We start from the raw sequence: 50,924 nt of genomic DNA, 5'->3' as shown, positions 1-50,924 counted from the left end.
CGCGGCCGACGACATCGAGGTCGTGAGGACCGCGCCGCGAGCTCCTCGGATGAACGCRCACKGCGAACGGGTCATCGGCACCCTGCGGCGCGAGGTCCTCGACCACCTGCTGATATGCAGCGAGGCCCACGCCCGACAGGCCCTGGACGCCTACGCCCGGCACTACAACCGTCATCGCCCGCACCAGGCCCGGGGACAGCTTCCACCCCTCGGCCACAAGCACCCAGCGCCCCCGACCGACCTGGCCGCGCGCCGACTCCTCCGCACCCGAGTACTCGGCGGCGTCATCAACGAGTACGGATACGCAGCCTGACCAGCAGCGACGCGTTTCCGAACGGCACACGTACAGAAAACGGTGCCTCTCAAGTTCTTGAGCACGCCGACTTTTTGACACCGTTTTTTGCGCGCGATCCGGCACCGGTCCGGCTGTGAACCGCCGCTTACTGATCTTGTTCAGGAATCGGTCGATAGATCAACAGCCGCCGCCTCGCGCCAGTAGGCCAGGTGACTCCGGACGGTAAGGGTTTCGGGATGGTCCGGTCCCAGCACCCGCTTCATGTCGTCCAGGAGTTCGGCGAAGGCGGCGGCGGCCCCGGCCGCATCCCCCGCCTCTCCCAGCCACCGGGCCAGGTGGCCCCGGGCGAAGAGGGTTTTGGGATGGTCCGGTCCCAGCACCCGCTTCATGTCTTCCAGGAGTTCGGCGAAGGTGGCGGCGGCCCCGGCCGCATCCCCCGCCTCTCCCAGCCACCGGGCCAGGTGGCCCCGGGAGGTAAGGGTTCCGGGGTGGTTGGGGCCCAACACCCGCTTCATGTCGTCCAGTACTTCGGCGAAGGTGGCGGCGGCCCCGGCCGCATCCCCCGTCTCCCCCAGCCAGTAGGCCAGGTTACTCCGCGTGTTGAGGGTGTTGGGATGGTCGGAGCCCAGCACGCGAACCCAGTCGTTCAGAAGTTCGGCGAAGGCGGCGGCGGCCCCGGCCGCATCCCCCGTCTCCCCCAGCAACCGGGCCAGGTGGCCCCGGGCGGTAAGGGTTCCGGGGTGGTTGGGGCCCAACACCCGCTTCATGTCTTCCAGGAGTTCGGCGAAGGCGGTACGAGCGCCCGCCGCGTCCCCAGCCTGGCCCCGCCACCAAGCGAGTCGGTTTCGGACGAAGAAGGTGAGGGGGTGGTCGGGGCCCAGGTGGGACGTGGCGCTGTTGGTGAAGTTTTGGTAATGGTCCCGGGCGGCGGTGACTTGGCCGGCTTCGCCGAGGCTGCGGCCGACGCGATGCAGCACCCTATGTGCGCCGTGCCGGTACAGCGCCTGTTCAGCGCGAGTGGTGAGGGCGGTGGTGTTGGCGCGCAGGGCCTGTGCGAGGACGGTGTCGCGTTCGATCTCGGGCCAGGCGGCGAGCAGAGCATCGGCGGCGGTGCGGGCGAGCTGAGCGTGCTGGTCGGGGGTGAGAGTGTCGCGGGTGGCGCGCTGGATGAGCTGATGGACGCGAACGGCCCGGTGAGGCGTGTCGGGGGTGTGGTCAATGAGGCTGAGCCGGTGCAGGGCGCGTAGTGCCCGGACCGCGTCCTCGGGGAGGACCGGGGCGACTTCCCCGGTTGGGTGGCTGCAGGTTCGAGCGCGGTGTGTGGTGAGGTGAGCTAGGGCAGGCGCACTGGTCAGGACGGCTTGGGGTATGCCGTTGGGGTCGAGCAGGGTGGCCAGCTGGAGCATGGGGCGGGCCAGGCCGGCGGGGCGGAGGGCGTCGGCGCGGTCGAGAGACAGGGACCAGGTGGTGGCCAGGGGGAGGGCCTGGTCGTCGGGGAGCCGGTCGGAAGCAGTGTCGGCAAGGGTGGTGGCGCGGTCGGCAAGCCATTCCCGATACGCGGCCGTGTCCTCGCCGGAGTCGATGAGGTAGGCGGCGGCCTGGGCGAGGGCCAGGGGTAGATATCCGAGGTCGGAGGCGAGGGCGGTGAGTTGTTCTTCGGGCTCTTCTCGGCCGTGGGCGGCCAGAGCCCGGATGAGGTAGGCGACGGCTTCGGCCTGGGTAAACAGCCCGACCTCGATCAGGCGGTGGCCTTCCCCGGCCAGGGCAGCATCCCGGCGGCGGGTGGTGGCCAGGGTGCGGCCGTGAGGGCTGGCGGGCGGCCATAGGTCGCGCAGGTCGTCGGGGTCGGCGACGTCGTCCAGGACGATCAGCCACCGGCACGGCTTCGCCCCGGCCTTGGGGGTCAGCCAGGCCAGAAAGGTCCGCGCGGCTTGTTCGGGGTCGCCGGGGTCAGCCCGGCACAGTTCGACGCCTGCCTGCGCGTAGCCGGTCACCACCGCCGTGCGGGTGCTAGCGGTGATCCAGACCAGGACGTCCAGGTTGTCGCCCGAGCCGTTGTCCCAGGCGGTGAGGGCGTAGTCGGCGGCGAGCTGAGTCTTGCCGACGCCGCCCATGCCGGTCAGCACCTGCCGCAGTACTGCGGTGCCCCCGCCGTCAACCACCGCGCGTAGCCGTTCTTCCTCAGCGCGGTGATGGAAGGACTGTGCCCGGGACGGGATCACACCGACCTGGTGAGGCCAGGGCGCCTGAGTTCGCGGCGCAGGGCGGTACTCGACCGTGACGTTCCCGGCAACGTACCCGGTCACCGCTGCGCTGCCAGGAGCTGCGTTCGCAGTTCCCGTCTGGGTTATCGAGACGTGCCCTGCCGCTGGAGGGCCACTGCCCGTGGGCGGTCCTTGATAGCCGGTGATCGCTGTGGCGCCGCCGGTGGCCTGGGCGTCACCGGTGTCCGCGACTTGGATTCCGGGTCCTGGCCCGTCTTCGGGCGCGGGCTTGCGCTTTCGCCACTTCATCGCGAGACCCCTGCGTTCAGGTGTAATCCACGCCGGTGCCAGCGCTGCTTTCTGGGCCGTCAGCGGTCGCGTCTCCTGTGCGCTCAGCCTTCGCCGTCCCGGTTCCCGTACCGCCCGGGCGCCGCACACCGGTGTGGGCCGTGCCGCCGCCGGTTCCCTCGGCCTTCCCTGTGTTGGCTGCGATGTCCGACGGTCCTGGAGCTGGGGCCGGCACGGGCGGACGTTGCAGCAGTGCCCAGACCAGGGCAGCGATGCCGGTAGCGGCCTGGACTGATGCACCGACCAGCTGTCCGGTGTCCGGGCTGCCCAGCAGCCAGAGCAACGGTGTCGACACGATGCCTGCCATCGCAGCCACAATGACCGTGATCTTCCAGCCTCGCGCCACGTCCGCCCCTCTCCCGCCGTCCCCGACAGTCCGTCAGCCCACAACGTCCCCTGCCTCTGTACTGATAGCAAGACCGCGTTCTTGTGACCATCGGTTGCGCAACCTTCACTCGCGGGGTGGCACAGTCAGGTGCGGCGCCGCTACCGATTTGCCTGCACGGGCGAAGACTCCGCTCCCTCCCGATCCCGGTGCACCGTCTGCTGATCATCCGAGGGGGTTCGTGGGCCGGGCACGGCAGCTGCGGCGAGGTCGAGGCGCGTGTCCATGTTGAGGTGGACCTCCCCGTACATCTCCTTATCTGGACACCTTCGAGTGATGCCGGAACCGGTGCGGTGGAGGTGGAGGTCTCGTTGGGCCCTCCGAGTGCAGGCTCGGGGAGGCCGGTGTGCGGGTGGTCAAGGAACGCGACGGCGGTGTCGTACGGCGAGTTCGGTTGGTCGACGGTGACGGTGAACCGGTCGCCGCGGCCTGCCGGTTCCTGGACCATCTGGTCGACCGGGGCTTCTCACCGCACACGATCTGCGCGTATGCCTACGACCTGCGGCGCCTGTTCACCTTCCTCGCTTCTGAGGGCATGGGCTGGCGCCAGTTCCGGGGCCCGGATGCCCTGCGGCTGCTGGCGTTCCTGAGGCGGGCACCGTCGCGCCGGCCCGCCCAGCGGCTCGGCCTGAGGGTCGTGGTCGGTGGTCCGGAGGCGCCCGGCAGCCTGCTCGCACCGGCGACGGTGAACCGGATCCTGGCTGCGGTCTCCAGCTTCTACGACTGGGCGGTGGTCGCCGAGGAGTACGACGGCGACTCTCCCATGCAGAAGCGCCTCGACCCGGCACTCGCCCGGGTGCCGGACCGGCATCAGCCGTTCATGGGCCGGGCGAGCCGTCAGCAGCCGACGCGCCGCACGGTGACGGTCAAGCAGCCGCGGCGGCTGCCGCGTCCGGTGGACGAGGCGGTGCTGGAGCAGTTCATCGGCAGCCTGAAGCGGCTGCGGGACCTGGCCGTGTTCCTGCTGATGCTGGACGGCGGGCTGCGGCCGGGCGAGGCGCTCTCGCTGCACCTGGACGACATCTCCTACGGCCGCCGCCGGGTGACGGTCCGCAAGCGCGACGACCACCCGCGCGGAGTCCGCGGCAAGTCCCGCACCGAACGGGTGGTGGACCTGCACGAGCCTCGCACCCTGGACGCGGTCAGCCGCTATGTGATGCACGAGCGTCCGCTCGATGCGACCAGCCCGTTCGTGTTCCTGGTCGGCGGGAAGGGCACTCGCCGCCTGGAGCCGCTGGGCTACGACGCGGTGGTGCGGCTGTTCGCACGGCGGCTGGACAAGCTCGGCCTGCGCACGCCGGAGACCACGCCGCACGCGCTGCGGCACACCCACGCCACGGCGATGTGGGAGGGTGGCATGCGGGAGCTGTCGCTGCAAAAGCGACTGGGACACGCCTCGCCGGAGTCTACGAAGGTTTACACCCGGGTCTCCGACGAGGCCGTGCTGGCCGACTACACCCGCGCGCTGGAGAACAACCGGTGACCGCGCTCGCCCTGGCACCCGCCCCGGCACCGGACCGCCTCCGGTGCCACGCGCCGAGGCAGGAGTACTTCGCCTGGGTCCGTGCGACGTTCGCCGATGCTCCGGCGTCGATCAAGTCCCGCCGCTACTTCTACAACCGCTTCCTCAAGCACTGGCCGAACCTGGAGGACTGGTTCGCCGAGCCCCTGCTGGTCCGCCTGGACCTGCACGGACGCGTCGCGCACGAGCCCGGCAAACGCATCGGGCCGTCCCACGAGGCAGGCCCCTACCTCGCCTACCTCTCGCTGGTGCACGGTCTCCGGCTGGACGCCGACTACGTTCTCAGCCGGAACTTCGACAGCCTGTTCGTCCCCAAGGTTGCCGCCGGCCTCGGGCTGGACCTGGGTCTGCTCGATTCGTTCTCTGCCCGCATGCTCCAGCTCGGTTATGCGCCCGTCAGCGGCCGGTCCGTGCTGACCTGGACGTTCACCCGCCTTCTGCTGATGCGCGGTGACCCCGATCTGCGCGCGATCCGGCTCAACGACCTCACCGCGCTCGCCGAAGAGATCAAGCGCTACTGCGCCCGGCCGGAGGCCGGGTTCGTGCGGGCCAGCCATGTCTCCAACGCCCGCCGCCGCATGCCCATGGACCAGCTCGCCGAGATCTACCAGAAGGCGTGTCTGACCCGGCTGCACGGCGTCCATGTGCTGCTGTTCAACATCGGGCAGGTCCCCGAGCCGCCGTTCCACGGCCTGAAGACCGCCGAACTCTGGCGCACCGAACTCACCCCTCCCAAGACGCCGACGGCCCTCGCCGCCCCGGTGACGCGCTGGCTGTCCGGCCGGTTGCAGACCAGCGACCGCGCGGCATCCGTCCGCCACGCACGCGACGCCTTCCGCTACTTCCTGCGCTGGCTCGCCCGGGCCCACCCCGACATCGACGCGATGACCCAGCTGGAGCGGCGGCACATCGAGGGCTTCATGGCCCACCTGCACGAGCACATCAACGCCCGGACCGGCAGGCCGCTGACGGCACGGTCCCGCCATACCTACCTCAGCGCCCTGCTGCAGTTCTTCCGCGAGACCAGCCAATGGGGCTGGAACGATGTCCCCGGCCGGCCACTCCTCGGACGCTCGGACATGCCCAAACTCCCCTCCGCGCTACCGCGGTTCATCCCCCGGGCCGAGCTGGACCGCCTCATGGACGCGGTCGAAGAACTCCAAGACCCGCACCAACGAGCCGCTCTGCTCCTGCTGCGCTGGAGCGGTGCCCGGCGCGGGGAGATCGCACGGCTGACCCTGGACTGCCTGGACGCCTACCCCGACGGCTATCCGCGGCTGCGGATCCCGGTCGGCAAGACCTACACCGAGCGCATGGTCCCCCTGCATCCCCAGGCGGCGGACGCGCTGCGCGAGCTGATCGACGCGGCCAAGGCCGCGAACGCCGCCGCCCGCCACGATGCATGGGCCCAACGGCCGGTCCGCTACGTGTTCATGCGACGGGGCAAGCCCATGGGCCGACACTTCCTCTTCGAAGACGCCCTGGAGATCGCCTGCCGCAAAGCCGGACTCGTCGACGGCGACGGCAACCCCACCGTGACCGCCCACCGGTTCCGCCACACGGTCGGCACCCAGCTCGCCGAAGGCGGCGCCCAGATCCAGACCATCATGGCGATCCTCGGGCACCGCAACGCACAGATGTCGGCCACCTACTCCCACATCAGCGACCCCGTCCTGAAGGAGCAGTACGAGAAAGTCATCGCCGCCGGCGGACGGATCGCGGGACCGGCCGCCGAGGAGCTCCTGAACAGAAGGATCGGCGAAGACACCCTCAACTGGCTCAAGACCAACTTCTTCAAGACCAAACTCGAACTCGGCCACTGCCTGCGAGCACCCGCCGAGGGACCCTGCGAGTGCGACCTCTACCTCCGCTGCTCGAAGTTCCTCACCACCAGCGAGTACGCCCCACGCCTGCGATCCCGCCTCGTCCGCGAGCGGCAACTCGCCCAGGACGCCGTCGAACGCGGCTGGCTCCGCGAGGTCGAACGACACAACGCCATCGCCGACCGAATCCGCGGCCTCCTCGCCGACCTCGGCGAGAGCACCGAACCCAGCCCTGGTGATCACTGTTGAGCGATCCTGCACGCAGGACTCGAGTAATACTCAATCTCACGCTCACACATCGATGGCCTTGCGAGCATGCCTCACAAACTGCTCTCGCTTGAAGCTTCCCCGTGATCTTGGACACTCGATGCTTACGCCACGAGGGCGTGTTCTTGTTCGAGGCGCTGCCGGGTCTCCAGCGGGGTGAGGTAGCCCCAGCGTGGATGGCGGCGTAGGCGCTGTCGGTTGTAGAAGGTCTCGACGAAAGCGAAGATGTCCGCGCGGGCGCTGGACCGATCGGGCCAGCGGCGGGTTCCGATCTCCTCCTTCAGCAGTGCGAAGAATGACTCGGCGGCGGCGTTGTCGAAGCATGAGCCGGTGCGGCCCATGCTCTGCCGCAGTCCCAACCGGCCTATTTCACCTCGGAGTTCATCGGAGGTGTATTCACTGCCGCGGTCCGAGTGCGCAATGCATCCGGGCTTCAGCTGCCCGCGTCCGGCGGCCATCTTCAGCGCGTCCACGACCAGGCCGGCGCGGTGGTGGTCGGCCATCGAGTAGCCGACGATCTCGCGGGTTGCGAGGTCCAGCCAGCTCGCCAGATACAGCCRGCCCTCGTCGGTGGCGATGTAGGTGATGTCGCCGACCAGCTTCATCCCCGGCACGGTCGCGGTGAAGTCGCGGCGGAGCAGGTCCGGGGCGGGCACCGCCCTTTTGGCCGGGCGGGTCAGGCCCTTGCGCCTGCGCCGTGTGACACCGCTGATGCCGCGTTCACGCATGACGCGCTCGATCCGTTTGCGGTTCACCCGGTGTCCGAGCCGACGCAGCCCGGCGTGGATGCGCGGCACCCCGTAGGTGGCTTTGGAGGCGACGTGCAGCACGGTGATCTCGTGGGCCAGGGCGTCATCGGCGGCCTTCCTCGCCGAGCGCGTCTTCTCGCCGGCCGGCCACGCGTAGAAGGAGGAGCGGGCCACCTTCAGCAGCCGGCACAACAGAGCAACGTTATGGGTGGTCTTCTCCGCCTCGATGAACGCGTACACCTCGTTCATCGATCGCTCTCCTTCGCGAAGAAGACCGCCGCTTTTCGCAGCACCTCGATCGTCTCGGCCTGCTCGGCGGCCAGCCTCCGCGGCCGGCGCAGCTCTTCGCGCTCGGCCGTCGTCAGCTCKCCCGGCGCCCCCTGCCCGCGGTCGATCGTGTCCTGCTTGACCCGGTTCCGCAGTCCCTCGGCGCTGACCYCGATCTCCCGGGCCACCTCGGTGACGGTCTTCCCGGAGGAGCGAACGAGCGCGACCGCGTCCCGTTTGAACTCCTCCGTGTACCGCCTGCTGCGGTTGCTCTTGCTTCCCACCCGGCACTACTTCCTCTGGAACCTCACGTCCCAGTCTCCAGGTGTCCACGATCAAGGGGAAGGTTCATGCACGCGATGGAGGGACGGGAGACAAGACACGACGGCAAGTCGTCCGCCCGTCACCAACCAGTCAGCCGTTTCCGCAGGTCAACGTACCCTTCCGCGTGGCTTCAGGGGCACCGGCGGCAGCTCGGGGGCGGGCAGCGGGGCGCCGTCGTAGCCCTTCACCTCGCCGAAGCGGGTGCCTTCCATCCAGTCCCGGCGGGCCTGTTCGATCTCCTCCTGGGTCCGGCCGATCCAGTTCCAGAACATGACCAGTTCCTCCTCGAACGGCTCGCCGCCCAGGAGCATCAGCGCCGCGTCGGACTCGGCGCGCAGGGGGAGTTCGTCGCGGCCGCAGCCGAGGTAGAGCATCGAGCCCGGGAGCACCGGTACGCCGTCCACGTGGACCTCGCCGGACATGGCGAGGACCGCGTACTCGAAGTCACGCTCCAGGGGCAGCCGGACGTCCGCGCCGTTCGACAGGGCCAGGTCGGCGCCGACGATCGGGGTGTACGCCGTGCCCGGGGACGTGGCACCGTCCAGGTCGCCGAGGATGAGCGTGGCCTCGATCCCCTGTGCCGTGACGACCGGGAGGTCGGCGTGGTGCTCGAAATGCGGGTCGGTGTGGCGGTGGCCGTCCGGGAGGGCGACCCACAACTGGGCGCCGTGCAGGAAGCGGGCGTGCGAGCGAGGGCTCTCCTCGGAGTGGCTGATCGCCCTGCCGGACGTCATCAGGCCCAGTTCGCGCGGGCGGATCATCTGGAGGCTGCCCGTGGAGTCACGGTGCAGGACCTCGCCCTCGTGCAGCCAACTCACCGTCTGCAGGCCCATGTGCGGGTGCGGCGGCACCTGCATGCCGGGCTCGTCGGCGATGTCGTCCGGACCGTAGTGGTCGACGAAGCACCACGCGCCGATCATGCGCCGCCCCAGGTTGGGCAGCAGCCGCCGGACCTCCGTGGACTCGCCGAGCTTGACCTGCCGGGGACTGAGGAGCTCACGCACCGGCTCCGCCACCACGAAGCCGCGACCGCCGCACAGGGACGGAACGGCTTCCCGCTCGAGATTGCTCATGGGCACAACTTAGCTTCGAGGGGTGCGGTGAGTCACTCCGGTGAGTCACTCCGTCGATTCCCGCTCCGCCACCCCACGCCAGTAGTGGAATATTCAATCAACCAGCTCCGTTGTCGGCATCGAAGGAGGTCACGAGTGGACACCAGGTACTACTACGACCACGGAACCCCGGCCGAGCGCTGGGAGCGCGCCGGGCTGTTCTTCGGCGCCAAGGACTACACCGCCGCGGCGCGCGTCCTGAGCGGGCTGGTCGAGGAGGTGCCGGAGCAGACCGGGCCGCGACTGCTGCTGGCGCGCTCCTACTACCACTCGGCCCAGCTGCGCCGCGCCGAGGCCGAGTTGCGGATCATCGTGGAACGCGACCCGGTGGAGCACTACGCCCGGCTGATGCTCGGCCGCACCCTCGAGCGGCAGGGGCGGAACGAGGAGGCGGAGTCCCACCTGCGGATCGCCGCCGCGCTGGCGGGCGAGTTCGACGGTGGGCTCGACCGCGAGTTCGACCACGCGTAGAGGACGGCAGTCGCGCGGGCCGGTGCCCGGTTCCTCCCGGAGGGAGACCGGTGACGGCCCGCGCGGTTCCCGCCGCGTCCCGGTTACGGCGTCCGTGCCGTTCCGGTACGTTCGCCTCCCCCGTACGTCCGTCGCCCCCGCCTGTGCGCGAGCTCCCCGAGGACGATGTCGACGGCGAGGAAGGCGGCCAGCGGGATACCGAGCAGCGGGACGAAGTAGCCCAGTACGGCGACCACCGCCAGCAGCGGGACGAGGAGGTACGGCGGTACCTGCTGCCAGGCACCGCGCGGGATCGGCCGGCCGAAGGCCGAGCCCCGGCCCCGCTGCCACCACATGCGGTAACCCCACAGGATCAGCAGGATCAGTGTGGCCGCGAGCAGCATCAGCGCGATCTGGTTGGGCAGGCCGAAGAGGCTGCCGGTGTGCAGGTCGATGCCCCAGCGGCTGAGTTTGGCGAGCACCGGGTAGTCGGCCCACCGCACGACGTCGGTGACCGCACCGGTGGCCGGGTCGACGGCGACCGCGTCCTGCTTCTCGGGCCAGCTGCGCTGCACCTGCTTCACGACGTACGCGGAGGCCGCGTCGGCGGGCGGGATGATCTCCACCGGGTCACCGAGGCGCTCGGCTCGTGCCGCCGCGAGGACCTTGTCGAGGCCGACCCCGTGCTCGGCGTCGCCCCCGTTTCCGCCCGCCGTGCCGTGCTCGGCGTGGGCACCGCCCGCGGCGGCCGACACCGTGGGCGTTTCCTGACCGAGCGAGGCCCGCAGGTCGGCGATGGTGGCACCGGTGTAGGTGGACCAGGTCAGTCCGGTCGCGGAGAGGAAGATGAAACCGGCCGCGGCCCAGGCTCCGATGCCGCCGTGCAGGCCCAGAGTGCGCCGCCGACCACTGGTGCCACGGATCTTGCGCAGCGCCCGGCGGCGGGAGAACCACAGCACCAGGCCGCCGCCGGCGATCACCCACAGCCAGCTGGCCGCGAACTCGCTGTAGAGGCGGCCCGTTTCGCCGAGGTGCAGATCGCGGTGGAACTCGTCGATCCAGGTGCGCAGGGGCAGCGCGCCGGTGGAGCCGTACTGCTCCAGTGCGCCGCGCACCTCCCCGGTGTACGGGTCGACGAACACGGCGAGGGTGTGGTCCGGGTCCACTCCCGGCACGCCGGACAGCATCACCCTGGTCGTCGCGTCCGCCTCGGGCGCGGGCCGTATCGCGGAGACCGCGCCCTCGGGGTGCGCCTCACGGGCGGCGGCCACCTGCTCGGAGATCGGCAGTACGCGGTCGCCGACGGGGACGGTCAGCTCATGGTCGTAGACGATCTTCTCGACCTGGAAGGACGCGGCGTACAGCAGGCCGGTGAAGGCGGCGACGAGCAGGAACGGCGCCACCACCACGCCCGCGTAGAAGTGCAGGCGCAGGATCAGGGGGCGCAGGGTGGTCCAGACGGATCCGGACCGTGCGGGGGCGGGGGGCTGGGGGGCCTCGTCCGTGGTGGTCGAGGGAGCGGTGGTCATCGGTGGGCTTCTCCCGGGGCGTCTTGGCGGCCGTGGTGCTGCTCCAGTGGTCGGGGCGGCGGGGCCGCGGGCTCCCGGGCAACGGTTGTGACCTGCGTCACTCACCGGAACGGAGATGTCGTGGGCACGTGTCATCCTGGCCCGATGGGAAATCCGAACGATCGTGCGCCCCTCGCCGAGCGCGTCGAGCAACTCCTCGCCGGTGAAGGGCCGTTGCCCATCGTCGCGGCCGGTGATCCGGTTCTGCGGCAGGCGTCCGAGCCCTTCCACGGCCAGTTGGACCCCGCGCTGCTGGCGCGGTTCGTCGAGGCGTTGCGGGTCACCATGCACGCCGCGCCGGGCGTCGGCCTGGCCGCGCCGCAGGTGGGGGTGGGGCTGCGGATCGCGGTGATCGAGGATCCGGCTCCCGTCCCGGACGAGGTGCGGCTGGCGCGCGGCCGGGTGCGGCAACCCTTCCGGGTACTGGTCAACCCGGTCTACGCGCCGGTCGGCGGCGGGCGGGCGGCGTTCTTCGAGGGCTGTTTGAGCGTGCCCGGCTACCAGGCGGTGGTGGCGCGGCACGCCGAAGTGCGGCTCACCGGGCAGGACGAGCACGGGCGGGCGGTGGACGAGGTGTTCAGCGGCTGGCCCGCGCGGATCGTCCAGCACGAGACGGATCACCTCGACGGCACGCTCTATCTCGACCGGGCCGAGCCCCGCTCGCTCTCGTCCCACCAGGCGGTGGTGGAGCGCTGGTCGCAGCCCACGCCGGAGGCGGCCGCGCGGGCCCTGGGCTTCGAACTGCCGTAGGGCCCGGGTCGCCCGCCTGTGGCCCGCTCTCCCGGTGGCTCAGGTGCTGTCCCGGTATGCCTCCAGCAGTCGGAGCCATGCCTCGCTGATCGTCGGGTACGACGGGACCGCGTGCCACAGGCGGGCGACCGGCACCTGGGCGGCGACCGCGACGGTCGCCGAGTGGACCAGTTCGCCCACGCCGGGGCCGACGAAGGTGACGCCGCGCAGGGTCTCGCTCTCGAGGTCGACGACCATGCGGGCGCGGCCCTTGTACCCCTCCCCGTACAGACCGGCGCCGGCGACCGAGGACAGGTCGAGGTCGACGGCGCGGACGCGGTGTCCCGCCCGTTCCGCCTCGGCCAGGGAGAGGCCGACCGAACCCGCCTCCGGGTCGGTGAACACCACCTGGGGTACGGCATGGTGGTCGGCGGTGGCGGCGTACGCGCCCCACGCCTCCGCGGCGACGGGCCCCCCGGTGGCGCGCGCGGCGATGGCGGCGCCCGCGATACGGGCCTGGTACTTGCCCTGATGGGTGAGCAGGGCACGCCGGTTGACGTCGCCGACCGCGTAGAGCCAGTCCTGGCCGGTCACTCGGAGGCTGTCGTCCACGGTGAGCCAGGACCCGGGTTCCAGACCGACGGTCTCCAGGCCGATGTCGTCGGTGCGCGGGGCGCGGCCGGTGGCGAAGAGGATCTCGTCGGCCTCGATCCGTTCCCCCGTGTCGGTGATGACCACGACGGCACCGTTCTCCCTGGTCACCGAGGCGGCGGAGGTACCGGTACGGAGGTCCGCGCCAGCCTCGGTGAGCGCCTCGGCGACCAGCTCTCCGGCGAAGGGCTCCATCCGGGACAGCAGGCCCTTGCCGCGTACCAGGAGCGTGACCCGGGAACCGAGCGCCTGCCAGGCCGTGGCCATCTCGGTGGCCACGACACCGCCACCGACCACGACCAGCCTGCCGGGCACGGCCTTGGCGCTGGTGGCCTCCCTGCTCGTCCACGGCGCCACGTCGGCGAGTCCGGGCAGCGGGGGCAGCAGCGCGCGGCTGCCCGTGCAGACGGCGACGGCGTGCCGGGCGGTGAGGACGCGCCGCGTTCCGTCGCCGGCGGTGACGGTCACCATGCGCGGGCCGGTGATCCGCCCGACGCCGCGGTGGAGTTCGACGCCGACGCTCTCCAGCCACTGGACCTGACCGTCGTCCTTCCAGTGCGAGGTGTACTCGTCCCGGTGGGCGAGGACCGCGCTCGTGTCGAGCGGTCCCTGCGCCGACCGGCTCAGGCCGGGGGTGCGGCGGGCGTCGGCCCGTGCGAGAACGGGGCGCAGCAGGGCCTTGCTGGGCATGCACGCCCAGTAGGAGCACTCGCCGCCGACCAGTTCGCTCTCGACGATCGCGGTGGTCAGCCCTGCCGCGCGGGTGCGGTCGGCGACGTTCTCCCCCACGGGCCCGGCGCCGAGCACGACGACGTCGTAGTCCACGGGCTCCAGGTCCGCCGATCCTGTCGACCCCGTCGGTCCTGTCGGTTCCGTTTGCCTCATGGGGTCAGTCTGGTGGGTGGTGTGCGTGGTGGCCACATGGGTAGGGGCGCGGAATACGTGACCCGGCCGGCCGTGTTGTGCGGATGGCTCGACCCGACATCAGGAAGAGGAAACACCATGAGCAGCACCGTGGAGCTCACCAAGGAGAACTTCGACCAGCTGGTCACGGAGAACGAGTTCGTTCTCATCGACTTCTGGGCGTCCTGGTGCGAGCCGTGCCGTCAGTTCGCTCCCGTGTACGAGAAGGCGGCGGAGGACAACCCGGACCTGGTGTTCGGCAAGGTGGACACGGAGGCGCAGCCGGAGCTGGCCGCGGCCTTCGACATCCGGTCGATCCCGACGCTGATGATCGTCCGCGACCAGGTGGCCGTGTTCGCCCAGCCGGGTGCCCTGCCCGAAGCCGCGCTGACGGACGTCATCGGGCAGGCCCGGAAGCTGGACATGGACGAGGTCCGCAAGTCGATCGCCGAGCAGCAGGCGAAGGCCGGCGGCGAGGCGGGGAGCCCGAGCCGGGGCCAGTGACCGACCGGCCCCGGCTCGGGTCCTTCCGGAACGGGTCCTTCTAGAACGGGTACTGCGCGACGTCCCCGCGCACGGTGGTCCAGCGCACCTCGGTGAACGCGTCCAGGTTGGCGTCGCCGCCGAAGCGGGACCCGGTGCCGGAGGCGGCGACGCCGCCGAAGGGGGCCACGGCCTCGTCGTTCACGGTCTGGTCGTTGATGTGCACGATCCCCGTCGGGATCCGCTCCGCCAGGTCCAGGCCGCGTGCCGTGTCGGCGGTGACGATGCCCAGCGAGAGGCCGTAGGGGCTCGCGGCGGCCAGGGCGGCGGCCTCATCGGCGTCGCTGAAGGACCGTACGGGTGCGACGGGGCCGAAGACCTCCTCCGTGTACGCGGGGGTGTCGTCGTCGGTGTCCGCGAGGACGGTGGGCCGGTAGAACAGCCGGTCGTGGGTGCCGCCCGCGGCGAGTTTCGCGCCGCCGGCGGTGCTGGACTCGACCAGGGCGTGGACCTTGTCGAGCTGTCCACGGTCGATGAGCGGGCCGAGGTGGACCTGGTCGCGGTGCGGGTCGCCGACGGCGAGTGAGTCCGCCTTGGCGGCCAGCCGTTCGACGTACTCGTCGTAGAGCGAGGCGTGCACCAGGTGGCGTCCGGTCGTCATGCAGATCTGGCCCTGGTGGAAGAACGATCCCCAGGCGGCCGTGGAGATCACCGCGTCGAGGTCGGCGTCCTCCAGCACGATCAGCGCGGAGTTGCCGCCGAGTTCCAGGTGGGCCCGCTTGAGGTGACGGCCCGCGGCCTCCCCGACGTGCCGGCCGGCGCCGGTGGAGCCGGTGAAGGAGATGACGGGGACGCGCGGGTCGGCGACGAGCGCCTGACCGGTCTCCGCGCCGCCCGGCAGGATGTGCAGCAGTCCCTCGGGCAGCCCCGCCTCGGCGAACACCGCGGCGAGCGCCAGTCCGCCGCAGACCGCGGTGCGCGGGTCCGGCTTCAGGACGACCGCGTTGCCGAGCGCGAGGGCCGGGGCGACGGAGCGGATGGACAGGATCAGCGGCGCGTTGAACGGCGCGATGACGCCCACCACGCCCACCGGCACCCGTCGGGTGTACGACAGCCGGGGCCCTTCGGTGGGCAGCACCTGACCGGGCGGGCGGGAGGCCAGGGCCGCGGCCTCGTAGCACTCCTGGGCGGCGACGTGCAGTTCGAAGTCGGCCTTGCCGGGGATGTTGCCGGCTTCGCGGACCAGCCATTCCCGCAGTTCCCCGACGTGCGCGGCGAACAGGTCGCCGGCCTTGCGGAGCACCGCGGCACGGACGAAGTGCGGGGCCTTCGCCCACTCGGTCTGGGCAGCGCGGCCCGCTTCGGCGGCGGCCCCGACGTCCTCACCGGTGGCGAGGGTGACGGTGGCCAGCTGTTCGCCGGTGGCGGGCTCCGTGACGGTGTGGTCGGGTCCCGCGAGACGACGGGGCTGCCAGGTCGTGGGGTCGAGCAACGGCATGTGTGGGCTCTCCGATCGGTCACCGGCGCACCGCGCGAGCGCGAGCCCGGCTGTCCTTCCGCGTACCATTTGGTTGAGCGGGCAACATCCTAGTCGCCATCCGGACGGTCCGACTCCCCCAATCGCCCGACGATGTGACCGGACATCGCATGCGGCGCGGGCGCCCGGCCCACGAATAGGCCTCAACTGGACTCGCGCTGGACCACCGACGCCCCCAGCACCTTGTGGGCCTCGGGTGCGGCGGCGGGATCGCGCACCGCGCGGTCGACGAGTTCGGCGAGTTCCCGGCCGGACGGCAGGTCGAGGTGGACGGTGGTCAGCCGGGGCCGCAGCAGCCGGCCCAGCATGAGGTTGTCGGCGCCGACCACGGCCGTCTCCTCCGGGATGCGGACGCCGACGTCGTCCAGGGCCCGCATCAGCAGCATCGCGTACTCGTCGTTGTAGGTGAACACGGCGTCGAGGCCGAGGTCGCGCCAGCCGGCGGCGAGCCGCGCGGCGGCGCCCTCGTCGTGGGCGAGGGGCAGTTCGGTGACCGTCGCGTCGGTGCCGCGCAGCGCCGCACGCACGCCGGCCAGGCGGGGCGCGGAGAACGCCCCCAGACCGGGCTCGCGCGGGACGACGACGCCGATGCGGCGCCGACCGCGGTCGAACAGATGGGCGCCCGCGCTGTGGCCGACGACGTCGTGGTCCATGAGCAGGGCGTGGGCGCCCTCGACGGACTCCGGGCCGAGGGTGATCACGGCACGCGCTCCGGAGCGCTTGAGCACGGCGACGCCCCGCGGGCCGAGCCCGGAGCCGGGGACCAGCACGGCCACGGGACGCAGTTCGGCCCAGGCACGGGCGGCCTCGTCGTCGTGCACGCCGACGGTGCCGTACTGCACGACCGTGTAATCGAGGCGGCCGAGCGCCACCTGGAGGTCGTTGACGAACTGGCTGTAGACCGGGCCGACCGGGAAGGCCGGGGCCGGCATCAGCACCATACGGCTGTGGCCGGCCCGTAAGCTGCGGGCCGCCGCATGCGGCACGTACCCGAGTTCCCTGGCGGCGTCGCGGACGCGGCGGCGGGTGGGCTCGCTGATCCGGACGGCCTCGGCGTTGTTCAGGACGTAGGAGACGGTCGCGCGCGAGACGCCGGCCAGTCGGGCCACGTCGGCGCTCGTGGGCACGGCGCGCGGCAGTGCGACGGATGCGGGCGCGGGTGGGTTCGGTATCTGCACCATGACGCCACGCATCTTTGCAGAAGCCCGAACGAGCCCTTCAGCCGGGGGAGTTGAGAGCGCAGCAGCACGATTCCGTCCCAGTTCAGGGCGCCTTGGCCGTGCGGTCGGGGTGGTGCGCTCCGGTCTGTGCGGCCGCGGCGAGCCGACCCGGTCAGCCGGGGAGGACCTCGGAACCCGTCACGCGGTCGACGAGGTCCGCCCACGCGGCTTCCAGCCGCTCCATCGGCATCCCGCGCTGCTGGGTCAGGTGGTGGACCAGGGCGGGGTCGAGCGGCGCCATCAGGGTGTGGGCTAGGAGTTCGCAGTCCGCGCCGGGGACGGCCTCGCGCAGCAGCAGCGACACATGGTGGATCAGCACGCGGCGGGGCGGGCTGGTGAAGCGGCGGTCGGCGCACGGTTCGGCGGCGAGCTGCAGTTCCAGTTCGTCGGCCGTGCGGCGCAGCAGGGCGAGGCCGAACGCCCGCAGGCGCTCCGCGGGCGGCGCTCCCGGCCCCAGCGGCGGGGGTCCGGCGAGGAAGGCGGCCTGGAACTTCTTCTCGGAGTGGTCGAGCAGTGCCGACAGCAGCCCGGTGCGGTCGCCGAAGCGCCGGAAGACCGTTCCCTTGCCCACCCGGGCCGCCGCGGCCACCGCCTCCATGGTGAGGCCGTCCGCGCCGCGTTCGGCGACGAGGAGAGCGGCGGCCTCCAGCAGTCGGGCGCGGTTGCGCGCCGCGTCGGCTCGCAGGCAGGGCTCGTCGATCTCGCCGCCGAGCTGCGGCAACTCCTGCGGCTCGACGGGCTCCTGAGGTATCGGGGCGGGCGGCGGCACGGCGGACATGAAGCCAGAGTAAAGCATCGGGAAGAAACTGGACCAGGGTCCGGTTAGGGTGCTAGAAAAGTAAACGGACCTCGGTCCGGATTGTTGCGGCGATGTTTCGTCACGCCGCCGCGCCCGGCCGTCGCACCACATGTCCCGCCCCATGTTCCACCCGGAATTTCACCCCCCAGGAGTTCTCATGTCCGTCCGCATCCTCGCCCTCGTCGGCAGCCTTCGCGCCGGTTCGCACAACCGTCAGCTCGCCGAGGCCGCGGTGAAGCTCGCGCCCGAGGGCTCCGACGTGGTGCTCTACGAAGGTCTCGCGGAGATCCCCTTCTACAACGAGGACATCGACGTCGAGGGCAGCGTCCCCGCCGCCGCCACGCAGCTGCGCGAGGCCGTGGGCAGCGCCGACGCCCTGCTGCTCTTCACGCCCGAGTACAACGGCACGATGCCGGCCGTCCTGAAGAACGCCATCGACTGGCTGTCCCGCCCGTACGGCGCCGCCGCCCTCGGTGACAAGCCCGTCGCCGTGATCGGCACCGCCTTCGGCCAGTACGGCGGCGTCTGGGCGCAGGACGAGTCCCGCAAGGCCCTGGGGATCGCGGGCGGCAAGGTGATCGAGGACATCAAGCTCTCGATCCCGGGCTCCGTGACCCGTTTCGCCGAGGTCCACCCCGCCGACGACGCCGAGGTCGTCGGGCAGCTGACCGAGGTCATCGTCGCCCTCAACGGCCACGCCACCGCACCGGCCGCCGCCTGACCGCACCCCGCACGACCTGTCCCGAGGGGGCCGGTGCCGTACCGACGACGGCACCGGCCCCTTCGGCCGTGCGGACGGGTCGCCCGTCCCCCAGCGCTCAGACCCCGGCCGTCGCGCGTTCGTCGTGGTGGATCGGCGTCTGCGAGCCGGTCAGCGGTACTCCCGTGCCGCCCCTCCGGGCCGCGACGATCTCCGCCGCGATGGACAGGGCGGTCTCTTCCGGCGTACGCGCCCCGAGGTCGAGACCGATCGGCGACCTGAGCCGGGCCAGTTCCCGCTCCCCCACGCCTGCCTCGCGCAGTCGCCGTACGCGGTCCTCGTGGGTACGGCGTGACCCCATCGCGCCGACGAACGCCACCGGCATCGCCAGCGCCGCCGTCAGCAGCGGTACGTCGAACCTGGCGTCGTGAGTGAGCACGCACAGCACCGTGCGCCCGTCGGTCACGGTGGTGCCCAGGTAGCGGTGCGGCCAGTCGACCACGATCTCGTCGGCCGCCGGGAACCGGGCCCGGGTGGCGAACACCGGCCGGGCGTCGCAGACGGTCACGTGGTAGCCGAGGAATCTGCCGACCCGTACCAGCGCCGCCGCGAAGTCGACCGCGCCGAAGACGATCATCCGGGGCGGCGGCTGCGACGACTCCACGAACAGGGTCAGGCCGCCCGGGCAGTGCGATCCGTCCGCCGAGAGGCCGACGGTGCCGGTGCGTCCGCCGTCCAGCAGGACCCGCGCCTCGGCCGCCGCCGTCCGGTCCAGATCCGGGTGGCCGGCGAGACCACCCTCGTACGACCCGTCGGAGTGCACGAGGAGTGCCCCGCCGAGCTGTTCGTCAGGGCCTTCGACGACCCGGACGAGCGCCCCCGGCTCGCCGCGGGCGGCCCTGGACAGGGCCCTTTGGAGCACCTCGCGGGCGGGAGCGCGCACATCGACCGGGGTGACCATGATGTCGATGTTCCCTCCGCAGGTCAGACCCACCGCGAAGGCGTCCTCGTCGCTGTGTCCGAACCGTTCGACCCGGGTCGCGCCGTCCGCGAGCGCCTGGACGCACAGCTCGTACACCGCGCCCTCGACGCAGCCGCCGGAGACCGAGCCGATCACCGTGCCCGCGCTGTCGACGGCGAGCGCCGCGCCTGGGCCGCGCGGTGCGCTGCCGCCCACCGACACCACGGTGGCCACGGCGAACTCCCGGCCCTCGTCCAGCCACTCGTGCAGCTCACCGGCGATGTCAAACATGCGGCCCGCCCACAGTGAGGATCCGGTCCGGCCGGATGGGAAGCCGACGGTGCCGCACTCCGGTCGCGTGCCAGACCGCGTTGGCGACGGCGGCCGCGGCTCCCACGATGCCGACCTCGCCGATCCCCTTGATACCGACCGGGTCGTCGGGGTCCGGATCGTCCACCCAGTCCGCCTCGACGACCGGCACGTCGGCGTTGGTGGCGATGTGGTAGCCCGCGAGGTCACCGCCGTAGTGGCGGCCGGAGGAGCGGTCGCGGACCCCCTCCTCGTGCAGCGCCATGGAGATGCCCCAGATCATTCCGCCGACGAGTTGACCGCGCGCGGTGAGCGGGTTGACGATCCGCCCGGCGGCGAACACCCCGAGCATCCGGCGCACCCGTACCTCGCCCGTGGTGACGTCCACGGCGACCTCGGCGAACTGCGCACCGAAGGAGTGCCGTTCCTTCTGCGCCAGCGCGCCGAGGGCCGCGGTGGTGTCGGAGCGCACGGTCACTCCCTCCGGGGGGACGGCGGCGCCCGGCACCAGCCGCTCCCGCAGTTCGGCGGCCGCGACGGTGATCGCCCAGGCCCAGGAGCGGGTGCCCGTGGAACCGCCGGCGATCATCGCGGGGCCGAAGTCGCTGTCACCGATCCGCATCCGGATCCGCGCGGGCGCCACCTGGAGCGCGTCGGCGGCGACCAGGGTGAGCGCGGTACGGGCTCCGGTGCCGATGTCGGCCGCGGCGATCCGCACGGTGAAGGTGCCGTCCGGCTCCGCCGTCACCGCGGCCGTGGAGGGGCCGGCGCCGGCGGGGAAGGAGGCTGCGGCGGTACCGGTGCCGATCAGCAGGTTCCCTTCCCTGCGCACGCCGGGGCGCGGGTCCCGGGCGGCCCAGCCGAAGCGACGGGCGCCCTCCCGGAAGCAGGCGGTGAGGTTGCGGCCGCTGAACGGCATCCCGGAGACCGGGCCGCGGTCGGGTTCGTTGCGCAGGCGCAGCTCGATCGGGTCGACGCCGCACTGCTCGGCGAGCTCGTCGAGCGCCGCCTCGAGCGCGAACGCGCCCGGCGCCTCGCCCGGCGCGCGCATCCAGGCCGGCGACGGCACGTCCAGGCGCACCACCTCGTTCGCGGTGCGGTGGGCGGGGGCGTCGTACATCACCCGTGCCACGCTCGCGCTGGGCTCGACGAACTCCCAGACCGTCGACGTCTGGCTGAGCGAGCGGTGTTCCAGGGCGCGCAGCCGTCCGTCGGCGTCGGCGCCGAGCCTGATCCGCTGGACGGTGGGGCTGCGGTAGCCGGTGAGCGAGAACATCTGACGGCGGGTCAGCACCACGCGGACCGGGCGGCGCAGCGCGGTGGCGGCCATGACGGCGGACACCTGGTGGGCGCGCAGGCCCTTGCTGCCGAAGCCGCCGCCGATGTGCTCGGAGCGCACCCGCACGGCGGACGCGTCGAGGGAGAACATCCGGCGGAGTTCGTCGGCGACCCAGGTGGTGCCCTGGTTGGAGTCGACGACCTCGAGCCGCCCGCCGTCCCACAGGGCGGTCGCCGCGTGCGGTTCCATCATGCTGTGGTGCTCTTCGGGGGTGGTGTACTCGACGTCCAGGACATGGGTGGACGCGGCGAGTTCGGCCGCCAGGTCGCCCTTCTCCGTCACCCCGGGCATGTGCCCGTCCACCGGATACGCGTCCGGGCGGTCTCCGGAGAACTCGATGTCGTGCGGCTCCTGTTCGTACGTCACGACGAGTGCTTCGGCGGCCTCCCGGGCCTGCTCGGACGTCTCGGCGACGACGAGTGCGACGGGCCAACCCGCGTGCGGGACACGGTCGTTCTGGAAGACGGCGGCGGTCGGGTCCGGCGGGACGCCCAGCAGGCCGATGTAGTCGGTCTCCAGGCGGGGGGCGTTCTGGTGGTGCAGTACGGTGAGCACGCCCGGCATGCCGAGGACGGGGGCGGTCTCGACGGACCTGATCCGGCCGCGGGCGATGGTGGACAGCACCAGCCAGCCGTGGGCCAGGCCGTCGAAGGAGATCTCGCCCGCGTAGCGGGCGGCTCCGGTCACCTTCTCGCGGCCCTCCACTCGGGTGTGGGCGGTTCCGACGGCGCCCGTCACCGTCGTACGGCCGGTCGTGGTGGTCATCGGGCGGTCTCCTCGGCGAGTTCGGACAGGACGGCCACCACGAGGTTGCGCATGAGCGTCATCTTGTACGCGTTACCGGGCAGCGGCCGGGCCGCCGCGAGTTCGGCGTCGGCCGCCGCGGTGAAGTGGTCGGCGCCCGCCGGGGCCCCGGTCAGTACGCGTTCGGCCGCGCGGGCCCGCCATGGCCGGGACGCGACCGCACCGAAGGCGAGACGCGCCTCGCGCACGACGCCGTTCCTCACGTCGAGGGCGGCGGCGATCGAGCCGATGGCAAAAGCGTACGAGGCGCGTTCGCGCACCTTGCGGTAGCGGGAGTGGGCGGCGGTCGGCGCGGGCGGCAGCGTGACACCGGTGACGAGGGCGCCCTGCGGCAGAGCCGTCTCCCGATGCGGGCTGTCGCCGACCGGCAGATAGAAGTCGGCAATGGGTAACTCGCCCGGTCCGTCGGTGGTTCGGTAGGTGACGACGGCGTCGAAGGCGGTGAGCGCCACACCCATGTCGGAGGGATGGACGGCGACGCAGTGCTCGGAGGCGCCCAGGATGGCGTGGTTGTGGTGCTCGCCCTCGACGGCGGGGCAACCACTGCCGGGGTCCCGCTTGTTGCAGGGCTGGGTCACGTCGGTGAAGTAGCCGCAGCGGGTGCGCTGGAGCAGATTTCCGCCGACGGTGGCCATGTTGCGCAGCTGCCCCGAGGCGCCGGCGAGCACGGCCTGGGGCAACGCCGGATAGCGGCGCCGTACCTCGGGATGGGCGGCGAGGTCGCTGTTGGTGACGGTGGCGCCGATGTGCAGTCCGCCGTTCCCGGTCGACTCGATCCGGTTCAGGGGGAGTTCGCGTACGTCGACGAGCCGGACGGGGCGTTCGACGCCGGTCTTCATCAGGTCGACGAGGTTGGTTCCGCCGCCGAGGTAACGGGCTTCGGGGTCGGCACCGAGCAGGGCGACCGCGCCGGGGACGTCATCGGCACGACGGTAGTCGAACTCCCTCATGCGGCGGCCTCCTCGGCCTCGGCGCGGTCCGTGGTCCGGGTCCGGTCCGGGTCTTTGACGGGTGTGGTGGGCCCGGTGTGTTCGGCAGCTGCGCGGGCGACCGCCTCGACGATCGACACGTAGGCGCCGCAGCGGCAGAGGTTTCCGCTCATCCGTTCGCGGATCTCCTGCGGGGTCAGGGGTGGTGGTCCCGCGTCGGGCCGTACGTCGGTGGTGACGGCGCTGGGCCAGCCCGCGGCGTACTCCTCGATCACGGCGACGGCGGAGCAGATCTGGCCGGGCGTGCAGTAGCCGCACTGGAAGCCGTCCAGGTCGAGGAAGGCCTGCTGCACGGGGTGCAGCCGTTCCCCGTCGGCGATGCCTTCCACGGTGGTGATCTCCCGTTCCTGCGCCGCCACGGCCAGTTGCAGGCAGGACACGGTCCGGCGGCCGTCGACCAGGACGGTGCAGGCACCGCACTGCCCCTGGTCACAGCCTTTCTTGGTACCGGTGAGATCGAGGCGCTCGCGCAGGGCGTCGAGCAGTGTGGTGCGGTGGTCGACGGACAGAGCGTGCTTCTCGCCGTTGATGTTCAGAGTGACGGTGCTGGACGTCGAGGGGGCCATGAACAGCCTTCTTTCGCGGATCCGGGCAGACCGAACAGGGCCCTCCGGAAGGCGGACGGGTCAGGACAGCGGTCAGAAGGTCGGAGAAGGGCATCGGGCACACGGGAGAGGAACGGAACCGTGCGGGAGCGGATGCGAGGGCACCGGTCGCCCCCGGGCGCACCGGCACGCCGGTCCGGCTTCCCGCACCGTCCGCGGCCACCGATACGATGCACCGAAGCGGACGGCTGTCCGTTACTCGAAAAAACGTAACGGACAGCTGTCCGGTTAGCAAGAACGGCTTTCGGCCACGGCCGTCCGCTGAGGAGGGACGAGTGGGACAGGAGAACGACGCGTCCCCCCGCGCGCAGGCACCGTTGCGTGCGGACGCCCGGCGCAACCGTGAGCGCATCCTGGAGGTGGCCCTCGCCGAGCTGACCCGGTCGGCCGACACCCCGCTGAGCGTGATCGCCAGGAAGGCGGGCGTCGGGCAGGGCACGCTCTACCGGAACTTCCCCAGCCGCAAGGCGCTCGTCCTGGAGATCTACCGGCACGAGATGCGTCAGGTCGCCGACAGCGCCGCCCGGCTGCTGGAGACCCGGGAACCCGACCGGGCGCTGCGCGAGTGGATGGACCGGCTCGCCCTCTTCGCCATGACCAAGGTGGGACTCGCCGATGCCATCCGGCAGGCCACCAGTACGCCGGGCAGCCCGGGGAAGCCGGCCCACACCCCGGTGACCGATGCGGCTGACCTCCTGTTGCGCGCCTGTGAGGAGGCCGGATCCATCCGGCCCGGGGTGAGCGCGGACGACCTCACTCTCGCGATCGGCTGCCTCTGGCAGCTCGATCCCGCCGGGAACTGGCAACCGCAGGCCGCCCGGCTGCTGGATCTCATCATGGACGGGCTGCGCGCGGGGGCACCCGGACGGCGGTAGGCGGCGACGGGCGACCGGGGGCCTGCCCGGCGGATCAGGTCACAGGAGCTCGGCGGCACCTCATCAGCGCAGGTGAACGCGGGTCATGGGGGTCCCCCGGCTCGAAGAACCTGAGGGAGGCCGTGCCGGCCCCGAGCGCCCACCCGGCTGCTCAACCCCGACCGGTGTTCAGGCGACGGCCGTCGGCGCCAGTTCGCGTAGTTCCCGCAGGGCGGCCTCGACCGCCGGGCGGGCGTGGCCGCCTCCTCGCGTGCAGGTCAGCAGTTTGCGGTGCGGGTTGCCCGTGCAGCGCACTCGGGTGACCGGCAGCTGCGGGGTCGGCTGGGCCAGCCGCGGGATCAGGGCGACGCCCAGCCCGTGCGCGACGAGGTGGGCGGTGACGTTCCAGTCGAGGGCGTGGTGGACGACGTCCGGGGTGAACCCGGCGGCGCCGCACGCCGACATCACATGCGCCCGGCAGGGACTCTCCGGCACCGGCGCGATCCACGGCTCGCGCGCCGCCTCCTCGAGGTCGACCCGCTCCCGCCCGGCCAGCGGATGCCCCTCGGGGACCACCAGGTCGAACGGGTCGTCCAGCAGCGGCCGCTGGTCGAAGCGCGCGTCGCTGAGCGGCGGGTTCCTCGGAGTGGCCTCCACGATCGCCAGATCGGTGGCCCCCTCGAAGAGCAGGTCGAAGCTCTTCGGCACCTCCGTCTCCAGGATCCGCACCGCCAGCCGCGGATGACGCGCGCCCAGCCGGGCCGCCATGGGCGCCAGCAGCACCGAGATCGCCACCGGGAATCCGGTCACCCGCAGCAGCCCGGCGGGGGCGCCGCGGTCGGCCCGCAGGTCCAGTTCGGCCTGCTCCCAGTGGGCCTGGATGGCGTCGGCGTGTGCGAGCAGGCTCTCGGCCGCCGGGGAGAGCCGTACCCCGCGCCCCTGCGGTTCCAGCAGGTCGACGCCCAGGTCGCGGGCGAGGCGGCGGATCTGCTGGGAGGCGGCGGACGGGGTGAAGTGCAGGGCCTGGGCTGCCGCCGTGACCGTGCCGTAGTGGGCGACCGCCCTCAGGACGTGCAGTCGGCGCAGGTCAATCATGTAGTTCACGCTTCACGGTCAAGTCCACAAAGTCAACCTGGACGTATGCGGATGCTCCGGCGCACCCTGGGCTGTGTCACGACGGCCGACCGGGCCATGGCGTAATGGGAGCCGCGGGTTTGAGAACGCGCGGACTCGAGGATGCGCGGACCCGGGGATGTGAGGAGCTGAGGAGTCATCATGACCAGCACGCCCGGAACCACCGGCGCGACCGGCTCGACCGGCGTCATCTGCCCGTACTGCGGATGGCCGGACGACGGCGAGCCGTTCCGGCTGGTGTCACGGCACACCACCGCGGCGGGCAGGACCGTGTGGACCCGCTGCGGCTGCGGCTCGCTCCAGGTCCGCGTCGTCGACGACCGCGGCAGCCGCGTCGTCACCCGCAGCAGGCCGCCCGCCGACGTTCCGCCGAGCCGGGCGGGCGGGGCCTGCGGTGTGGGCGGAACGGGTCACTGAACGGGGCACCGTTGACAGGCCGCTCGCCCCGGCCGTACTAATCGGGGAGGTGAGCGGAAGGCGTGGACGTGCAGAGACATCCCCTGTCCGGGGTCACAGTGGTCAGTCTGGAACAGGCCGTGGCCGCGCCGTACGCAACCCGTCAGCTCGCCGACCTCGGCGCTCGTGTGATCAAGGTGGAGCGGCCGGGCGAGGGAGACTTCGCCCGTCGCTACGACACCACCGTCCACGGCCACTCCAGCTACTTCGTGTGGCTCAACCGCTCCAAGGACTCCCTCACGCTGAACCTCAAGGATCCGCGGGGCCGGGAGATCCTGCACCAACTCCTCGCCGGTGCCGACGTGTTCGTGCAGAACCTGGCGCCGGGCGCGGCGGGCCGGCTCGGCCTGGGCACCGACGAGCTCGCCCGGCGCCACCCCCGGCTGATCCCCTGCACCATCTCCGGCTACGGCACGACCGGCCCCTGGGCCGACCGCAAGGCGTACGACCTGCTGGTGCAGTGCCAGACGGGCCTGGTGTCGCTGACCGGAACACCGGACGGCACCGCCCGGACCGGTATCTCGGTGGCCGACATCGCCGCCGGGATGTACGCGTACAGCGGTGTCCTCACCGCGCTGTACACCCGCGCGACCACCGGCACCGTCCACCCCGTGGAGGTGTCGCTGTTCGAGGCGCTCGCCGAGTGGATGGGCCAGCCCGCCTACTACACCCGCCACGGCGGCACCCAGCCCCCGCGGCTGGGCACCCAGCACGCCACGATCGCCCCGTACGGGACGTATCCGGCCGCAGACGGGCGCGAGGTGCTGTTCTCCATCCAGAACGAGCGCGAGTGGACGGCCCTGTGCGTTGAGTTCCTGGGTCGCCCCGAGCTGGCCGAGGATCCCCGCTTCGTCACCGGCTCCGCCCGGGTGGCGCACCGCGAGGAACTCAACGCCGTCATCGCCGAGCGCTGCGCCCGCTCCGACGCCGGGGAACTGCTGGAGGAGCTGGAGGCCGCCGGCATCGCCTGCGCCGGGGTCAACGACGTCGCCGCCTTCCTCGACCACCCGGTCCTCGCCGCCCGCGACCGCTGGCGCGAGGTGGCCGTGCCCGGAGCGACCGTTCAGGCCCTGCTTCCGCCGGCCGACCTCGCGGGCCTGCCACCCCGCATGGACCCGGTACCGGCCGTCGGCGAACACACGGAGGCGATCCTCACCGAACTGGGCCACTCCCCCGCCGACATCGACGCCCTCCGCGCGGACGACGTCGTCTGAACCGATGCCGTCGTCCGAGCAGACGCGAGCGGGCGCGAGCAGACGACGGCGTCCGAGTCGCGCCTACGAACCGGATGCCCCCTGGCGCCGGTGCAGCGCCGTCAGCACGTCCTCATCCGTCAGCTGGTCGAAGTCCGCGTACCACTCGCCCACGGCCATGAAGCCGGCGGGCCGGTGCGGACAGACCACCTCGTCGGCCTCGGCACGCATCCGTTCGACACTCTCCGGGGAGCCGACCGGGACGGCCAGCACGACCCGGGCGGGTGCCTGACGCCGTACGAACCGGAGCGCGGCGCGGGCCGTGGAACCGGTCGCCAGACCGTCGTCGACGACGATCACGGTACGTCCCCGCAGCTCGGGGGCGGGCCGGCCCTGGCGGTAGAGCTGTTCACGGCGTCGCAGTTCGACGCGCTCCCGCTCGACCACGGAATCGAGATCGGTCTCGCTCAGGCCCAGCGCCCGCAGGGTCGACGGATCGAACAGGGGCACCTCGTCACCGGCCATCGCACCGACGCCGACCTCCTGGTGGAAGGGGGCGCCGATCTTCCGGACGACGAGTACGTCGAGCGGCGCCTCGAGCATCTCGGCGACCTCGTGGGCCACGGGGATGCCACCGCGGGGCAGGGCAAGGACGACGGCCTCGGGCAGCGCGCCGTCGCCCTGCATCCCGCGCAGCCTCTCGGCGAGTTCCCGGCCGGCTTCCCGCCGATCACGGAACAGCATGACGGACGCCCCTCTCCGCACCGGTCTCCCCACCGGGGACGGCTGCCCCGGTGCGGCTCCCGCGTACCCCCTCGCGGGTGGTCCGAAGCACGCTCCGCCCGACGAACCTCCCACGCCGGTACGGGGTCGCATGCCCGGGGGACGAGGGGGTACCCCGGGGCACATGACCGGTATCGACATCGGCAGTGACGCCTTCAACGACCACACGTTCATCGCGCGGCGGCACGCGTACGAGGCGGCGAACGTCTCGCCGCCGCTGGCCTGGAGCGGTGTGCCGGACGACGCGGCGGAGCTGGTCCTGCTGTGCGAGGACCCCGACGCGCCGTCGGGGACGTTCGTGCACTGGATCGTCGTGGGCATCGACCCGCACAGCGGCGGCGTCGGCGCGGGGCAGAGTCCGCCGCGGGGCACCGCGCTGGTCAACGGTTACGGGGAGCGCGGCTGGGGTGGGCCGCATCCGCCGCCCGGGGACGACGCGCACCACTACGTCTTCCGGCTCTACGCCCTGGCCGAGCCGTGTGTGCTGCCCGACGCGCCCCGCGCGGAGCAGGTGCACGAGGCGGTGGACAGGGCTCGGATCGCCGACGGCACCCTGGTGGGGTTGTACCGGCGCTGACTCCGCCGGGTCCCACCGGCGGGAACCGCGGCCGGGGCGGGTGAGGCGGCTCGCGTACCCGCCCACCCCGGCCTGTCCTGTGCTCAGAGCGCTCCGGGGACTTCCTCCGTGACGCCGTTCAGCGGCGACGCCGGGTCGCTGCCGTAGGGACGGGTGATCACTTCCAGGCCGTGTCCGGCCGGGTCGGGGAAGTACACGCCGCGTCCGCCGTCGTTGCGGTTGATCCGGCGTGGGTGCCGACCGTGCGGATCTGCCTGGATGGGGACCCCGGCGTCCACGAGCCGGCCGAGGATCGGGCCGAACTCGTCCTCGGAGACGAGGAAGGCGTAGTGCTGCACGGGAATGTCGGCGTCGATGGTCGCGAAGTCCAGCGTGACGCCGTTGGCCGTCGTCACGGGCAGGAACATTCCGGCCGGTTCGCCGACCTCCAGCCCCAGGATCCGGGCGAGGAAACGGGCGGACTTCTCCCGGTCGCGGGTCAGGACGATGGTGTGGTTGAACTCGACTGACACGGTTTCAATGCCTCCACGGGCATCCGCGGCGCCTCCATGCCTCACCCTGCCGGTGACCGACACGCGATGCCGCACAGGGATCATAGGCAGCTCCGTGGGCCGTCGTCGAGGTGCCCTCGACGCCCTGTCGCCCACGGAGCCTGCGTGGCCTCGTCGACGCGGGTGGCCACACGGTCCAGGAAGCGGCGCACGTCGGCGGCGGGCAGCGGGAGCGCGGCCCCACGGGGACGTTCGAAGCTGTGCAGCGCGGCCTCGACGAGGGGCCGGAAGGCGGCCTCGGAGTCGGCGACCGCCTCCGCCGCCCCGCGCTTGGGAAGCCACTGGCCGGTGCGGCAGAACACCAGGGAGCGGCAGCCGTTGAGCACCCTGTTGTCCGCCAGGTGGCCCTCGCCGTCGGCGTGTTCACGGACGGAGGCCCGCAGCGCGGTGAGCAGTGCGGCGCGGGGCGGCTCGGCGACCGCCTCCCGGGCCGCCCTGCCGAACAGCGGACGTCCGGCCCGGGAGGCGATGGAGCGGTCGATGACGTAACCAGAAGTCCGCGGACTCCCCCGGGTCGAAACTCACCTTCTCCGGCAGCTCCGCGCCGGTGTTGAGGTCCAGCAGGTAACCGGCCCCGTCCTCCCCCGTCCCGGCGGCGGTGTCGGAGGCGTGGACGACCAGTTCCAGCCCGGCCGCGGGACACGGCAGCGCGGAGCGGCTGAGTGCCCCGGCCAGCTCGTGCAGCGCCCGGCCGGGCAGGGACGGGTCCACCACGACCATGATGTCGACGTCACTGCGCCCGTGCAGGTAGTCGCCGAGGGCGACCGAACCGATCGCGAGGACGCTCACCAGGTGAGGGCCGCAGACGGTGCGGATGCGGTGGACCTGTTCCGCCAGATAGGGACGGAGCTCGGCGGGCACGGGCTGCGGGGAGGCGGGAGAACCGGGAGGGGCGGGGGTACGGGCCATACGCTCAGTGTCACCGGTGGAAAGCGCCCCTCGCCCGGCGTCCGTCGCCATACGGCAGGGCCCGGCCGTCCCTGCCGGACCCCACCGGCCCCCGGGGTACCCACCGGGACCGTTTTCAAGCATCGGTTGCTCATCAGGGCCGTCCGGCCCTGGTCCTGGTGGCTTCCGCCGCCGACGATGGACTGATGTTCCAGAGCGATGGCTTCCGCGCACTCGACCGCCAGGAGTGCCTGCGTCTGCTGGCGAAGGTGCCGGTGGGTCGCGTCGTGTACACCCGGCAGGCGCTGCCCGCCGTCCTCCCGGTCAACTTCTCCCTGGACACGGACTCCTCCGTGCTGCTGTGCACCTCGCGGGACTCCGACCTGGTGCGCGCGATCGACGGCGTCGTGGTGGCCTTCGAGGCCGACGACTTCCAGGCCGGGACACGGGCCGGCTGGAGCGTGGTGATCACCGGCCGGGCCGCCGTGGTGACTGACCCCGCCGAGCACGAGCGGCTGCTGCGAAGCGGTCCCGACTCCTGGATGCCGATGCGGGACGGGGTGTTCGTACGGATCGAGGCCGGCATGGTCTCGGGGCGGGAACTCATGGGCCTGGGCGTGCGCGGCACCGCGTCGACCACCTGAGACAACCGGGCCACCGGACCACCGGCCCGGTGCCGCACGGCGGTTGATCATGGCCCTGGGGCATCCCGTACGGTACGCCCGTGACCGAGTACAGCACTGAGGAAGCCCCGGGGCGCTTCGGCCCCACCGCCACCACCGAGGCCGAGCCCGGCGATGTGGGCCGGGTGCGCACGGAATACTCGCCCGCGCACGACGGTGACCCCGATCCCGGGGAGATCGTCTGGACCTGGGTGCCCTATGAGGAGAACGACGGCCGGGGCAAGGACCGTCCGGTGCTCGTCGTCGCGCGTGAGGCAGCCGGAACCGTCCTCGCCGTGCAGTTGTCGAGCAGGCGGCGCGACGGGGACCGGGACTGGGTGCCGATCGGCAGCGGGCCGTGGGACCGGTCGGGCCGGGATTCCTGGGTCGCCGTCGACCGGGTGCTGCGGCTGCACGAGGACGGCATGCGCCGCGAGGCCTGTGCCCTGGACCGGATGCGGTTCAATCTGGTGCGTCACCGGCTGCGGGAACGGTACGGCTGGAGCTGACCGCCGCCGTGTCCGCCACCAGATCCGCGAACGTCCGCTCGAAGGCCATGCGGGTCGCGCCCTCGCGCGTGCGGTCCAGGATCCCGAACACCACGTGCTCGAACACCCCCGCGAACCGGCCGCCCGGCTCCAGCAGCGCCCGGAACGCGGCCGCCACCTGCGCGGGGTCGTTGCGGAAGACCCCGCAGCCCCAGGCGCCCAGCACCAGCCGCCGGTAGCCGCCCGCCACGGCGGTCTCCAGCACCCGCTCCGCCCGGACGGCCAGGGCGCCGGGCACCTCGCCCACGCGCTCCGGCGCCGTCCGGCGGATGACGCCCGCGTTCGGCGCGGGCGAGGTGAGGAAGCCCGCCTGGAACGGCTCCTCGAGGAGCCGGCCGCGGTCGTCGCGGAAGACGGGCACCGCGGGCGAGTGGATCACCCGGTCGGAGTAGAACGGGTCACGGTGGTTCCGGTGGTGGTCGTAGTACTCGGCGGCTCGCAGCAGGCAGGTGTGGAGCGCGGAGGCACGGCACAGCGCCTCCTCCTGAGCCTGCGCTCCGTTGAGGTAGCCGCCGCCGGGGATGGGGGTACCTCCCTGCTCGAACGAAGCTGAGAGCTTGGGGGATCGCGGAGGCGAAGTTCAGCACCGCCGGCTCCCGACGCGGTCCGCCCGGCTCCGCGTCTCCCGCGAGCTGGCGCGCGGCCTCCAGGCTGCTCTCCCCGGTGACCTCGATCCGAGTCCCGACCGGGAAGGACCACTCCGAAACCCGCACCGGCTCCGGCCCGTACATCCGGGTCCCGTCCCGGGCGGCCCGGACGGCCGCCGCGAGGCGCACCGCGCGGCCGCTCGGAGCACGGTAGGTCCCGGCCGCCACGATCTGCTCGGTCTCGCGCGCGATGCCGCGCAGACGCGCGCTCACGCCACGACCCCCGTACGCTCCGTGACCGCGCGCCCCGCGGCTCCCCTCTCCGACATCCCCACCGGCTCCCCCGTGATCTCCCCCGTCGTGCCCGTACGAGCATCGTGAGCGATGCTGGTGAGGCGATGCAACGGAGTTTTCCCGCACCCGGAACGCCCCACCGGGCGCCCTTGTGCCGAGCGTCGCGAGGGTTTTGGGTGGACGAGTTGAAGCCGGACGGGACCGAAGGGCCCCGGCCGGCGACATGGAGGTATCTCAGGAGGATCCCCACATGGCCGATTCGGCACGTGGCCATACCGAGCCACGCCCCGCCGTCACCGAAGCCGAGGTGGATGCGCTGGTCCGCGGCATCTGCTTCAAGACCGGACCGCCGCGCCGCCTCGGAGTCGAGGTGGAATGGCTCGTCCACGAGCTGCGTGCCCCGCAGCTCCCCGTGACATCCGAACGACTCGAAGCGGCCTACGCCGCACTGCGGACCGTGCCCCTGAGTTCGGCGCTCACCGTCGAACCCGGCGGCCAGCTGGAGCTCAGCTCGCCGCCCGCCGCCTCCCTCATGGAGTGCGTCGACACCGTCCGCGCCGACCTCGACGCCGTCCGCGCGGTACTGCGCGAGGACGATCTCACTCTCGTCGGCCTCGGCCACGATCCCTGGCACACACCACGCCGGTTCCTGCGCGAACCGCGCTACGACGCCATGGAGGCCTGCCTCGACCGCACCGGCCCCGCCGGCCGCGCCATGATGTGCACCTCCGCGTCCGTGCAGGTGTGCCTGGACGCCGGGTACGAGGAGCCCGGCCCCCTCGGTCATGTGCGGCGCTGGTGGCTGGCACACCAACTCGGCGCGGTCCTGCTCGCCGCGTTCGCCAACTCCCCGCTGGCCGGTCACCGGCCGACCGGCTGGCTGTCCACCCGGCAGCTGCGCTGGGCGCAGATCGGCACCGGTCGCGCGGGCGGCCCCGTGCTGGACTCCGATCCGCGCGCGGCCTGGGCCCGCCACGTCCTGGACGCGCCGGTGATGTGCGTACGACGCGACGGCGGCCCGTGGGACGTGCCGGAGGGGCTGAGCTTCCGTGAGTGGACCAGGTCCAGGGCGCCCAGGGCGCCGACCCGGGACGATCTCGACTACCACGTGACGACGCTGTTTCCGCCGGTCAGGCCGCGCGGTCACCTGGAGCTGCGGATGATCGACGCCCAGCCCGGTGACGACGGCTGGATCGTGCCGCTGGCCGTGACGACGGCGCTGTTCGACGATCCGGAGGCCGCCGAGACCGCCTACCGGGCGGTGAAGCCGCTGGCCGAACGGGCCCACGGGATGCCGGCGCCGCACAATCCGCTGTGGCGGGACGCGGCCCGTGGCGGCCTGGCTGATCCGGAGCTGCGCGAGGTGGCCGCCGTCTGCTTCGCCGCGGCGCTGCGGGCGCTGCCCCGGCTGGGCGCCACGACCGAGGTCGTGGACGCGGTGGCGGCGTACCGGGACCGCTATGTCGCCCGGGGCCGCTGCCCCGCCGACGAACTGCTCGACACCCTGCGCGTCGGCGTCGCCGCCCGCGTCGACGGCACCGCCGTGTCCGGCTCGCGCACGCACCCGCACACGCACGGAGCGCCTCCGCACGGGAAGGACACCCGCTCATGACCGACCCCGCCCTCGACGCCGAGGCCCTGCGCGAGCGCGCGGTCGCCGCGCTGGTCACCGCACGCGACCGGACCACCCTGCTGACCAGCTGCGTCGACGAACCCGAGCTGACCGCACAGCACTCTCCGCTGATGTCGCCCCTGGTGTGGGACCTCGCCCACATCGGCAACCAGGAGGAGCAGTGGCTGTTGCGGGCCGTCGCCGGGCAGGAGGCGATACGACCCGAGATCGACAGTGTCTACGACGCCTTCGAGCACCCACGTGCCGAGCGGCCGCGGCTGCCGCTGCTGCCTCCCGAGGAGGCCCGCCGCTACGCCTCGGACGTGCGCGGCCGGGCGCTGGACGTGCTGGAGGGCACCGCGTTCCACGGCGAGCGGCTGACGGAGGCGGGTTTCGCCTTCGGGATGATCGCTCAGCACGAACAGCAGCACGACGAGACGATGCTGATCACCCATCAGTTGCGCAAGGGGCCGCAGGCTCTGACCGCTCCGGACCCGGAGCCGGTGCCGCTGTTCACCGGTCCGTCCGAAGTGCTGGTTCCCGGCGGCCCGTTCACCATGGGCACCTCCGACGAGCCGTGGGCCCTGGACAACGAACGCCCCGCGCACCGGCGCGAGGTGGCGCCGTTCCACATCGACACCACCCCGGTGACGAACGCCGCCTACCAGGCGTTCATCGAGGACGGCGGCTACGACGACCCGCGCTGGTGGACCGCGGAGGGCTGGGCCCACATCCGCCGGAACTCCGTCACCGCCCCGCTGTTCTGGCACCGGGACGGCACCTTCGGCGCGGGACGGTGGCTACGGCGCCGCTTCGGTGTCACCGAGGTCGTACCGCCCGACGAGCCCGTGCTGCACGTGTGCTGGTACGAGGCCGACGCGTACGCGCGCTGGGCCGGGCGCCGGCTGCCCACCGAGGCCGAGTGGGAGAAGGCCGCCCGCCACGACCCGGCCGGCGACCGCTCGGCGCGCTATCCCTGGGGCGACGCCGAGCCCGGACCGCAGCACGCCAATCTCGGCCAGCGGCACCTGCGTCCCGCGCCCGCAGGGAGCTATCCGGCCGGTGAGTCGCCGCTCGGGGTACGCCAGTTGATCGGTGACGTGTGGGAGTGGACGTCGAGCGACTTCCTGCCGTACCCGGGGTTCAGGGCGTTCCCGTACAAGGAGTACTCGGAGGTGTTCTTCGGAACCGAGTACAAGGTGTTGCGCGGCGGTTCGTTCGCGGTGGACGCGGTGGCCTGCCGGGGCACGTTCCGCAACTGGGACCACCCCGTCCGACGGCAGATCTTCTCCGGCTTCCGCACGGCACGCTCGGAGAGCGTCTGATGTGCCGTCACATCGCGTACGTGGGCCCCGAGGAACCGCTCGGCCGACTCCTCGTGGGCCCGCCGCACGGGCTGTACCGCCAGTCGTGGGCACCCCGGCGCCAGCGGTACGGAACGGTCAACGCCGATGGTTTCGGCGTGGGCTGGTACGCGCCGGGAGACCCGGTGCCGGCCCGGTACCGCAGGGCCGGACCCATCTGGGCGGACCTGTCGTTCGCCGATCTGGCCCGGGTCGTCCGCACCCCGGCGCTGCTCGCCGCCGTACGGGACGCGACCCTGTCGGGCGCGGACGGTGAGGCCGCTGCGGCCCCGTTCGCCGCGGGGGCCTGGCTGTTCAGCCACAACGGCGCCGTACGGGGCTGGCCGGGCGCGCTCGCGCCGCTCGCCGGGTCCCTGCCCGCCGAGGACGTGCTGTCGCTGGAGGCCCGCAGCGACTCCGCGTTCGTGTGGGCCCTCGTGCTCGCCCGGCTGCGAGCCGGGGATCCCGAGGGGCAGGCGCTGGCCGACACCGTGCTGGAGGTCGCCGCGGCGGCCCCCGGCTCCCGGCTCAACCTGCTGCTCACCCAGGGCGACACCGTCACCGCGACCGCGTGGGGCGACACCTTGTGGTACCTCGCCCGGCCGGGCGGCGGCACCGTCGTCGCCTCGGAGCCCTACGACGACGATCCGCACTGGCGCGAGGTCCCCGACCGCACGCTGCTGGCGGCGAGCCGCACCGACGTGCTGCTCACCCCGATCGAGGAGCCGGGCGAGGCCCTGGCACCCACCGACCCATCGGCACCCCTGAAGGAGCTCCGCACGTGAGTCCGTTCCTGCTCACCCGCACCCTGCCCGAGGACGCCACCGACGCGGCCCTGCGCGCCGACGTCCTCCGGGGCCTGACCGGCAGGCCGAGGACACTGCCGCCGAAGTGGTTCTACGACGCGTACGGCAGCGAGCTGTTCGAAGAGATCACCGAGCTGCCCGAGTACTACCCGACGCGGGCCGAACGCGAGATCCTGCTCGCCCGCTCCGGTGAGATCGCCGCGGCGGCCGGTGCCCGCACCCTGATCGAACTGGGCTCCGGTTCCTCGGAGAAGACCCGCCACCTGATCGACGCCCTGACCGGACTGCACACCTACGTCCCCGTCGACGTCAGTGAGAGCGCCCTGACCCGGGCGGGGCAGGCGCTCGTCGCCGAGCGGCCGGGCCTGGCCGTGCACGCGCTGATCGCCGACTTCACCGGCCGGATGACGCTGCCCGACACCCCGGGTCCGCGCCTCGTGGCGTTCCTCGGGGGCACGATCGGCAATCTGCTGCCCGCCGAGCGGGCCGCGTTCCTGGCCTCCGTCCGCGCGCTGCTCGCCCCGGGGGACGCGCTGCTGCTGGGCACGGACCTGGTCAAGGACGAGAAGGTACTGGTCCGGGCGTACGACGACGCGGCCGGGGTGACGGCCGCCTTCAACAAGAACGTCCTGACCGTGATCAACCGGGAGTTGGGCGCCGACTTCGATCCGGCCGCCTTCGACCACGTGGCCGTGTGGGACGCCGAGCGCGAGTGGGTCGAGATGCGGCTGCGCTCGCGCGGGGCGCAGACGGTGAAGGTGCCCGCGCTCGGTCTCGTCGTCGACTTCGACGCGGGCGAGGAACTGCGCACCGAGGTCTCGGCGAAGTTCCGCAAAGAGGGAGTGCGGGAGGAACTCGAGGCAGCGAGGCTGGAGTTGGCCCGATGGTGGACGGACGAGGAGGAGCGGTTCGCGCTGTCGCTGAGCATGGCGCGTTGACGTGGGGGGCCTGTTTCCGTCCGGCGGACAGGACGAAGGGCCCGGCGTGCGGCGCGCGTGGGGACTCGCACGGGTGCCCCGTGTTTCGGTATGGACCGATGGATGGGTCGCGGGGTCGGGGCCTGCGGGCATCGGGGACCGGAACGGTCGACGTCTCGCGGTACGCCACGGCCTGGGGCACGGTGGAGTGACGTGCGACATCAGGAGGCGTCCCGCGTACCGGTGGGAGCCGCCGTCGAGAGGAGCACCCGCATGTCGAACCACACCTACCGGGTCACGGAGATCTTCGGCACCTCGCCCGACGGCGTGGACCAGGCCGTCCGCAACGGCATCGAGCGCGCCTCGCAGACCCTGCGAAACCTGGACTGGTTCGAGGTGACCCAGGTGCGCGGCCAGATCGAGGAGGGCCGGATCGCGCACTGGCAGGTGGGCCTGAAGGTCGGCTTCCGCCTGGACGAGACGGGCTGAGCCCGGTCCGGAGGGGAACGGCCCCGCGCCGGAACGGGGGCGGTACGCGAGGAGGCGCAGGGCCCGGGTACGTACCTGCGGGAGGGGGGCCTCAGGTCCCCCTCCCGCTCCTGCGCCGCCTCCGGCTCCCCCGGCGGGGCCGTCCAGCGGGCGTGCACGACGGCGAACCCGGCCCGTCGGACGTCCGCGCAGACCGGTTCGTCGTCGTCCACGAGCATCCGGATCTCCGGGTGCGGGCGAGGCGGCGCGGCATCGCCGGCTTGGTGTACCGGGCGGGCCGCCGGTCGGCGTCGCCGCGCATGCGGACCGGCCCGTCGGGCAGCCCGTGGGCGGTCAGCCGGTCCAGCGTGTCGCGCCGGCAGCGCTCCGGGCGTCCGGTGAGGTGGACGATCCCGCGCGCTCTCGCGCACCAGCGCGGCAGCGAAGAAGAGTCCCGGTCACGCGGCCCGCGCTCCAGGAACCGCTTTCGGTGCGCGGTGTCGGCGAGGGTGTCGTCCAGGTCGAACACGGCGAGCGGGCGCTTTTCACTGTCGGTCACACCGCCCGGCCCGGACGGGGGAATGCGGTGGCGGGCCAGGCGTTGAACCGGGTGTGACCCCGCTGATCGCCCGCACCCGTTTCTCCGTTCTCGACCGTTCCCGCATCCGTGAGGGACACACCGGTCCCGAGGCGCTGCGTGACACCGTGCGGCTGGCGGAGGAGGTGGAACGGCTCGGCTACCACCGGTTCTGGGTCTCCGAGCACCACGGCGTGCCCGGGGTGGCCGGCTCCGCGCCGACGGTGCTGGCCGCCGCCGTCGCCGCGGCGACCGGGACGATCCGCGTGGGCACCGGCGGGGTCATGCTGCCCAACCATCAACCACTCGTCGTGGCGGAGCAGTTCGGGGTGCTGGAGTCACTCTTCCCGGGGCGGGTGGACATGGGCCTGGGCCGCTCGGTCGGCTTCACCGACGGGGTGCGCAAGGCTCTGGGCCGCGACAAGGACGACGCCGAGGACTTCGGCGCCCAGATCGACGAGCTGCTCGGCTGGTTCCGCGGCACCTCCCCCACCGGGGTGCGCGCCCGCCCGGCCGAGGGGCTGGCCGTGCCCCCGTTCGTGCTCGCCATGGGTGAGGGGGCGGCGATCGCCGCCCGCGCGGGCCTGCCGATGGTCATCGGCGACCTGCGCGGCCGCGACCGGATGCGCCGCGGCATCGACGACTACCGCGCGCGGTTCCGTCCGTCCGCATGGACGAGCGAGCCGTACGTGGTGATCTCCGGCACGGTCGCCGTGGCCGACACGCCCGAGCGGGCCCGTCGGCTGCTGATTCCGGAGGCCTGGTCGATGGCGCACTCCCGCACCCGCGGCACCTTCCCGCCGCTGCCGCCCGCCGAGCGCGTCGAGTCGCTCCTCATGACGGCCAAGGAACGCGGCCTGTACGAATCCGGGCTCAGTGGCCACATCGCCGGCACCGAGGAGCAGGTGGCCGACGAACTGGAGAGGGTGCTGAAGGAGACGGGTGCCCAGGAGGTCCTGGTCACCACCAGTACCCACGACCGTACGGCCCTGCTGGACTCCTACCGGCGGCTCGCCGGTATCGCCGGCCTCCCGGGGACGGACGGCGCGGCGCGCCGGTGAACAGTCTCAGCGGCGCGCACGCGGTTCCGTCCGGTCAGCCGCGGCCGCGTCGCGGAACGTCGCGGCCCCGCCGGGTCGCGTCGTCGCTCCGCAGGGTGTCGTCCGGTACTCCCTCGCTCTCGATGCGCTCCTTGCGGACCCGGCCGCGTACGGTCTCGTTCTCGGTGCGCTCCTCCATGGTCAGCCGTACCCGTTCCACGGGTACCGCCCTGGTCTCCACGATGGGGCGCTCCTCGTGCAGCGTGATCTCGTAGTCGGCCTCGCCGATCTCGGTGCCGGAGAGCGCGGCTTCGCGCTCGGCCTCCGTGATCGGCTCGCGCACCACGTGCACCTCCTCGTGGCGCACCGGCACGGTCTTCTCGACCTCCTCCGTCACGACGTACTTGTGCAGCCTGGCCCGTCCGGTCTCGCGTCGCTCGACTCGGACGTGCATCTCCTCCTCCATGCGCGTCATGGAAGCGGCACCCGGCCCGCCGCGCGCGGTGGTCCTGCCCGTGGTCCCGGCGGCGGCCGCGGAGCTGGTCCGGCCCGCCTTCCCAGCCGTCGTCGGTGTTCCCGCGGCGCCGGCCGTCGCCGTGTTCACTGCCCGGTCCCTGCCCGTCGTGCGGGCTGTTCCAGCGGCACCCGAGGTCCCCGTCGTGCCCGCCATCCCGGCCGCGCCCGCCGCACCGGCCGCGCCCGCCGCACCGGCCGCGCTGGCGGCACCCGCCGCGCCGGCCGTTCCCGCCTTGCCCATGCCGGGGTGCCGGTCGCCGCGGCCCTCGCCGGAGCGCGCGGTGTCGTCGCGCAGCACACCGCTCCAGTCGATGCCGTAGTACTCGTACAGCCGGTGTTCCTCCGACTCCGACAGGTGGCCCTGTGCGTCGATGTCGACGTCGGGTGCGCCCTTGACCTTGTCCTTGAGGTACGGGACTTCGAGGTGGTCCTCCACCAGTTCGGCGTCACGGATGGGGATGAACGACTCGCTGGAGCCGAACATGCCCGTCCTGACGCTCACCCACTCGGGGCGGCCGCTCATGTCGTCGAAGAAGACGTGCTTGGCCTCACCGATCCTGTTGCCCTCTCCGTCGTAGACGGGGTGGTCCAGGAGGATCTTGACCTCATCGCGGGTGATCATCTGGCCTCACCCTCCTTTCAGGGTGTCACTCCCGTCCGGATGTCCTCATCATCACCGTGGAAACTTCACGTAAGGGATAAAAAGCACTTAATTTTCAACAGCGCTCACTTCTGGTGGCCCCCGTCTGACGTCTTCGGCCGGATGGTCCCGCCCGAGGTCGCCGGTCGGCGGCTGCGCGGCGGCGGCCAGGGCGCGGCGGTCGAAGTGGGTGCCCGGCGTGATCGCGGCCCGTACCTCGACCTCGGCGATCAGACCGCGGGCCGCGACCACCCGCCACAGGGACGCGAACAGGGTGTCGTCGCCGACGAAGGCCGCGGCGGTGGCCGGCGTTCCGTGCGCGCTCCGGTAGTGGATGCGGACCGGCTGGACCGGGGCCCCGGCGTCCAGCGCCGCCTGGAAGACGGCCCGGCGGAAGGAGCCCTGCCGGCGGCCGCACCAGGTGCTGCCCTCGGGGAAGGCGGCTACCGCCGCACCCTCACGCAGCGCCCCGGCGATCCGGGCGACCGTGTCCGGCAGGGCGCGCAAGCGGTCACGGTCGATGAACAGGACGCCACTGCGTCCGACCAGCCGCCCGGCCACCGGCCACCGCCGTATCTCGGACTTGGCCAGCATGCGGGCCGGGCGGACCGCGCCCAGCAGCGGTATGTCGAGCCAGGAGATGTGGTTGGCGACGAGGAGCAGCCCGCCGGTGGGCGGGGCGGCGCCGGTGACCCGGACCCGGACCCCGGCGGCCCGCACGATCCACCGGCACCAGCGGCTCACCAGCCCCGCCGGGACCCGCCGGCCGATCGGCAGCAGCGCCACCCCGGCGAGGACCAGGAGGGCGAGCGCCGTCAGCCGCAGCACCGCCCTCGGTACGGCCGTCGCGGCCCCCGTCGGCTCCACACAGCCGCTCGGGGTGCAGGGCGCGGCGGGCAGCCAGACGCTCATCAGGCCGGTACGAGGGAGAGGAAGTGCCGCAGGTAGCGCGGGTTCACCCGGTCCATCGGCAGCAGTACGTACAGGTCGGCGACGCCGAAGTCCACGTCGTGCGCGGGCTCGCCGCAGACCCGGGCACCGAGCCGGAGGTAGCCGCGCAGCAGGGCGGGCAGTTCGGTGCGGGCCGCGGGCGCCGCGGGTGTCCCGGGGTTCGCCCGCCACGGGAGCAGAGGGCGTACGCGGTACTCCTCGGGGGCGAGGTGTTTGCCCCGCACCCGGTCCCAGGTGGCGGAGGCGAGCGCGCCGCCGTCGGCGAGCGGTATGGAGCAGCAGCCCGCCAGCCACGTGTGGCCCCGGTCGACCATGTAGCGGGCGATGCCGGCCCAGATGAGGCCGATGACCGCGCCGTCGCGGTGGTCGGGGTGCACGCAGGAGCGGCCGACCTCGACGAGGCCCGGCCGGATCGGGTCGAGCGCACCGAGGTCGAACTCGCTCTCGGCGTACAGGCGCCCGGCGACCGCGGCGCGCTCCGGCGGCAGCAGCCGGTAGGTGCCGACGACCTGGCCGCTCACCTCCTCGCGCACGAGCAGGTGGTCGCAGTAGGCGTCGAAGGGGTCGACGTCCAGGCCCGGCTGGGGGGTGGACAGCAGGGCGCCCAGCTCGCCGGCGAAGACGTCGTGCCGCAGTCGCTGGGCGGCGCGCACGTCCTCCTCGTCGCGGGCGAGGGTGACGGTGTAACGGGTGGGTGCCGCGGGCTTCGCGGGGTGGTCTGCGGTCAGCACGCCGGTCATGGCTCTCTCCTGGTCACGCGCCGGAGCGGGGAAGGTGGGGCTCCCCTTGTTTCTGCCTGTGCCGGTTGGCGTGCACGTGACCTGGGCCGGGAGTACGGATGTGGGGATGCTGAATGCCAGGCGTCACCCGGACAGCAGACGGGACCAGGGATGAGCACCACTCCCGGTCCCGCCCGTCCGCCCCCTGGCGAACGTTCTCCCGCTGCCCGCCCGGTGGCTACCGGCCGGCCCCCTTGCGCGTGGCCCGCAGCCACTCCTTGTTCATCCCGGTGATGGAGGTCAGCGGGATGCCCTTCGGACAGGCGGTGGCGCACTCGCCGGCGAGGGTGCAGCCACCGAACCCCTCCTCGTCCATCTGCGCCACCATGTCGAGCACCCGGGTCTCGCGCTCGGGCGCGCCCTGCGGCAGCACGTTGAGGTGGTTGATCTTCGCCGAGGTGAAGAGCATCGCCGCGCCGTTGGGGCAGGCCGCGACGCAGGCGCCGCAGCCGATGCACTCGGCGTGCTCGAAGGCGAAGTCCGCGTCCGGCTTCGGCACCGGCGTGGCGTGCGCTTCGGGCGCGGAGCCGGTGGGGACGCTGACGTAGCCGCCGGCCTGGATGATCCGGTCGAACGCCGACCGGTCCACGACGAGGTCCTTCACCACCGGGAAGGCCGACGCCCGCCACGGCTCGATGTCGATGGTGTCGCCGTCCTTGAAGGACCGCATGTGCAGCTGGCAGGTGGTGGTGCGCTCGGGGCCGTGGGCGTCGCCGTTGATGACCAGCGAGCAGGCGCCGCAGATGCCCTCGCGGCAGTCGTGGTCGAAGGCGACGGGGTCCTCACCCTTGAGGGTGAGTTCCTCGTTGAGGGTGTCGAGCATCTCCAGGAAGGACATGTCGGGCGAGATGCCGTCCACCTCGTACGTGGACATGGCGCCGTCGGCGTCGGCGTTCTTCTGCCGCCAGACGCGCAGGGTGAGCTTCATGCGTAGCTCCGCTGAGTGGGTTGGACGTACTCGAAGACGAGGTCTTCCTTGTGGAGGGTGGGAGCTTCGCCCGTGCCGGTGAACTCCCAGGCGGCCGCGTAGGAGAACTCCTCGTCCCTGCGGGCCGCCTCACCCTCGGGGCTCTGGGACTCCTCACGGAAGTGGCCGCCGCAGGATTCGGAGCGGTGCAGCGCGTCGAGGCACATCAGCTCGGCGAGCTCCAGGTAGTCGACGATGCGGTTGGCCCGCTCCAGCGACTGGTTGAACTCCTCGCCGGTGCCGGGCACCTTGATCCGGCGCCAGAACTCCTCACGGATCTGCGGAATGCGCTCCAGCGCCTTGCGCAGGCCCGACTCGGTACGGGCCATGCCGCAGAACTCCCACATGAGTTCGCCGAGTTCGCGGTGGAAGGAGTCGGGGGTGCGGTCGCCGTCCACGGACAGCAGCAAGTTGAGCCGGTCCTCGGTCTCGGCCAGCACCTCCTGCACCGCCGGGTGGTCGGCGTCGACCTCGTCCTTGTGCGGGTTGCGGGCGAGGTAGTCGTTGATGGTGGCGGGGAGGACGAAGTAGCCGTCCGCCAGGCCCTGCATCAGCGCGGAGGCGCCGAGGCGGTTGGCGCCGTGGTCGGAGAAGTTCGCCTCACCGATGGCGAACAGGCCGGGGACGGTGGTCTGGAGGTCGTAGTCGACCCACAGGCCGCCCATCGTGTAGTGCACCGCGGGGTAGATCCGCATCGGCACCCGGTACGGGTCCTCGTCGGTGATCCGCTGGTACATGTCGAAGAGGTTGCCGTACTTGGCCTCCACCGCCCCCCGCCCCATGCGCTCGATGGCGTCGGCGAAGTCCAGGTAGACGCCCTGGCCGCCGGGGCCGACGCCCCGGCCCTCGTCGCAGACGTTCTTCGCGGCGCGGGAGGCGATGTCGCGGGGGACGAGGTTGCCGAAGGACGGGTAGATGCGCTCCAGGTAGTAGTCGCGCTCGTCCTCGGGGATCTCGTTCGGCGGACGGTCGTCGCCCTTCGCCTTCGGCACCCAGATGCGGCCGTCGTTGCGCAGCGACTCGCTCATCAGCGTCAGCTTGGACTGGTGGTCGCCGGTGCGCGGGATGCAGGTGGGGTGAATCTGGGTGAAGCAGGGGTTGGCGAAGTACGCGCCGCGCCGGTGCGCCCGCCAGACGGCGGTCGCGTTGGAGTTCATGGCGTTCGTCGACAGGTAGAAGACGTTGCCGTAGCCGCCGGTCGCGAGGACGACGGCGTCGGCGAAATAGGTGTCGATCTTCCCGGTGATCAGGTCCCGGGCGACGATCCCGCGCGCCCGGCCGTCGATGACGACGAGGTCGAGCATCTCGGTGCGCGGGTGCATCTCCACGTTCCCGGCGGCGATCTGCCGGGACAGCGCCTGGTAGGCGCCGAGGAGGAGCTGCTGGCCCGTCTGGCCGCGGGCGTAGAAGGTGCGGGAGACCTGGACGCCGCCGAAGGAGCGGGTGTCGAGCAGGCCGCCGTACTCGCGGGCGAAGGGCACGCCCTGGGCCACGCACTGGTCGATGATCTCCACGGAGATCTGCGCGAGGCGGTGCACGTTGGACTCGCGGGCCCGGAAGTCGCCGCCCTTGACGGTGTCGTAGAAGAGGCGGTGGACGGAGTCGCCGTCGTTGCGGTAGTTCTTCGCCGCGTTGATGCCGCCCTGCGCGGCGATGGAGTGGGCCCGGCGCGGGGAGTCCGTGTAGCAGAACTGGATGACGCGGTAGCCCTGTTCGGCGAGCGTGGCTCCGGCGGAGCCGCCGGCCAGTCCGGTTCCGACGACGATCACGGTCTGCTTGCGCCGGTTGGCGGGGTTGACCAGCTTGGCCTCGAAGCGGCGGGTGTCCCAGCGCTCGTGGATCGGCCCGGACGGGGCCTTGGTGTCGGCGACCGGCTCACCGGTCGCGTACTCGGTGTAAGCAGCGTAGGCAGTCATTTCAGCTCACCACTCCGGTCATGACGCCCACGGGTACGGCGACGAAGCCGATCGTGAGCAGCAGCGCGAGGACGTTGGCGGCGGCTTTGAGCGCGCGGTCGCGGGTGCGGCTGCCGACGCCGAGGGTCTGGGCGGCGCTCCAGAAGCCGTGCCGGATGTGCATTCCGAGGGCGAGCACCGCGACGATGTAGATGACGTTTCCGTACCAGGTGGAGAAGGTGTCCACGACGTTCTGGTAGGGCTTGCCCGTCTCGAAACCGCCGGAGTGCACGGTGCCGGTGGTCAGGTCGAGAATGTGCCAGACGATGAAGAGGCCGAGGATGATCCCGCCCCAGCGCATGGTGCGCGTGGCGTAACTGGTCCGCGCCTTCTTGTGGACGTACTTGCTGGGGCGCGCCTTGATGTCGCGGCGGCTGAGCTGGTACGCGGAGACGGCGTGGGCGACGACCGCGACGACGAGCACGACCCGGACCACCCACAGCGCCCACTCGTAGTGCAGGAGGGGCTCACCCAAGGTGCGCAGCCAGTGTGCGTACTCGTTGAACTCGACGGCCCCGAAGTAGATCTTCAGGTTGCCGATCATGTGGGCGACCAGGTAGAGCAGCATGACCAGACCGCTGACGGCCATCACTGTCTTCTTGCCGACGGTCGAGTCCCACACGGTGCGCGCCATGGACGGCCGTCGGTCCGTCCGCGTTGCCAGAGCCATGTCACAAGACGTTAGAGCCAAAGGACCCCATCGGTCCAAGACATGGTCCAGCTCGTTTCCATAGCTACCGCCTATGGAAGGTCTATATTGGCCCCATGCAGTTCCAGCAGCTCCAGTACTTCGTGGCGGTCGCCGAGACTCGGCACTTCACCCGGGCCGCCGAGATGGTCCATGTCGCGCAGCCGTCCCTCTCGCAGCAGATCAAGGCGCTGGAGCGGGAGCTGGGGGCGGACCTGTTCCTGCGGGCGCGCGGCAACATCACGCTCACCGACGCGGGCGAGGCGCTGCTGCCGCTGGCGCGGCGCATCCTGGCCGACGCCGACACGGCCCGGCACGAGGTGCAGGAGCTGGTGCAGCTGCGCAGCGGCCGGGTACGGCTGGGGGCGACGCCGAGCCTGTGCACCGGTCTGCTGCCGGACGTGCTGCGCGCCTTCCACGACCGCTACCCGGGCGTCCGGCTGCTGGTCGAGGAGAGCGGCTCCCACGACCTGGTACGGGAGCTGGCCCGTGGTGCGCTCGATCTGGCCCTGGTCGTCCTGCCCCTGCCGACCCCCTCCCCCGCCCTCACCACGGTGGAGCTGCTGCGCGAGGACCTGGTGGTGGTGTCCTCCCCGGACGCCCCTCAGCCCGGCCGGGGCCGGCGTACCGTGCGCGTCGCCGATCTGGAGGGCGAACGGCTGGTGATGTTCCGGCACGGCTACGACCTGCGGGAGCTGACCGTGGCCGCGTGCCGTGCGGAGGGCTTCGAACCGGACTTCGCGGTGGAGGGCGGGGAGATGGACGCCGTGCTGGGCTTCGTGCGGGCGGGGCTGGGCGTCGCCGTGGTGCCCCGCATGGTCGCCGCACGGTCCGGGCAGGGCCTGCGGGTCACCCCCCTGGCCCGCCCCGGTCTCCACCGCACCATCGCCCTGGCCCACCGCAGCGACGTGGCTCCGCCCCGCGCGGCCCGGGAACTGCAGCGGATGCTCCTGGAGCGGTGAGCCGGTGGGCCGGTCCGCCCGGCGTCAGCCCGTCGCGTCGGCCAGGGCCAGGTCGTGCAGGCGTTCCGGTGGGCCGGGGCGGGCGTAGTACCAGCCCTGCGCCGTGTCGCAGCCGAGTATGCGGAGCTGCTCGGCCTGCGCCCCCGTCTCCACCCCCTCCACCGTGACGGCGAGGTCGAGGCTGTGGGCCAGGGAGACGATCCCCTCGACGATCTTGAGGTCGACCGGGTCGGCCGGGAACTGCTGCATGCTCTGGGTGAAGGAGCGGTCCAGCTTGAGGACGCTCACCGGGAGGCGGCGCAGGTTGGCGAGGTTGGAGTAGCCGGTGCCGAAGTCGTCCAGGGCGATGTCCACGCCCATCTCCGCCAGTCGGCGCAGCGGCTTCAGCAGGTCGTCGTCCGCGCCGATCAGCGCCGACTCGGTCACCTCCAGGCACAGCGCGTCCGGCTCGACACCGGTGCGCTCCAGGATGTCCACGGTGTCCTGGACCAGGCCGGGGTGGGTGAGCTGGCAGGGCGAGAGGTTCACGTTGATGCGCAGCGGGCCGAGCGCCTCCGCGCCTCCGCGCCGCTCCTGCCACGCGCGGGCCTGGCGCACCGACTGCTCGAGCACCCAGCGGCCCAGCGGGACGATCAGCCCGGTGTGCTCGGCGAGCGGGATGAACCGGTCCGGGGACAGCACGCCGTGCTGCGGGTGCAGCCAGCGCACCAGCGCCTCGGCGCCCCGGACGCTGCCGTCGCCGAGGTGGACCAGCGGCTGGTACTCGATGAAGAACTCGCCCCGCTCCAGGGCCGCGGGCAGTGCCGTGGTGAGTCCGTGCCGGGTGATGGCGCGGGCGTCGGACTCCGGGTCGGCCAGCTCGAAACGGTTGCCGCCCGCCGACTTGGCCCGGTACATGGTGATGTCGGCGCTGCGCAGCACCTCCGCCGGGCTGCGTTCCCCGGCCGGTCCCTCGACGATGCCGATGCTGCCGCGCACGGTCAGGTCGCGGCCGTCGACGCCGATGGGGGCGAGCAGCGCGTTCATGATGCGGGCCGCGAGCTCGTCGACCGTGTGCTCGGTGTCGGGGCCCGTGGTCAGCGCCACGAACTCGTCGCCGCCGAGCCGGGCGACCATCTCGCCGGGCGCGGTGGCGCAGGACTGGAGCCGGTCGGCGACCTCGACGAGCAGCCGGTCGCCGGCCGCGTGCCCGAGACTGTCGTTGACGGTCTTGAAGCCGTCCAGGTCGAGGTAGCACAGGCCGAAGCGCTGCCCGGGGCCGGCGCCGAGCGCCTTCTCCAGCCGCTCGAAGAAGAACGTGCGGTTGGGCAGACCGGTGAGCGCGTCGTGGGTGGCCTCGTAGCGCAGCCGGAGGTTGAGCAGCCGCCGCTCGGTGGTGTCCTCCATCAGGGCGAGCTGGTACTGCGGCTCACCGTCGGTGTCGCGCAGCAGGGACACCGTCAGATTGGTCCACAGGACCGTTCCGTCGGGCCGGTGGAACGCCTTCTCGAGGTGGTAGTGCTCACGGTGGCCGCGGACCAGCTCGTCGTAGAGGTTCCAGGTCTGCGGGGCGTCGTCGGGGTGCGTCCACTCCCTGACGTTGCGGCTGCGCAGGCCCTGTTCGGACAGTCCGAACATACGCCGCAGGGCGCCGTTGACCTGCAGGACGTTGCCGTCGAGGTCGGCGATGCCGATTCCTATCGCCGCGCCTTCGAAGACCGCGCGGAACCTGGCCTCGGTGGCGTGCAGGGCCTGCGCCACCGCGCCCTGCGCCTCCAGCGCGGCCTGGGCGATGGCCTCCTGCTCGGCCAGCGCCCGCTCGCGCAGCGCCCGCGCGAAACCGGCGGCCATGGCGTGCTGCAGTCTGGCGCTGCGCGCCCGCAGGTCCTCGCGGTCGCCGTCCCCGCCGCAGTACAGGACGAGGTAGGCGTCCACGCAGTCCAGGGTCCGGCTGAGCGCCTCCGGGTCGGTGCAGTGCGCCTGGATCAGGGCGGCGCCGACCGCCTGGCCGACGTCCGGGTCGAAGGCCCTGGCCAGCAACGCTTCACTCAATCGTCGGGCCAGCGGGAGCAGTTGCTCCTCGAACTCGGGCCGGGTCGACGACGTCGAGGTCACGGGGAAGACCGCCCGGCTCCAGATCGTCGCGAACCGGCGCAGTCTGCCCTCCGGCCCGTCCGGCTCCGCGCTCACGCGGTACGCCCCACGCCCGCGAGCCCGGAGAGCTCGTAGGGATCCTCGTCCTCCGGTGCGGTGTCCGGCCGCCACCGCGGCATCGGCACCAGTCCGGGTTCCACCATGTCGTACCCCTCGAAGAACCGCGCGATCTCGTCACGCGAGCGCATGATCAACGGGTTGCGGATGTCCTTGTACACGTCCACCGCGCCACCGGCCCGCTCCGGAGGCAACGGAATTCCCTCGTACGAGGCATGGGTGAGGATCAGCATACTGCCGGGTGCGAGGGCCTCACGCAGTTCGGCCACCGCCGCGTACGGGTCGTCCGCGTCCTCCACGAAGTGCAGTACGGCCACGAGCAGCAGCGCCACCGGCCGGTTCAGGTCGATCAGGCGCCCCACCTCGGAACTCGCCAGGATGTCCAGGGGCTTGCGGAGATCCCCGGCGACGACGCCCGCGTCCTCGTTGCCGTCGAGAACGGCCTGGCTGTGCGCGACGGCCACCGGGTCGTGGTCGACGTAGACCACCCGCGCGCCGGGAGCGGCCGCCTGCGCCACCTCGTGGACGTTGCCGAATGTCGGGATGCCGGAGCCGATGTCCAGGAACTGGGTGACGTCCTCGCCGACCGCGAAACGTACTGCCCGGCGCAGGAACGCCCTGTTCGCCTGCATGACCTTGGGCAGTCCCGGCATGAACTCCATGGCTTTGCGGGCCGCTTCCCGGTCGACCTCGAAGTTGTGCGAACCGCCCAGGTAGTAGTCGTACATCCGGGAAACACTGGGCACCGTGATGTCGATGCTCCGTGGGGCCCAGGCGGGACGCTCCATGTATCTCTCCACAGCGTAGGCGATCCGGTGTTCGAGCCGAGGCTACTGATCGCCCGCCAAGGGAGCGACCCCAGAAGGAAATTGACCATCCGTTCCCGGTCACTGCCAGTGGCACATACCAAATTGACGCCCCCGCGAAAACGTCACGAAAAGTATCCGCGGCATTCCGGAGAGTTCCACTGTGCGGCGAAACGCGGGGAGAGCGCGGGAGAAGGAACCGAAATTTCCACGAGTTCCGGTGAATCACGGCAAAACGGTCCGCCCCTCCGTGCGGCGCGGAGGGGCGGACCGGGATCGGTGGTGCCGAAGCGGACGACGTCCTGGGGAGGTTGCTACTTCTCCGGCGCGCCGACCGGCTTTCCGTCGGGACGCACGGCGTACCAGGTGCCGCCGACGCCTTGGCCGTTGGTGTCACCCGGGGCCTTGTCGCCGGCGAAGGTGTAGATCGGCCAGCAGTAGATCGTCTGCTGCTCGGCGCCGTTGTCCGGGCGGGTGAACTTCATGTAGTTCTTCTTCTCGATGCCCTTGGTGTCGTTGATGTCGACCGGCGCCACCACCGGCCACTTCTCCAGGCACGCGCCGGTGCAGGCGGAGACCGGCTTCGGCCAGGCCTCGTCCTTCATGAAGCGGTAGACCGTCATGCCGTCCTTGTCGACGACGATCTCACCGAGTTCGGGGTCCTTTCGGGTGGACAGACCGGGCAGGTCGGCCGCCTGCGCCTTCTTGCCCTCGGGGGTCAGTCCGAACCACTTGCCGCCCACGCCCTGGCCCTTGACGTCGCCGGCGTTGACGTCCTTGACGTAGCGGTAGGCGGGCCAGCCGTCGACGGTGAGCTGCTTGGTGCCGTCCGCCCGGGTGACTTCACCCAGCAGTGACGCGTCGATGCCCTTGCCGGCCTTGGCGTCGTCGGCGAGCACCGGGGGCCAGGTCTTGGCGCAGTCGCCGTCGCAGTTGGACTTGGGGGGCTGCGCGGTGTCCTGGTCGAAGCGGTAGAGCGTGAGCCCGAGTTCGTCCGTCACCAGCTCGCCGAGTTCGGCGTTGGTGGCGACGCCCAACGTGCCCACGCCGCCGGCGGGGGCCTCGGGCGACGCCGCGCCGGCCCCTGTGTCGATGCCCCCGAGGTCCCCGGGCGCGGCCGAGGCGCCGACGTTCTGGCTGCTGGCCGGCGGCGCGGTGTCCTGACCGCACGCCGTCGTCAGCGTCAGCACCGCCGCGGCGCTCACCACCAGTGAGGCGGTCCGCCAGGAGGTCTTCATCTCAACTCCAGATCATCGCAAGGGTGTTGCAGCGCCCTGCTGCGCCGCCGCTCGACGTGGAGTACGCACGAAGACACCTGACGTGTTCAACGGCGGCTCATATTTCTTCCGGAACCCGTACTTCCGCCCCGATCCGGCCACCCGCCTCCTGCCGCATCGCACGCCAGTGCGATTCTCCCCAACGGGTGATCAGCCCGGAGCCAACCGGAAGATGATGGATTTAACTCCATCGGGGCGTTCATCCGGAGCTCGCGCGTGTCCCGACCTGTCCCGGCTCATGATCTCCGTCGTGCAAGGACTTGTACCGACCCGATCCGCGCTCGCCGTAAGGACGTTGGCGGTGGCGACGCTGGCCTGGGCACTCGTCGGCGCCCCCGGCGCGGCGACGGCCGACGCCTGCGCCTACGCCTCGACGGGCCCGGGGGGAACGGAGGCGGTGGCGGTCGCCGGCAGCATGACCTGGCCGCTCCCCCCGCCCTGTTCACCCTCCGCCCCGCCGCCCACGCCCACACCGACACCCCCGCCACCTCCACCGCCGCCCGAACCCACGCCGACCCCGCCGCCCCCCGCTCCCACGCCCCCGCCACCTCCTCCGACAC

General features: G+C 72.0%; 49 protein-coding genes and 1 pseudogene. 20 read left to right on the top strand and 30 right to left on the bottom strand.

Annotated elements, in window-relative coordinates; all coding sequences use genetic code 11:
• A partial coding sequence (locus DIZ27_RS34370; RefSeq protein WP_146229047.1) for an integrase core domain-containing protein occupies positions 1-313 on the top strand: 313 nt, incomplete at its 5' end.
• A gap of 140 nt (positions 314-453) precedes the next feature.
• Here the strand turns inward: DIZ27_RS34370 and fxsT are convergent.
• Complete coding sequence (gene fxsT, locus DIZ27_RS34365) at positions 454-2,808, bottom strand: FxSxx-COOH system tetratricopeptide repeat protein (RefSeq protein ID WP_109382324.1); 2,355 nt, start codon at positions 2,806-2,808, stop codon at positions 454-456.
• Between the two features lie 770 nt (positions 2,809-3,578).
• Here fxsT and DIZ27_RS34355 point away from each other — a divergent pair.
• Both DIZ27_RS34355 and DIZ27_RS34350 read left to right on the top strand, forming a co-directional pair.
• The gene (locus DIZ27_RS34355; protein WP_258308673.1) at positions 3,579-4,715 is read left to right on the top strand and encodes a tyrosine-type recombinase/integrase; all 1,137 of its coding nucleotides are present in this window, start codon (positions 3,579-3,581) and stop codon (positions 4,713-4,715) included.
• Positions 4,712-6,826, top strand: coding sequence for a tyrosine-type recombinase/integrase (locus tag DIZ27_RS34350; RefSeq protein ID WP_219933682.1), 2,115 nt, complete (start codon positions 4,712-4,714; stop codon positions 6,824-6,826). Before DIZ27_RS34355 ends, DIZ27_RS34350 begins: the two co-directional genes overlap by 4 nt.
• Positions 6,827-6,948: 122 nt before the next feature.
• Here the strand turns inward: DIZ27_RS34350 and DIZ27_RS34345 are convergent, their stop codons facing one another.
• The 3 genes from DIZ27_RS34345 to DIZ27_RS34335 all read right to left on the bottom strand — a co-directional run bounded on the left by DIZ27_RS34345 (position 6,949) and on the right by DIZ27_RS34335 (position 9,257).
• Positions 6,949-7,842, bottom strand: a complete 894-nt coding sequence (locus DIZ27_RS34345; protein ID WP_109382322.1) for an IS3 family transposase — start codon at positions 7,840-7,842, stop codon at positions 6,949-6,951.
• The gene (locus tag DIZ27_RS34340; RefSeq protein WP_109382321.1) at positions 7,839-8,144 is read right to left on the bottom strand and encodes a transposase; all 306 of its coding nucleotides are present in this window, start codon (positions 8,142-8,144) and stop codon (positions 7,839-7,841) included. Before DIZ27_RS34340 ends, DIZ27_RS34345 begins: the two co-directional genes overlap by 4 nt.
• Positions 8,145-8,291: 147 nt before the next feature.
• The gene (locus tag DIZ27_RS34335; protein ID WP_109382320.1) at positions 8,292-9,257 is read right to left on the bottom strand and encodes a pirin family protein; all 966 of its coding nucleotides are present in this window, start codon (positions 9,255-9,257) and stop codon (positions 8,292-8,294) included.
• Between the two features lie 135 nt (positions 9,258-9,392).
• Between DIZ27_RS34335 and DIZ27_RS34330 the strand changes: the two genes are divergently transcribed.
• A complete protein-coding gene (locus DIZ27_RS34330; RefSeq protein WP_109382319.1) occupies positions 9,393-9,767 on the top strand; it encodes a tetratricopeptide repeat protein in 375 nt (124 codons plus the stop codon).
• 83 nt (positions 9,768-9,850) lie between these two features.
• Here DIZ27_RS34330 and DIZ27_RS34325 read toward each other — a convergent pair whose 3' ends face one another.
• Positions 9,851-11,275 carry a PepSY domain-containing protein gene (locus tag DIZ27_RS34325; RefSeq protein WP_109382318.1) on the bottom strand — a complete coding sequence of 475 codons (1,425 nt, stop codon included), beginning with the start codon at positions 11,273-11,275 and terminating at the stop codon, positions 9,851-9,853.
• Positions 11,276-11,419: 144 nt separating this feature from the next.
• On the opposite strand from DIZ27_RS34325, the gene DIZ27_RS34320 reads away from it, so the two are divergent.
• Positions 11,420-12,064 (top strand): peptide deformylase, encoded by a 645-nt coding sequence (locus DIZ27_RS34320; protein WP_109382317.1) that lies wholly within the window; start codon positions 11,420-11,422, stop codon positions 12,062-12,064.
• 39 nt (positions 12,065-12,103) lie between these two features.
• Here the strand turns inward: DIZ27_RS34320 and DIZ27_RS34315 are convergent, their stop codons facing one another.
• On the bottom strand, positions 12,104-13,579 hold the full coding sequence (locus DIZ27_RS34315; protein ID WP_109382316.1) for an NAD(P)/FAD-dependent oxidoreductase: 1,476 nt from the start codon (positions 13,577-13,579) through the stop codon (positions 12,104-12,106).
• Between the two features lie 117 nt (positions 13,580-13,696).
• Between DIZ27_RS34315 and trxA the strand changes: the two genes are divergently transcribed.
• Positions 13,697-14,101 (top strand): thioredoxin, encoded by a 405-nt coding sequence (gene trxA, locus DIZ27_RS34310; protein ID WP_109382315.1) that lies wholly within the window; start codon positions 13,697-13,699, stop codon positions 14,099-14,101.
• 40 nt (positions 14,102-14,141) lie between these two features.
• Here trxA and DIZ27_RS34305 read toward each other — a convergent pair whose 3' ends face one another.
• From DIZ27_RS34305 to DIZ27_RS34295, 3 genes are all read right to left on the bottom strand, one after another.
• Positions 14,142-15,578 (bottom strand): aldehyde dehydrogenase family protein, encoded by a 1,437-nt coding sequence (locus tag DIZ27_RS34305; RefSeq protein ID WP_109382314.1) that lies wholly within the window; start codon positions 15,576-15,578, stop codon positions 14,142-14,144.
• A gap of 182 nt (positions 15,579-15,760) precedes the next feature.
• Positions 15,761-16,798: a LacI family DNA-binding transcriptional regulator gene (locus DIZ27_RS34300; protein ID WP_109382313.1), complete on the bottom strand. Its 1,038-nt coding sequence runs from the start codon at positions 16,796-16,798 to the stop codon at positions 15,761-15,763.
• 151 nt (positions 16,799-16,949) lie between these two features.
• Positions 16,950-17,615, bottom strand: coding sequence for a TetR/AcrR family transcriptional regulator (locus DIZ27_RS34295; RefSeq protein ID WP_109382312.1), 666 nt, complete (start codon positions 17,613-17,615; stop codon positions 16,950-16,952).
• Positions 17,616-17,793: 178 nt separating this feature from the next.
• Between DIZ27_RS34295 and DIZ27_RS34290 the strand changes: the two genes are divergently transcribed.
• Positions 17,794-18,357 (top strand): NAD(P)H-dependent oxidoreductase, encoded by a 564-nt coding sequence (locus DIZ27_RS34290; RefSeq protein ID WP_109382311.1) that lies wholly within the window; start codon positions 17,794-17,796, stop codon positions 18,355-18,357.
• Between the two features lie 97 nt (positions 18,358-18,454).
• On the opposite strand, the gene DIZ27_RS34285 is transcribed toward DIZ27_RS34290, so the two are convergent.
• The 4 genes from DIZ27_RS34285 to DIZ27_RS34270 are packed head-to-tail and all read right to left on the bottom strand — an operon-like array spanning position 18,455 to position 23,304.
• Positions 18,455-19,588 (bottom strand): XdhC/CoxI family protein, encoded by a 1,134-nt coding sequence (locus tag DIZ27_RS34285; RefSeq protein WP_109382310.1) that lies wholly within the window; start codon positions 19,586-19,588, stop codon positions 18,455-18,457.
• Positions 19,581-21,710, bottom strand: coding sequence for a xanthine dehydrogenase family protein molybdopterin-binding subunit (locus tag DIZ27_RS34280; RefSeq protein WP_109382309.1), 2,130 nt, complete (start codon positions 21,708-21,710; stop codon positions 19,581-19,583). Before DIZ27_RS34280 ends, DIZ27_RS34285 begins: the two co-directional genes overlap by 8 nt.
• The gene (locus tag DIZ27_RS34275) at positions 21,707-22,699 is read right to left on the bottom strand and encodes a xanthine dehydrogenase family protein subunit M (RefSeq protein ID WP_109382308.1); all 993 of its coding nucleotides are present in this window, start codon (positions 22,697-22,699) and stop codon (positions 21,707-21,709) included. Before DIZ27_RS34275 ends, DIZ27_RS34280 begins: the two co-directional genes overlap by 4 nt.
• Positions 22,696-23,304 carry a 2Fe-2S iron-sulfur cluster-binding protein gene (locus DIZ27_RS34270; RefSeq protein ID WP_109382307.1) on the bottom strand — a complete coding sequence of 203 codons (609 nt, stop codon included), beginning with the start codon at positions 23,302-23,304 and terminating at the stop codon, positions 22,696-22,698. The genes DIZ27_RS34275 and DIZ27_RS34270 overlap by 4 nt, the downstream gene beginning before the upstream one ends.
• Before the next feature lie 314 nt (positions 23,305-23,618).
• Here DIZ27_RS34270 and DIZ27_RS34265 point away from each other — a divergent pair, with 314 nt between their 5' ends.
• Entirely contained in the window at positions 23,619-24,218 is a 600-nt protein-coding gene (locus tag DIZ27_RS34265) for a TetR/AcrR family transcriptional regulator (protein WP_258308672.1), read from the top strand.
• Positions 24,219-24,386: 168 nt separating this feature from the next.
• On the opposite strand, the gene DIZ27_RS34260 is transcribed toward DIZ27_RS34265, so the two are convergent.
• Positions 24,387-25,292 (bottom strand): LysR family transcriptional regulator, encoded by a 906-nt coding sequence (locus DIZ27_RS34260; protein ID WP_109382326.1) that lies wholly within the window; start codon positions 25,290-25,292, stop codon positions 24,387-24,389.
• A gap of 180 nt (positions 25,293-25,472) precedes the next feature.
• On the opposite strand from DIZ27_RS34260, the gene DIZ27_RS34255 reads away from it, so the two are divergent.
• Both DIZ27_RS34255 and DIZ27_RS34250 read left to right on the top strand, forming a co-directional pair.
• Positions 25,473-25,748, top strand: a complete 276-nt coding sequence (locus DIZ27_RS34255) for a hypothetical protein (protein WP_109382305.1) — start codon at positions 25,473-25,475, stop codon at positions 25,746-25,748.
• Between the two features lie 62 nt (positions 25,749-25,810).
• Entirely contained in the window at positions 25,811-27,001 is a 1,191-nt protein-coding gene (locus DIZ27_RS34250; RefSeq protein WP_109382304.1) for a CaiB/BaiF CoA-transferase family protein, read from the top strand.
• A gap of 63 nt (positions 27,002-27,064) precedes the next feature.
• Here DIZ27_RS34250 and DIZ27_RS34245 read toward each other — a convergent pair whose 3' ends face one another.
• Entirely contained in the window at positions 27,065-27,724 is a 660-nt protein-coding gene (locus DIZ27_RS34245) for a phosphoribosyltransferase (RefSeq protein ID WP_109382303.1), read from the bottom strand.
• Positions 27,725-27,887: 163 nt separating this feature from the next.
• Between DIZ27_RS34245 and DIZ27_RS34240 the strand changes: the two genes are divergently transcribed.
• Positions 27,888-28,340 (top strand): YbhB/YbcL family Raf kinase inhibitor-like protein, encoded by a 453-nt coding sequence (locus tag DIZ27_RS34240; RefSeq protein ID WP_109382302.1) that lies wholly within the window; start codon positions 27,888-27,890, stop codon positions 28,338-28,340.
• An 83-nt stretch (positions 28,341-28,423) separates the two neighbouring features.
• Here the strand turns inward: DIZ27_RS34240 and DIZ27_RS34235 are convergent, their stop codons facing one another.
• The 3 genes from DIZ27_RS34235 to DIZ27_RS47710 form a co-directional block, all read right to left on the bottom strand.
• Positions 28,424-28,852: a VOC family protein gene (locus tag DIZ27_RS34235; RefSeq protein WP_109382301.1), complete on the bottom strand. Its 429-nt coding sequence runs from the start codon at positions 28,850-28,852 to the stop codon at positions 28,424-28,426.
• Positions 28,853-28,932: 80 nt separating this feature from the next.
• Complete coding sequence (locus tag DIZ27_RS47715; RefSeq protein ID WP_258308674.1) at positions 28,933-29,274, bottom strand: DUF4111 domain-containing protein; 342 nt, start codon at positions 29,272-29,274, stop codon at positions 28,933-28,935.
• Complete coding sequence (locus DIZ27_RS47710; protein ID WP_258308671.1) at positions 29,255-29,800, bottom strand: nucleotidyltransferase domain-containing protein; 546 nt, start codon at positions 29,798-29,800, stop codon at positions 29,255-29,257. Before DIZ27_RS47710 ends, DIZ27_RS47715 begins: the two co-directional genes overlap by 20 nt.
• Before the next feature lie 185 nt (positions 29,801-29,985).
• On the opposite strand from DIZ27_RS47710, the gene DIZ27_RS34225 reads away from it, so the two are divergent.
• Both DIZ27_RS34225 and DIZ27_RS34220 read left to right on the top strand, forming a co-directional pair.
• Positions 29,986-30,423: a pyridoxamine 5'-phosphate oxidase family protein gene (locus DIZ27_RS34225; RefSeq protein WP_109382300.1), complete on the top strand. Its 438-nt coding sequence runs from the start codon at positions 29,986-29,988 to the stop codon at positions 30,421-30,423.
• Positions 30,424-30,503: 80 nt separating this feature from the next.
• Positions 30,504-30,950: a type II toxin-antitoxin system PemK/MazF family toxin gene (locus tag DIZ27_RS34220; RefSeq protein ID WP_109382299.1), complete on the top strand. Its 447-nt coding sequence runs from the start codon at positions 30,504-30,506 to the stop codon at positions 30,948-30,950.
• Here the strand turns inward: DIZ27_RS34220 and DIZ27_RS34215 are convergent.
• Positions 30,904-31,849, bottom strand: a pseudogene (locus DIZ27_RS34215) (TIGR02452 family protein). The gene DIZ27_RS34220 and the pseudogene DIZ27_RS34215 sit on opposite strands and share 47 nt — an antisense overlap.
• Before the next feature lie 271 nt (positions 31,850-32,120).
• On the opposite strand from DIZ27_RS34215, the gene egtA reads away from it, so the two are divergent.
• From egtA to DIZ27_RS34190, 5 genes are all read left to right on the top strand, one after another.
• On the top strand, positions 32,121-33,482 hold the full coding sequence (gene egtA, locus DIZ27_RS34210) for an ergothioneine biosynthesis glutamate--cysteine ligase EgtA (RefSeq protein ID WP_258308670.1): 1,362 nt from the start codon (positions 32,121-32,123) through the stop codon (positions 33,480-33,482).
• Positions 33,479-34,807: an ergothioneine biosynthesis protein EgtB gene (gene egtB, locus DIZ27_RS34205; protein WP_109382298.1), complete on the top strand. Its 1,329-nt coding sequence runs from the start codon at positions 33,479-33,481 to the stop codon at positions 34,805-34,807. The genes egtA and egtB overlap by 4 nt, the downstream gene beginning before the upstream one ends.
• Complete coding sequence (egtC, locus tag DIZ27_RS34200) at positions 34,807-35,610, top strand: ergothioneine biosynthesis protein EgtC (protein WP_109382297.1); 804 nt, start codon at positions 34,807-34,809, stop codon at positions 35,608-35,610. Before egtB ends, egtC begins: the two co-directional genes overlap by 1 nt.
• Entirely contained in the window at positions 35,607-36,569 is a 963-nt protein-coding gene (gene egtD, locus DIZ27_RS34195) for an L-histidine N(alpha)-methyltransferase (RefSeq protein WP_109382296.1), read from the top strand. The genes egtC and egtD overlap by 4 nt, the downstream gene beginning before the upstream one ends.
• A gap of 252 nt (positions 36,570-36,821) precedes the next feature.
• Entirely contained in the window at positions 36,822-37,037 is a 216-nt protein-coding gene (locus DIZ27_RS34190; protein WP_109382325.1) for a dodecin, read from the top strand.
• Between the two features lie 91 nt (positions 37,038-37,128).
• On the opposite strand, the gene DIZ27_RS34185 is transcribed toward DIZ27_RS34190, so the two are convergent.
• Positions 37,129-37,575: a hypothetical protein gene (locus DIZ27_RS34185; protein ID WP_375232036.1), complete on the bottom strand. Its 447-nt coding sequence runs from the start codon at positions 37,573-37,575 to the stop codon at positions 37,129-37,131.
• Positions 37,576-37,628: 53 nt separating this feature from the next.
• Between DIZ27_RS34185 and DIZ27_RS34180 the strand changes: the two genes are divergently transcribed.
• Complete coding sequence (locus tag DIZ27_RS34180) at positions 37,629-38,654, top strand: LLM class flavin-dependent oxidoreductase (protein WP_109382295.1); 1,026 nt, start codon at positions 37,629-37,631, stop codon at positions 38,652-38,654.
• Positions 38,655-38,688: 34 nt separating this feature from the next.
• Here DIZ27_RS34180 and DIZ27_RS34175 read toward each other — a convergent pair whose 3' ends face one another.
• The 6 genes from DIZ27_RS34175 to DIZ27_RS34150 form a co-directional block, all read right to left on the bottom strand.
• Complete coding sequence (locus tag DIZ27_RS34175; protein ID WP_109382294.1) at positions 38,689-39,771, bottom strand: DUF2382 domain-containing protein; 1,083 nt, start codon at positions 39,769-39,771, stop codon at positions 38,689-38,691.
• Positions 39,772-39,858: 87 nt separating this feature from the next.
• Positions 39,859-40,701, bottom strand: a complete 843-nt coding sequence (locus DIZ27_RS34170; protein ID WP_109382293.1) for a 1-acyl-sn-glycerol-3-phosphate acyltransferase — start codon at positions 40,699-40,701, stop codon at positions 39,859-39,861.
• A complete protein-coding gene (locus tag DIZ27_RS34165) occupies positions 40,701-41,480 on the bottom strand; it encodes a GNAT family N-acetyltransferase (RefSeq protein ID WP_109382292.1) in 780 nt (259 codons plus the stop codon). The genes DIZ27_RS34170 and DIZ27_RS34165 overlap by 1 nt, the downstream gene beginning before the upstream one ends.
• Positions 41,481-41,697: 217 nt before the next feature.
• Positions 41,698-42,447 (bottom strand): succinate dehydrogenase/fumarate reductase iron-sulfur subunit, encoded by a 750-nt coding sequence (locus tag DIZ27_RS34160; protein WP_109382291.1) that lies wholly within the window; start codon positions 42,445-42,447, stop codon positions 41,698-41,700.
• Complete coding sequence (locus tag DIZ27_RS34155) at positions 42,444-44,402, bottom strand: fumarate reductase/succinate dehydrogenase flavoprotein subunit (protein WP_109382290.1); 1,959 nt, start codon at positions 44,400-44,402, stop codon at positions 42,444-42,446. The genes DIZ27_RS34160 and DIZ27_RS34155 overlap by 4 nt, the downstream gene beginning before the upstream one ends.
• A 1-nt stretch (position 44,403) precedes the next feature.
• Complete coding sequence (locus DIZ27_RS34150) at positions 44,404-45,075, bottom strand: succinate dehydrogenase (protein WP_109382289.1); 672 nt, start codon at positions 45,073-45,075, stop codon at positions 44,404-44,406.
• A gap of 131 nt (positions 45,076-45,206) precedes the next feature.
• On the opposite strand from DIZ27_RS34150, the gene DIZ27_RS34145 reads away from it, so the two are divergent.
• Entirely contained in the window at positions 45,207-46,091 is an 885-nt protein-coding gene (locus DIZ27_RS34145; protein ID WP_109382288.1) for a LysR family transcriptional regulator, read from the top strand.
• Positions 46,092-46,115: 24 nt separating this feature from the next.
• Here the strand turns inward: DIZ27_RS34145 and DIZ27_RS34140 are convergent, their stop codons facing one another.
• From DIZ27_RS34140 to DIZ27_RS46570, 4 genes are all read right to left on the bottom strand, one after another.
• A complete protein-coding gene (locus tag DIZ27_RS34140; protein ID WP_109382287.1) occupies positions 46,116-48,260 on the bottom strand; it encodes a bifunctional diguanylate cyclase/phosphodiesterase in 2,145 nt (714 codons plus the stop codon).
• Positions 48,257-49,069, bottom strand: coding sequence for an SAM-dependent methyltransferase (locus tag DIZ27_RS34135; protein ID WP_109382286.1), 813 nt, complete (start codon positions 49,067-49,069; stop codon positions 48,257-48,259). Before DIZ27_RS34135 ends, DIZ27_RS34140 begins: the two co-directional genes overlap by 4 nt.
• A gap of 332 nt (positions 49,070-49,401) precedes the next feature.
• Positions 49,402-50,325, bottom strand: coding sequence for an SCO0930 family lipoprotein (locus tag DIZ27_RS34130; protein WP_109382285.1), 924 nt, complete (start codon positions 50,323-50,325; stop codon positions 49,402-49,404).
• Between the two features lie 402 nt (positions 50,326-50,727).
• A partial coding sequence (locus DIZ27_RS46570; protein ID WP_219933681.1) for a hypothetical protein occupies positions 50,728-50,924 on the bottom strand: 197 nt, incomplete at its 5' end.

Source organism: Streptomyces sp. NWU339 (assembly GCF_003143855.1).
Classification (GTDB): domain Bacteria; phylum Actinomycetota; class Actinomycetes; order Streptomycetales; family Streptomycetaceae; genus Streptomyces.
The sequence above is the reverse complement of the archived record's forward strand: the minus strand, read 5'-3'. Positions and strand labels throughout refer to the sequence as shown.

Bases quoted from the DNA above. Each gene is read 5' to 3' on its own strand.
- DIZ27_RS34300 (WP_109382313.1), bottom strand. From the start codon at position 16,798: ATGGTGCAGATACCGAACCCACCCGCGCCCGCATCCGTCGCACTGCCG.
- DIZ27_RS34245 (WP_109382303.1), bottom strand. From the start codon at position 27,724: ATGCTGTTCCGTGATCGGCGGGAAGCCGGCCGGGAACTCGCCGAGAGG.
- DIZ27_RS34155 (WP_109382290.1), bottom strand. From the start codon at position 44,402: ATGACTGCCTACGCTGCTTACACCGAGTACGCGACCGGTGAGCCGGTC.
- DIZ27_RS34275 (WP_109382308.1), bottom strand. From the start codon at position 22,699: ATGAGGGAGTTCGACTACCGTCGTGCCGATGACGTCCCCGGCGCGGTC.
- DIZ27_RS34175 (WP_109382294.1), bottom strand. From the start codon at position 39,771: ATGATCACCCGCGATGAGGTCAAGATCCTCCTGGACCACCCCGTCTAC.
- DIZ27_RS34160 (WP_109382291.1), bottom strand. From the start codon at position 42,447: ATGAAGCTCACCCTGCGCGTCTGGCGGCAGAAGAACGCCGACGCCGAC.
- DIZ27_RS34225 (WP_109382300.1), top strand. From the start codon at position 29,986: ATGTTCCAGAGCGATGGCTTCCGCGCACTCGACCGCCAGGAGTGCCTG.
- DIZ27_RS34135 (WP_109382286.1), bottom strand. From the start codon at position 49,069: ATGGAGCGTCCCGCCTGGGCCCCACGGAGCATCGACATCACGGTGCCC.
- DIZ27_RS34190 (WP_109382325.1), top strand. From the start codon at position 36,822: ATGTCGAACCACACCTACCGGGTCACGGAGATCTTCGGCACCTCGCCC.
- DIZ27_RS34320 (WP_109382317.1), top strand. From the start codon at position 11,420: ATGGGAAATCCGAACGATCGTGCGCCCCTCGCCGAGCGCGTCGAGCAA.
- DIZ27_RS34255 (WP_109382305.1), top strand. From the start codon at position 25,473: ATGACCAGCACGCCCGGAACCACCGGCGCGACCGGCTCGACCGGCGTC.
- DIZ27_RS34305 (WP_109382314.1), bottom strand. From the start codon at position 15,578: ATGCCGTTGCTCGACCCCACGACCTGGCAGCCCCGTCGTCTCGCGGGA.
- fxsT (WP_109382324.1), bottom strand. From the start codon at position 2,808: ATGAAGTGGCGAAAGCGCAAGCCCGCGCCCGAAGACGGGCCAGGACCC.
- DIZ27_RS34280 (WP_109382309.1), bottom strand. From the start codon at position 21,710: ATGACCACCACGACCGGCCGTACGACGGTGACGGGCGCCGTCGGAACC.
- DIZ27_RS34285 (WP_109382310.1), bottom strand. From the start codon at position 19,588: ATGTTTGACATCGCCGGTGAGCTGCACGAGTGGCTGGACGAGGGCCGG.
- egtC (WP_109382297.1), top strand. From the start codon at position 34,807: ATGTGCCGTCACATCGCGTACGTGGGCCCCGAGGAACCGCTCGGCCGA.
- DIZ27_RS47710 (WP_258308671.1), bottom strand. From the start codon at position 29,800: ATGGCCCGTACCCCCGCCCCTCCCGGTTCTCCCGCCTCCCCGCAGCCC.
- DIZ27_RS34130 (WP_109382285.1), bottom strand. From the start codon at position 50,325: ATGAAGACCTCCTGGCGGACCGCCTCACTGGTGGTGAGCGCCGCGGCG.
- DIZ27_RS34295 (WP_109382312.1), bottom strand. From the start codon at position 17,615: ATGTCCGCCGTGCCGCCGCCCGCCCCGATACCTCAGGAGCCCGTCGAG.
- trxA (WP_109382315.1), top strand. From the start codon at position 13,697: ATGAGCAGCACCGTGGAGCTCACCAAGGAGAACTTCGACCAGCTGGTC.
- DIZ27_RS34335 (WP_109382320.1), bottom strand. From the start codon at position 9,257: ATGAGCAATCTCGAGCGGGAAGCCGTTCCGTCCCTGTGCGGCGGTCGC.
- DIZ27_RS34260 (WP_109382326.1), bottom strand. From the start codon at position 25,292: ATGATTGACCTGCGCCGACTGCACGTCCTGAGGGCGGTCGCCCACTAC.
- egtB (WP_109382298.1), top strand. From the start codon at position 33,479: ATGACCGACCCCGCCCTCGACGCCGAGGCCCTGCGCGAGCGCGCGGTC.
- DIZ27_RS34270 (WP_109382307.1), bottom strand. From the start codon at position 23,304: ATGGCCCCCTCGACGTCCAGCACCGTCACTCTGAACATCAACGGCGAG.
- DIZ27_RS34315 (WP_109382316.1), bottom strand. From the start codon at position 13,579: ATGAGGCAAACGGAACCGACAGGACCGACGGGGTCGACAGGATCGGCG.
- egtA (WP_258308670.1), top strand. From the start codon at position 32,121: ATGGCCGATTCGGCACGTGGCCATACCGAGCCACGCCCCGCCGTCACC.
- DIZ27_RS34170 (WP_109382293.1), bottom strand. From the start codon at position 40,701: ATGAGCGTCTGGCTGCCCGCCGCGCCCTGCACCCCGAGCGGCTGTGTG.
- DIZ27_RS34165 (WP_109382292.1), bottom strand. From the start codon at position 41,480: ATGACCGGCGTGCTGACCGCAGACCACCCCGCGAAGCCCGCGGCACCC.
- DIZ27_RS34145 (WP_109382288.1), top strand. From the start codon at position 45,207: ATGCAGTTCCAGCAGCTCCAGTACTTCGTGGCGGTCGCCGAGACTCGG.
- DIZ27_RS34150 (WP_109382289.1), bottom strand. From the start codon at position 45,075: ATGGCGCGCACCGTGTGGGACTCGACCGTCGGCAAGAAGACAGTGATG.
- DIZ27_RS34290 (WP_109382311.1), top strand. From the start codon at position 17,794: ATGTCCGTCCGCATCCTCGCCCTCGTCGGCAGCCTTCGCGCCGGTTCG.
- DIZ27_RS34240 (WP_109382302.1), top strand. From the start codon at position 27,888: ATGACCGGTATCGACATCGGCAGTGACGCCTTCAACGACCACACGTTC.
- DIZ27_RS34325 (WP_109382318.1), bottom strand. From the start codon at position 11,275: ATGACCACCGCTCCCTCGACCACCACGGACGAGGCCCCCCAGCCCCCC.